Source organism: Flexivirga sp. YIM B11880, assembly GCF_058148645.1.
Map to the genome: position 1 here is coordinate 1 of NZ_JBMAMH010000017.1, position 57,135 is coordinate 57,135.

At 68.8% G+C, this 57,135-nt stretch carries 49 protein-coding genes and 1 pseudogene; 35 read left to right on the plus strand and 15 right to left on the minus strand.

Features of this window, described 5'->3' with window-relative positions; all coding sequences use genetic code 11:
* Positions 1-132 precede the first annotated feature (132 nt).
* Positions 133-2,046 carry an N-acetylmuramoyl-L-alanine amidase gene (locus ACN8HC_RS17530; protein WP_490076134.1) on the minus strand — a complete coding sequence of 638 codons (1,914 nt, stop codon included), beginning with the start codon at positions 2,044-2,046 and terminating at the stop codon, positions 133-135.
* A 96-nt stretch (positions 2,047-2,142) separates the two neighbouring features.
* Complete coding sequence (locus ACN8HC_RS17535) at positions 2,143-3,018, minus strand: LLM class flavin-dependent oxidoreductase (protein ID WP_490076135.1); 876 nt, start codon at positions 3,016-3,018, stop codon at positions 2,143-2,145.
* Positions 3,019-3,181: 163 nt separating this feature from the next.
* On the opposite strand from ACN8HC_RS17535, the gene rpmE reads away from it, so the two are divergent.
* The 3 genes from rpmE to prmC all read left to right on the plus strand — a co-directional run bounded on the left by rpmE (position 3,182) and on the right by prmC (position 5,442).
* Entirely contained in the window at positions 3,182-3,397 is a 216-nt protein-coding gene (gene rpmE / locus ACN8HC_RS17540) for a 50S ribosomal protein L31 (protein WP_490076136.1), read from the plus strand.
* A gap of 90 nt (positions 3,398-3,487) precedes the next feature.
* A complete protein-coding gene (prfA, locus tag ACN8HC_RS17545; RefSeq protein ID WP_490076137.1) occupies positions 3,488-4,585 on the plus strand; it encodes a peptide chain release factor 1 in 1,098 nt (365 codons plus the stop codon).
* Complete coding sequence (gene prmC, locus ACN8HC_RS17550) at positions 4,582-5,442, plus strand: peptide chain release factor N(5)-glutamine methyltransferase (protein ID WP_490076138.1); 861 nt, start codon at positions 4,582-4,584, stop codon at positions 5,440-5,442. The genes prfA and prmC overlap by 4 nt, the downstream gene beginning before the upstream one ends.
* Positions 5,443-5,512: 70 nt before the next feature.
* Here the strand turns inward: prmC and ACN8HC_RS17555 are convergent, their stop codons facing one another.
* Complete coding sequence (locus tag ACN8HC_RS17555) at positions 5,513-6,073, minus strand: pentapeptide repeat-containing protein (protein WP_490076139.1); 561 nt, start codon at positions 6,071-6,073, stop codon at positions 5,513-5,515.
* A gap of 69 nt (positions 6,074-6,142) precedes the next feature.
* Between ACN8HC_RS17555 and ACN8HC_RS17560 the strand changes: the two genes are divergently transcribed.
* From ACN8HC_RS17560 to ACN8HC_RS17625, 14 genes are all read left to right on the plus strand, one after another.
* Positions 6,143-6,505, plus strand: a complete 363-nt coding sequence (locus ACN8HC_RS17560; protein WP_490076140.1) for a VOC family protein — start codon at positions 6,143-6,145, stop codon at positions 6,503-6,505.
* An 81-nt stretch (positions 6,506-6,586) separates the two neighbouring features.
* Positions 6,587-7,372 carry an L-threonylcarbamoyladenylate synthase gene (locus tag ACN8HC_RS17565; protein WP_490076141.1) on the plus strand — a complete coding sequence of 262 codons (786 nt, stop codon included), beginning with the start codon at positions 6,587-6,589 and terminating at the stop codon, positions 7,370-7,372.
* A 10-nt stretch (positions 7,373-7,382) separates the two neighbouring features.
* Positions 7,383-8,660 carry a serine hydroxymethyltransferase gene (glyA, locus tag ACN8HC_RS17570; protein WP_490076142.1) on the plus strand — a complete coding sequence of 426 codons (1,278 nt, stop codon included), beginning with the start codon at positions 7,383-7,385 and terminating at the stop codon, positions 8,658-8,660.
* Between the two features lie 129 nt (positions 8,661-8,789).
* A complete protein-coding gene (locus tag ACN8HC_RS17575) occupies positions 8,790-9,875 on the plus strand; it encodes an MraY family glycosyltransferase (protein ID WP_490076143.1) in 1,086 nt (361 codons plus the stop codon).
* 151 nt (positions 9,876-10,026) lie between these two features.
* A complete protein-coding gene (locus ACN8HC_RS17580) occupies positions 10,027-10,485 on the plus strand; it encodes a hypothetical protein (protein WP_490076144.1) in 459 nt (152 codons plus the stop codon).
* Positions 10,482-10,784, plus strand: coding sequence for a hypothetical protein (locus ACN8HC_RS17585; RefSeq protein WP_490076145.1), 303 nt, complete (start codon positions 10,482-10,484; stop codon positions 10,782-10,784). The genes ACN8HC_RS17580 and ACN8HC_RS17585 overlap by 4 nt, the downstream gene beginning before the upstream one ends.
* A gap of 113 nt (positions 10,785-10,897) precedes the next feature.
* Positions 10,898-11,692 (plus strand): F0F1 ATP synthase subunit A, encoded by a 795-nt coding sequence (gene atpB, locus ACN8HC_RS17590; RefSeq protein ID WP_490076146.1) that lies wholly within the window; start codon positions 10,898-10,900, stop codon positions 11,690-11,692.
* A 117-nt stretch (positions 11,693-11,809) separates the two neighbouring features.
* Positions 11,810-12,019 (plus strand): ATP synthase F0 subunit C, encoded by a 210-nt coding sequence (gene atpE, locus ACN8HC_RS17595; protein ID WP_440282678.1) that lies wholly within the window; start codon positions 11,810-11,812, stop codon positions 12,017-12,019.
* A 49-nt stretch (positions 12,020-12,068) separates the two neighbouring features.
* The gene (locus ACN8HC_RS17600) at positions 12,069-12,665 is read left to right on the plus strand and encodes a F0F1 ATP synthase subunit B (RefSeq protein ID WP_490076147.1); all 597 of its coding nucleotides are present in this window, start codon (positions 12,069-12,071) and stop codon (positions 12,663-12,665) included.
* Entirely contained in the window at positions 12,665-13,477 is an 813-nt protein-coding gene (locus tag ACN8HC_RS17605; protein ID WP_490076148.1) for a F0F1 ATP synthase subunit delta, read from the plus strand. Before ACN8HC_RS17600 ends, ACN8HC_RS17605 begins: the two co-directional genes overlap by 1 nt.
* Positions 13,478-13,561: 84 nt before the next feature.
* Entirely contained in the window at positions 13,562-15,199 is a 1,638-nt protein-coding gene (atpA, locus tag ACN8HC_RS17610; RefSeq protein ID WP_490076149.1) for a F0F1 ATP synthase subunit alpha, read from the plus strand.
* A 101-nt stretch (positions 15,200-15,300) separates the two neighbouring features.
* Positions 15,301-16,215, plus strand: a complete 915-nt coding sequence (locus ACN8HC_RS17615) for a F0F1 ATP synthase subunit gamma (RefSeq protein ID WP_490076150.1) — start codon at positions 15,301-15,303, stop codon at positions 16,213-16,215.
* 25 nt (positions 16,216-16,240) lie between these two features.
* Positions 16,241-17,722, plus strand: coding sequence for a F0F1 ATP synthase subunit beta (atpD, locus tag ACN8HC_RS17620; RefSeq protein ID WP_490076151.1), 1,482 nt, complete (start codon positions 16,241-16,243; stop codon positions 17,720-17,722).
* 209 nt (positions 17,723-17,931) lie between these two features.
* Complete coding sequence (locus ACN8HC_RS17625; RefSeq protein WP_490076152.1) at positions 17,932-18,603, plus strand: YdeI/OmpD-associated family protein; 672 nt, start codon at positions 17,932-17,934, stop codon at positions 18,601-18,603.
* A gap of 3 nt (positions 18,604-18,606) precedes the next feature.
* Here ACN8HC_RS17625 and ACN8HC_RS17630 read toward each other — a convergent pair whose 3' ends face one another.
* The gene (locus ACN8HC_RS17630; RefSeq protein WP_490076153.1) at positions 18,607-19,428 is read right to left on the minus strand and encodes a DMT family transporter; all 822 of its coding nucleotides are present in this window, start codon (positions 19,426-19,428) and stop codon (positions 18,607-18,609) included.
* Positions 19,429-19,512: 84 nt separating this feature from the next.
* Here ACN8HC_RS17630 and poxB point away from each other — a divergent pair, with 84 nt between their 5' ends.
* The 4 genes from poxB (at position 19,513) to ACN8HC_RS17650 (ending at position 24,757) form a co-directional block, all read left to right on the plus strand.
* The gene (poxB, locus tag ACN8HC_RS17635) at positions 19,513-21,237 is read left to right on the plus strand and encodes a ubiquinone-dependent pyruvate dehydrogenase (protein ID WP_490076154.1); all 1,725 of its coding nucleotides are present in this window, start codon (positions 19,513-19,515) and stop codon (positions 21,235-21,237) included.
* Between the two features lie 53 nt (positions 21,238-21,290).
* On the plus strand, positions 21,291-23,936 hold the full coding sequence (gene asnB / locus ACN8HC_RS17640) for an asparagine synthase (glutamine-hydrolyzing) (RefSeq protein ID WP_490076155.1): 2,646 nt from the start codon (positions 21,291-21,293) through the stop codon (positions 23,934-23,936).
* 111 nt (positions 23,937-24,047) lie between these two features.
* On the plus strand, positions 24,048-24,317 hold the full coding sequence (locus ACN8HC_RS17645) for a F0F1 ATP synthase subunit epsilon (protein ID WP_490076156.1): 270 nt from the start codon (positions 24,048-24,050) through the stop codon (positions 24,315-24,317).
* Positions 24,318-24,328: 11 nt separating this feature from the next.
* Positions 24,329-24,757: a DUF2550 family protein gene (locus ACN8HC_RS17650; protein WP_490076157.1), complete on the plus strand. Its 429-nt coding sequence runs from the start codon at positions 24,329-24,331 to the stop codon at positions 24,755-24,757.
* 37 nt (positions 24,758-24,794) lie between these two features.
* On the opposite strand, the gene ACN8HC_RS17655 is transcribed toward ACN8HC_RS17650, so the two are convergent.
* Complete coding sequence (locus ACN8HC_RS17655; protein WP_490076158.1) at positions 24,795-25,868, minus strand: hypothetical protein; 1,074 nt, start codon at positions 25,866-25,868, stop codon at positions 24,795-24,797.
* Between the two features lie 250 nt (positions 25,869-26,118).
* On the minus strand, positions 26,119-26,748 hold the full coding sequence (locus tag ACN8HC_RS17660) for a cob(I)yrinic acid a,c-diamide adenosyltransferase (RefSeq protein ID WP_490076159.1): 630 nt from the start codon (positions 26,746-26,748) through the stop codon (positions 26,119-26,121).
* 181 nt (positions 26,749-26,929) lie between these two features.
* On the opposite strand from ACN8HC_RS17660, the gene ACN8HC_RS17665 reads away from it, so the two are divergent.
* Positions 26,930-27,289, plus strand: coding sequence for an STAS domain-containing protein (locus ACN8HC_RS17665; protein ID WP_490076160.1), 360 nt, complete (start codon positions 26,930-26,932; stop codon positions 27,287-27,289).
* Between the two features lie 9 nt (positions 27,290-27,298).
* Here ACN8HC_RS17665 and ACN8HC_RS17670 read toward each other — a convergent pair whose 3' ends face one another.
* Complete coding sequence (locus ACN8HC_RS17670) at positions 27,299-28,840, minus strand: gamma-glutamyltransferase (protein ID WP_490076161.1); 1,542 nt, start codon at positions 28,838-28,840, stop codon at positions 27,299-27,301.
* A 13-nt stretch (positions 28,841-28,853) separates the two neighbouring features.
* Complete coding sequence (nucS, locus tag ACN8HC_RS17675) at positions 28,854-29,549, minus strand: endonuclease NucS (protein ID WP_490076162.1); 696 nt, start codon at positions 29,547-29,549, stop codon at positions 28,854-28,856.
* A gap of 125 nt (positions 29,550-29,674) precedes the next feature.
* On the opposite strand from nucS, the gene ACN8HC_RS17680 reads away from it, so the two are divergent.
* The 7 genes from ACN8HC_RS17680 to ACN8HC_RS17710 all read left to right on the plus strand — a co-directional run bounded on the left by ACN8HC_RS17680 (position 29,675) and on the right by ACN8HC_RS17710 (position 36,438).
* Positions 29,675-31,348 carry a 3-hydroxybutyryl-CoA dehydrogenase gene (locus ACN8HC_RS17680; protein ID WP_490076163.1) on the plus strand — a complete coding sequence of 558 codons (1,674 nt, stop codon included), beginning with the start codon at positions 29,675-29,677 and terminating at the stop codon, positions 31,346-31,348.
* 73 nt (positions 31,349-31,421) lie between these two features.
* Positions 31,422-31,667 (plus strand): Rv1322 family protein, encoded by a 246-nt coding sequence (locus ACN8HC_RS17685; protein WP_490076164.1) that lies wholly within the window; start codon positions 31,422-31,424, stop codon positions 31,665-31,667.
* Positions 31,668-31,785: 118 nt separating this feature from the next.
* Entirely contained in the window at positions 31,786-33,015 is a 1,230-nt protein-coding gene (locus ACN8HC_RS17690) for an acetyl-CoA C-acetyltransferase (RefSeq protein ID WP_490076165.1), read from the plus strand.
* Positions 33,016-33,151: 136 nt separating this feature from the next.
* The gene (locus ACN8HC_RS17695) at positions 33,152-34,858 is read left to right on the plus strand and encodes an NAD(P)/FAD-dependent oxidoreductase (RefSeq protein ID WP_490076166.1); all 1,707 of its coding nucleotides are present in this window, start codon (positions 33,152-33,154) and stop codon (positions 34,856-34,858) included.
* Positions 34,859-34,881: 23 nt separating this feature from the next.
* On the plus strand, positions 34,882-35,190 hold the full coding sequence (locus tag ACN8HC_RS17700; protein WP_490076167.1) for an MTH1187 family thiamine-binding protein: 309 nt from the start codon (positions 34,882-34,884) through the stop codon (positions 35,188-35,190).
* Entirely contained in the window at positions 35,187-35,495 is a 309-nt protein-coding gene (locus ACN8HC_RS17705) for a GNAT family N-acetyltransferase (protein ID WP_490076168.1), read from the plus strand. Before ACN8HC_RS17700 ends, ACN8HC_RS17705 begins: the two co-directional genes overlap by 4 nt.
* Positions 35,496-35,505: 10 nt before the next feature.
* The gene (locus tag ACN8HC_RS17710; RefSeq protein ID WP_490076169.1) at positions 35,506-36,438 is read left to right on the plus strand and encodes a co-chaperone YbbN; all 933 of its coding nucleotides are present in this window, start codon (positions 35,506-35,508) and stop codon (positions 36,436-36,438) included.
* Between the two features lie 138 nt (positions 36,439-36,576).
* Here the strand turns inward: ACN8HC_RS17710 and ACN8HC_RS17715 are convergent, their stop codons facing one another.
* Together ACN8HC_RS17715 and ACN8HC_RS17720 are read right to left on the minus strand one after the other, a co-directional pair.
* Positions 36,577-37,518 (minus strand): aldo/keto reductase, encoded by a 942-nt coding sequence (locus ACN8HC_RS17715; protein WP_490076188.1) that lies wholly within the window; start codon positions 37,516-37,518, stop codon positions 36,577-36,579.
* 55 nt (positions 37,519-37,573) lie between these two features.
* Entirely contained in the window at positions 37,574-39,205 is a 1,632-nt protein-coding gene (locus tag ACN8HC_RS17720; protein WP_490076170.1) for a RecQ family ATP-dependent DNA helicase, read from the minus strand.
* 146 nt (positions 39,206-39,351) lie between these two features.
* Here ACN8HC_RS17720 and ACN8HC_RS17725 point away from each other — a divergent pair, with 146 nt between their 5' ends.
* Together ACN8HC_RS17725 and ACN8HC_RS17730 are read left to right on the plus strand one after the other, a co-directional pair.
* Positions 39,352-40,095 (plus strand): esterase family protein, encoded by a 744-nt coding sequence (locus tag ACN8HC_RS17725; protein WP_490076171.1) that lies wholly within the window; start codon positions 39,352-39,354, stop codon positions 40,093-40,095.
* 37 nt (positions 40,096-40,132) lie between these two features.
* Entirely contained in the window at positions 40,133-41,371 is a 1,239-nt protein-coding gene (locus tag ACN8HC_RS17730) for an ATP-grasp domain-containing protein (protein ID WP_490076172.1), read from the plus strand.
* Positions 41,372-41,558: 187 nt separating this feature from the next.
* Here the strand turns inward: ACN8HC_RS17730 and pgm are convergent, their stop codons facing one another.
* Genes pgm through ACN8HC_RS17750 form a run of 4 tightly spaced genes read right to left on the minus strand, consistent with a single transcriptional unit; the run spans position 41,559 to position 50,843 of the window.
* The gene (pgm, locus tag ACN8HC_RS17735; protein ID WP_490076173.1) at positions 41,559-43,199 is read right to left on the minus strand and encodes a phosphoglucomutase (alpha-D-glucose-1,6-bisphosphate-dependent); all 1,641 of its coding nucleotides are present in this window, start codon (positions 43,197-43,199) and stop codon (positions 41,559-41,561) included.
* A gap of 54 nt (positions 43,200-43,253) precedes the next feature.
* Positions 43,254-46,985 carry a 1,4-alpha-glucan branching protein GlgB gene (gene glgB, locus ACN8HC_RS17740; protein WP_490076174.1) on the minus strand — a complete coding sequence of 1,244 codons (3,732 nt, stop codon included), beginning with the start codon at positions 46,983-46,985 and terminating at the stop codon, positions 43,254-43,256.
* Positions 46,986-46,988: 3 nt separating this feature from the next.
* Positions 46,989-48,710 (minus strand): maltose alpha-D-glucosyltransferase, encoded by a 1,722-nt coding sequence (gene treS, locus ACN8HC_RS17745; protein ID WP_490076175.1) that lies wholly within the window; start codon positions 48,708-48,710, stop codon positions 46,989-46,991.
* Positions 48,711-48,716: 6 nt separating this feature from the next.
* Complete coding sequence (locus tag ACN8HC_RS17750) at positions 48,717-50,843, minus strand: alpha-1,4-glucan--maltose-1-phosphate maltosyltransferase (protein ID WP_490076176.1); 2,127 nt, start codon at positions 50,841-50,843, stop codon at positions 48,717-48,719.
* A 50-nt stretch (positions 50,844-50,893) separates the two neighbouring features.
* Here ACN8HC_RS17750 and glgP point away from each other — a divergent pair, with 50 nt between their 5' ends.
* Positions 50,894-53,488: an alpha-glucan family phosphorylase gene (gene glgP / locus ACN8HC_RS17755; RefSeq protein WP_490076177.1), complete on the plus strand. Its 2,595-nt coding sequence runs from the start codon at positions 50,894-50,896 to the stop codon at positions 53,486-53,488.
* A gap of 45 nt (positions 53,489-53,533) precedes the next feature.
* On the opposite strand, the pseudogene ACN8HC_RS17760 reads toward glgP, so the two are convergent.
* Positions 53,534-55,086 (minus strand): annotated as a pseudogene (locus ACN8HC_RS17760) (FMN-binding glutamate synthase family protein).
* A 93-nt stretch (positions 55,087-55,179) separates the two neighbouring features.
* On the opposite strand from ACN8HC_RS17760, the gene ACN8HC_RS17765 reads away from it, so the two are divergent.
* The 3 genes from ACN8HC_RS17765 to ACN8HC_RS17775 are packed head-to-tail and all read left to right on the plus strand — an operon-like array spanning position 55,180 to position 57,055.
* The gene (locus ACN8HC_RS17765) at positions 55,180-55,542 is read left to right on the plus strand and encodes a hypothetical protein (protein WP_490076178.1); all 363 of its coding nucleotides are present in this window, start codon (positions 55,180-55,182) and stop codon (positions 55,540-55,542) included.
* 53 nt (positions 55,543-55,595) lie between these two features.
* Positions 55,596-56,003, plus strand: coding sequence for a hypothetical protein (locus tag ACN8HC_RS17770; RefSeq protein ID WP_490076179.1), 408 nt, complete (start codon positions 55,596-55,598; stop codon positions 56,001-56,003).
* Between the two features lie 35 nt (positions 56,004-56,038).
* Positions 56,039-57,055 (plus strand): LacI family DNA-binding transcriptional regulator, encoded by a 1,017-nt coding sequence (locus ACN8HC_RS17775; RefSeq protein WP_490076180.1) that lies wholly within the window; start codon positions 56,039-56,041, stop codon positions 57,053-57,055.
* Positions 57,056-57,135 lie beyond the last annotated feature (80 nt).

The window sequence follows — 57,135 nt, forward strand, 5'->3', positions numbered from 1 at the left end:
GAACGCGTTCCAGACGCCGCGTTCGGCATACCCGGGAGCGCGCATGCCGACCTTGGGCACCGAGTGACGCGCGAAACGGCGGCTGACGTCCCAGCAGAGACGTCAGCCGCCGTTTCGGCCGTCAACCGTTGATCAGCTCAGCGTCACGTCGTCCGCCATGACATACATGACCCGGTGGCCGAAGTAGACCAGGTAGTACTTCGTCTTGCCGACGATGTCGATGTGATCGTTCGGCGTGTTGATGTCGTAGTACCAAGCCTTGTAGTAGTCGGTCGGGACGTCGGTGTCCGCGATGACGTACTCCTGGCCGGCGCTCCAGACATAGCTGAACGGCGAAATGGCCTGCACGAACGACGGGTCGGGGTAGGCCGAGGCCTCCGGGTAGGCGCGGCCGTAGACCTGGATGTCGGTGCTCGCGGTCGCCTTGACGCCGTGTTTCAGCAGCCGCGCGGTGGGCGACGTGCGCGGGTTGTGGAACCACGCCTTCTGGCCGAGATACCAGATCGCCGTCCAGTCGCCGTCGACGTCCGCGACGACGTAATCCTCACCGGCGGCCGCCCGCGCACCGACGTCGGCCGGGCCGGTGCCGGACGGCGCGCCATTCGGGTGCAGCCCGATGTCCTTGACCAGCGGAGCACCTTCGTCCGGCTGCTGGTGCAGGGTGACGAAGTTGGTCGCCGGCTGCGGGCCGTCGACCACGCAGATCGGCGGGTTGTTGCTGTCGCAGCCGGTGACGACCTGCTCGTTGCCCTCGAAGCCCGGCAGGATGCGGATCATGTCGCCCGCGGAGAACCGGCTGACTCCGCGGGTGCCGCGGTGCAGCGGCGCGCCGAGCAGCTCGAAGTAGTGCTCCCAGTCCCAGAAGGGACCCGGGTCCCAGTGCATCGACGGGATGCCACCGGTCGTGGTGGCCGGCACCTGGTCGTGCCCGATGATGTGTGCGCGGTCGAGCGGGATCTTGTACTCCTTGGCCAGATAGGAGATCAACCGCGCCGACTTGCGGTACATCGCCTCCGTGAACCAGGTCGGCCCGGCGGTCGCGTAGCCCTCGTGCTCGACACCGATCGAGTGACTGTTGACGTACCAGTTGCCGGCGTGCCAGCCGACGTCCTTGGCCTCCAGGTGCTGCGCGATCAGGCCGTCGCTGGAGCGCACCGTGTAGTTCCAGGCCAGATAGGTCGGGTCCTGCACCAGCTTGAGCGCCTCGTCGTAGGAGCACTCGGTGTCGTGGATGACGATCGTGTTGAGCGCGTGGGAGGCGGGCCGGTTGGCGAGGTCGTGGTTGCCGTAGTCACCCGGGTCGGGACCGGTCTGCTCGTACGGCGCCGGCACCCAGTCGACCGCCAGGCCCTTCGGCGCGTCGATCGGGTATGGCGCAGGCTTCGCGTCCTTGGCCGCTGTCTCGGCCCGCCGCGTGAGCACCGCACGCTGGGCGGTGACACTGCCCACCTTGGTGGCCGTGAGATTGAGCCGGACCCCCGACGCCGTGCGGCTGACGCCCGAGCGGAGGTCGCTCATCACGTCGTCGGCGAAGCCGCGCTGGGCTGCGGCCGCCGTGAACCCGCTGGTCGACGCGACGGCGACATACCAGGTCGCGGGGTCGGTGTGCGCGCCGACCGCGTGCCCGGCTGCCCGCTGTGCGGCGGCCAGCACGGCCGCGGCGCCCATGATGTTGGCCGCAGTGTCCGTGCGCAGCCGATCCTTGGACAGGCCGGTGAGCTCGGCCGCCCGGCCGAGCGTGTCCACGACGTGCGGCGCCTTGCCGCCGTACGCCGCATCGCGTTGCGCCTGCGCGGCCGCACCGTCGACCAGGTGCATCGGGCCGTAGCCGAGGCTGGTGCTGGGCCGGCCGTCGTGGTCTTCCCACCGGGTCTGTCCGTAGGACACGGCGGCCAGGACCGATGCAGGCACGCCGTATTTGGTCGATGCCGCCGTGAACTGGTCGTGATCCTCCACGGCCAACGCCGGGGCAGCGGTGGCAGCGGCCGCTACGGGCACTGCGAGTGCCGCAACCAGGAAGTTGCGGCGGGAGAGCGATTGAGTCATTGAGTACTCCGTGACTTCCGGGGGCGATCGGCCCAGAGGAGAGCTGACTCTTTCACCTTGCCACTCTCGGCTATGTAAATGGTTTCCGGAGAAGAGCTAATTTCGGGGTGGTCCGGCCGCGATGCGCCGGCGCAACTCGTCGACCGTTGCCGCGGTCTCCGGGAGGTCCCACCACGACTCGATCCACCAGGTCGCGCCGGCCGCCGCCCAGTCGGCCGGACTGCCCTCGATCTCGACGAATCCGTGGTAGGAATCGCCCTCCACGACGAAGTCGAACGGCTCGCCGCCGAGCTCGCTCGCCGCGCGGAAGTCACTGATCCGCCGGACGATGTCCCGGAACGCCTCGAGCGTGATCCCGGACTGGCCTTCGGCGGCGCGGGCGACGGCCGGAAAGATCCCGTCATACCGCGCGGCACGCGCCAGCGAGGGCTGACGCTCCTGTCCACGGACCAGCGCCCCGACCAGCCAGATCGGTGGATGCGGCCGCTGCACCGGCGGGGGCGGCGTCAGCTCGGGGGCCGGCCGGGCGCTGAAATGCCTGCCGGCATAGGAGAACGGTTGCCCGGCCAGCAGTCCGGTCAGTATGTCGAGCCCCTCGTCCAGCTTCTGCGCGCGGACCTTGCGGCCCTCGTCCGGCTCGAACGCCAGCCAGTTGTCATTGGGTGCGCCGAGGCCGGCGCCGAGGATGAGGCGTCCACCGGAGAGCCGGTCGACGCTGCCGACCCGCGCCGCGAGATCCCACGGCCGGTAGCGCGGCACCGGGGTGATCAGCGTCCCGAGCCGGATGCGCTGGGTCGACACGGCGGCCGCAGCCAGCGTCGCCCACGCGTCGTGCCGGAAGACCGCCTCCCAGGTGAAGACGGCATCCCAGCCGTGCTCCTCCCCGAGCCGGGCGAGCTCGACGAACTCCGGCTCGGTCGTGAAGGGAACGACATACGCGAACTTCATCTCCGGCACGCTAACGGCGCCCACCGACACCGCCTTGATCGAGCTTGCGGACTCCGGAATAACGCGAGAACGGTTCTCGTTTGGACGTATGGTCTGCCAGCTGGCAGAATCTTCGGTTGGTCCACCGGTTCACGTTGCGCATGAGGGCGCCAGCGACCCGGCGGGCGTGAGATCGCTAGGAGAATCCATGAAGAAGGACATTCACCCGTCCTACGGTGAGACCGTCGTCACCTGCACCTGCGGCGCGACCTTCACCACCCGCAGCACCGCCCCGTCCGGTTCCATCACCGCCGACGTGTGCTCGCAGTGCCACCCCTTCTACACCGGCAAGCAGAAGATTCTGGACACCGGTGGTCGTGTCGCTCGCTTCCAGGAGCGCTACGGCAAGAAGGCGGCCAAGTAGCTTCCTCGCACCGCCGGTCCCATCCTCGTCACGAGGCTTGGGGCCGGCGTTTGCTTTGCCCTCACCTCCGCACTCCCGGAAGAAGTCCCGATGATCGAGTCCGCAGCAGCCGTCGCCGACGAATACGCCGAGCTGGAAAGGCAACTGGCCGATCCAGCCGTGCACGGTGACCCCAAGACGTTGCGCCGGCTCAACAAGAGGTATGCCGCCCTCGCGCCGACGGTCGCGGCATACCGCGCCTGGACCGCCGCCCGCGACGACCTCGCCGCGGCCCGCGAACTTGCCGGCGAGGACGCCTCGTTCGCCGAGGAGATCCCCGCGCTCGAGGCGGCCGTCGAGGAGACCGAGAGCAAGCTGCGCGCGCTGCTGCTGCCGCGCGACGAGGACGACGACCGGGACGTCATTCTCGAGGTCAAGGCGGGTGCTGGCGGCGCCGAATCGGCTTTGTTCGCAGCAGATATGGTGCGCATGTATCTCCGGTATGCCGAGCAGTCCGGCTGGCGCGCCGAGATCACCGACGGCACCGAGTCCGACCTGGGCGGCTACACCGACGTACGGCTCGCAATCCGGGCAAAGGGTCAACCGGAGCCAGGCACGGCACCGTGGGCGAAGCTGAAGTACGAGGGTGGCGTGCACCGGGTGCAGCGCGTCCCGGTCACCGAGAGCCAGGGCCGCATCCACACCTCCGCCGTCGGTGTGCTCGTCATGCCCGACCTCGACGAGGGTGACGACGAGGAGATCGAGTTCGGGCCGGGCGACCTGAAGATCGACGTCTACCGCTCGTCCGGCCCGGGCGGCCAGTCGGTCAACACCACCGACTCCGCGGTCCGGATCACCCACCTGCCGTCGGGACTGGTCGTCTCGTGCCAGAACGAGAAGTCGCAGCTGCAGAACAAGGAGGCGGCGTTGCGGGTGCTCAAGGCTCGCCTGCGGCAGCTGGCGCAGGAGGAGCGGGACGCCGAGGCGTCCGCCGCGCGCCGCTCGCAGGTGCGCACGGTCGACCGCAGTGAGCGGATCCGCACCTACAACTTCCCGGAGAACCGGATCGCCGACCACCGCACCGGCTACAAGGCCTACAACCTCGACGCCGTGCTGGACGGTGACCTCGAGGCCGTCGTGCAGTCGGCCATCGCCACCGATGAGGCAGCGAAAATGGCTGCGCTGGCTGACAGTTCGACCAACGCATGACAGCTGTCCGCGCGCTGCTCGCCGCGGCGACCGAACGGCTGACGGCAGTGGGTGTGCCGAGCGCGGCGTCCGATGCACGGCTGTTGCTGGCCCATGCGTGGGACGAGTCGGTGGGGGAGGTGCAGCGCCGGCAGGTGCTGCGCGAGGAGCCACCGGCCACCGTCGAGAAGCGCTTCGCGGAGCTCGTCGAGCAGCGCGCCACCCGGGTGCCGCTCCAGCACCTCACCGGAACGGCGCCCTTCCGCGGCCTCGAACTTCATGTCGGCCCAGGTGTTTTCGTGCCGCGTCCGGAAACCGAACTGCTCGTCGAGCTGGTGCTGGCCGAGCTCGCCGGGCGCGACGAGGCGTCGATCGTCGACCTCTGCGCCGGCTCCGGCGCGATCGCCCTGGCCATCAAGCACGAGGCGCCCTTCGCGTCCGTCGCGGCGGTCGAACTCGACCCCATGGCGCACGCCTGGGCGACCCGCAACGCCCAGCTGATCGGCCTGGACGTCGAGGTCGAGCTGGCCGCGGCGCAGGATGCGCTGCCCGGGCGGGAGGCCTCGCTGGACGTCGTCGTGAGCAACCCGCCGTACATCCCGGTCGGCATGGTGCCGGTCGACCCCGAGGTGCGTGACCACGACCCTGAGATCGCGCTGTACGGCGGCAGCGACGACGGCCTTCGCATCCCGCTCGAGGTGGCGGCGCGCGCCATACAACTGCTCCGCCCGGGTGGTCTGCTCGTGATGGAACACGCTGACAGTCAAGGCGATTCGCTCCCGGCAGCACTGGCGCGGCAGGGCTGGCTCGACGTGGCCGATCACCGGGATCTCGCCGACCGGCCGCGCGCCGTGACTGCTCGCAAACCCCACGACTGAGCCGCTCGCACGGCGACTCCACCGAACGGACTCGTCGGGTCGCGGGAGTGCGGGGCCACCACTGAGGCACTCACTCCATGACGATCACGCCGGCCAGCTCGACGACGATCTGTCGGGCCTGCTGTCCCGTGATGATCGCGCCTTTCATCGCGCGCAGGCGGTCCAGGTCGCACGGCCCGAGCGCCGCGCCGCGCAGATCGGCCCCGTCCAGCTGGGCGCCGGTGAGGTCGGTGTTGATCAGCTCGCACCTGTCGAGCACCGACGAGCGGAGGTCGGCGCTGCGCAGGACGGCTTCGCTGAAGCGGCACCCGGTGAGGTCGGTGTGCGAGAGCACCGCTCCGATCAGGTTGGCGGCGAAGAGGTTGCAGCGCTGCAGGACGAAGCCGAAGCCGCGGGTCCGGGGCATCGACGCACCCATCAGCCGGCAGCCGGTGAAGGTGGCGCCGCCCAGCGAGGCACCGTCGAGCCGGATCTCGTCGAGCAGGCAGTCGGTGAACGTCACCTCGGTCAGGTCGGCATCCCGCAGATCCGCGGCGCGCAGGTCGCACCGGACGAGGGTCAACGGCTCCTCTGCCGACGCCAGCACCGCACGGAACGACGGCCCGTCATACTCCTCGTCGATCAGTTCCATGGGTGCCGAGTCTGGCAGCCGCCACGTCACCGGAGAGGTATGTCGGTGCGCGTGGGTAGCGTCACGTCCATGGCTATCGCACGCACTCCCACCCTGGTGATCGACTGTCCCGACCCGGCGCAGCTGGCCAGGTTCTACGGCACGCTGCTCGGCTTCGAGATCAAGGTCGACGACGACGGCGACTGGGCCGAGATCCACACCGAGTCCTGGCCGCCGATCGGCTTCCAGCGGGTCGCCGACTACCGGGCACCACAGTGGCCCGGTCAGGAGCACCCACAACAGATGCACCTCGACGTCGTCGTCGACGACATCGACGCGGCCGAGGGGCCGACGATCGAGCTCGGCGCGACGAAGTGTGCGGAGCAGCCGGGCACGTCGTTCCGCGTCTTCCTCGACCCGGCCGGGCACCCGTTCTGTCTCTGCAAGAGCTGAGCGCCGCTGGTCGCGGGCCCCGACACCGGCCACGCGGACGGCGCGCGATCGGCACAGCGGCCGTCTGACAGACTTGGCGGCGTGAGTCCAGTCTTCGATTGCAATCTCCCGCAGTCACGCGACGAAGGCATCAATACGGCAGCCGAGGCGATCTTCCGCGGCGAATGCGTCGTCATGCCGACCGACACGGTCTACGGCATCGCGGCCGACGCGTTCAACCCGACGGCGGTCGCGCAGTTGCTCGAGGCCAAGGGCCGCGGACGCGACATGCCCCCGCCGGTGCTCATTCCTGCCCGGCAGACGGTCGACGGCCTGGCGATGTCCGTCCCGTCATACGCCGGCCGGCTGATGGATGCCTTCTGGCCCGGTGGGCTGACCCTCGTCTTCCGGGCACAGCAGTCGCTGGCCTGGGACCTGGGCGACACCAACGGCACCGTCGGCCTGCGGATGCCGGACGACGAGATCGCGCTCGCCCTCCTCGAACGCACGGGCCCGCTCGCGGTCAGCTCGGCCAACCGCACCGGCAAGCCGTCCGCGACCACGGTCACCGAGGCGGGCTTCATGCTCGGGCACTTCGTGGAGGTCTACCTGGACGGCGGCGAGCGGGGCGCCGACACCTCCTCGACGATCCTGGACTGCACCAAGGCCGACCCGGTCGTGCTGCGTGAAGGCACGATCGACAACGAGGCGTTGCAGAAGGTGCTCGGCGATGTCGAGCTGATCACCGGACGGGCGATCAACTCCGCCGTCGACGACGAGCCGGTCGACCCGATCGACCCGATCGATCCGGTCGACCCGATCGACCTCACCAAGCCCACCGACGAGGCGTCCGCGACTGCCACCGACCACCACCCCGACGACGAATAAGGTGACCGCCATGACCACTCCCTTCTATGGCCCGGACTTCGACGCGCTGCAGCAGTTCGACCCGGACATCGCGGGTGTCCTGCTCTCCGAGCTCGACCGCATCCGCCGCGGCCTGCAGCTCATCGCCAGCGAGAACATGTCGAGCCCGCAGGTGATCACCGCCCTCGGCTCGACGCTCACCAACAAATACGCCGAGGGTTACCCGGGGCGCCGCTACTACGGCGGGTGCGCCGAGGTGGACAAGGCGGAGAACCTCGCGATCGAGCGGTGCAAGGCCCTGTTCGGTGCCGACCACGCCAACGTCCAGCCGCACTCCGGTGCCAGCGCCAACCAGGCGGTCTACGGCGCCTTCGCCCAGCCCGGCGACACCATCCTGGCGATGGCGCTGCCGATGGGCGGCCACCTCACGCACGGCGCCAAGGTCAGCTTCTCCGGCAAGTGGTTCAACGCCGTTCACTACGGCGTCGACAAGGAGACCGAGGACATCGATTACGCCGAGGTCGAGCGCCTCGCGAAGGAACACAAGCCGAAGATCATCGTGGCCGGCGGCTCGGCGATCCCGCGGTTGATCGACTTCGAGTTCTTCCGCCGGGTCGCCGACGAGGTCGGCGCGATCTTCTGGGTGGACGCCGCACACTTCATCGGCCTGGTCGCCGGCAAGGCCATCCCCAGCCCGGTGCCGTATGCCGACGTCGTCTCGTTCACCACGCACAAGGTGCTGCGCGGCCCGCGCGCGGGCGCCATCGTGTGCAAGGAAGAGCACGCCAAGGCGATCGACAAGGCGGTCTTCCCGATGATGCAGGGCGGTCCGCAGATGCACTCGATCGCCGCCAAGGCGGTCAACTTCAAGGAGTGCGCGACGCCGGAGTATGCCGACTACGCCAAGCAGGTCATCGCCAACGCGCAACAGCTGGCCACCTCGCTCGGTGAGCACGGCATCCGGCCGACGACCGGCGGCACCGACACCCACCTGTCGCTGCACGACCTGCAGGGCATCGGCGTCACCGGTGCCGACGCGGAGAAGCGCGCCGACGCCGCCGGCATCGTGCTCAACAAGAACGCCATCCCGTTCGACCCGGCCAAGCCGAACATCGCCTCCGGCATTCGCGTCGGTTCGCCGTGCGTCACCACCCAAGGCATGGGCATCGAGGAGATGAAGCTGATCGCCGACCTGATCAACACCGCGATCACCAAGGGGGACGGCGATCCGGAGCACGCCGTCGCCAAGGACGTGCGCGCCCAGGTTTCCGAGCTGGTCGAGCGCTTCCCGGCGTACCCTCGGCCGTAGCCCGGCCGGCTGGATCTCGATACGCGCTCGCCCAGCGACGCGCGCTACTCGACCAGCCAGTTCGGGCCCGGATACGCGCGGCTCGCGCTACTCGACCAGCCAGTTTCGACTGAAGGACCTCGCCGCACCGTGCGTGAATATGTGCTCATCGCGATCGTCGCGGCGGCGATCACCTTCATCACCACACCCGCGATCCGCTGGGCGGCGGTGCGCTGGAACGCCGTGACCCCGGTGCGTGGCCGCGATGTGCATACCGTGCCGATCCCGCGGCTCGGCGGTGTCGCGCTGCTCGTGGGGTTCGCCGCCGCCATACTCGTCGCTCGCCAGTTGCCCTATCTGGGCAGCAGGATCGACTACGCCAGCCTGCTGTGGGTGCTGGCGGCGGCGGCGATCGTGACGGCACTCGGCGCGATCGACGACCTGCGGGAGCTGGATCCGCTGACCAAGGTCGCCGGGACGATCATCGCCGCGCTGGTCATGTCGGTGCTCGGGGGAGTGCAGTTGCTGTTCCTGCCGATCCTCGGCACTCAGACGATCCTGCCGCAGCAGGTGCTCTTCGCGCTGACCGTTCTGGTCGTCATCGCCACCACCCAGGCGGTGAACTTCGCCGACGGTCTGGACGGCCTGGCGGCGGGCACGACCGCGATCGCCGCCCTGGCGTTCTTCATCTGGAGCTACTCGACCCGGCAGGACTTCGGCAACGACGTCTTCACGCTCGCCACGTTCATCTCGGCGGCGATCGTCGGGTGCTGTGTGGGGTTCCTGCCGCACAACTTCCACCCGGCGAAGCTCTTCATGGGCGACGCCGGATCGTTGCTACTCGGACTCCTGCTGTCGGCCGCGCTGATCAGCTTCACCGGCAACTTCGACCCGTCCGCAGCCCAGGGCCGGACCTCGACGGTCGCCATCCTGCTGCCGATCGCCCTGCCGGTGCTGGTGCTGGCGCTGCCGGTGCTCGACATCGTCCTGGCGTTCGTGCGGCGCGGCGGGAAGTTCTGGCATCCCGACAAGAAGCACCTGCACCACCGGCTGATGCGGATGGGGCACCCGCACCGGCGCGCGGTGCTGTTGCTCTATCTCTGGTCGGCCTCGGTGTCCGGGGGAGTGCTGTTGTTCAATTTCCTCAGCACCCAGCTGGCCAGCATCCTGCTGGTCGTCGGGATCGTGGTGTGTCTGCTGCTCACGCTCGGGCTGCCCCGCTTGGGACGGCGCTGACGTCGAACCGTCGCGAGCTCGCCGATTTCCCTCTCCCAGGAGCTTGTGATAACTTTCACAAGCAGGACAGGAGGGACGCAGAGCCCTCGAATGCCAACGGTGAACCGCCTTCGGCGGCTCCCTCGAACCAGGCGGATTGGCAGTGAGCCCAATGACGGACTCCCGACCGGAAGTGGCCCCGGACCCCCCGGCCGTTCCGTTCGCGACGATGCTGCGAGCCGGCATCGTGGTCAACGCTATTTGTCTGCCCGTGCTGGCGATCGTCTTCTGGTTCGCGAACGGTCCGGCGGCCGGCGGCAGCGCCGTCATCGGCGTCCTCGTCGCCTTGATCTTCTTCGCCGGCGGCCTCGGCATCCTGCAGCGCGTCCCGAACGACAACACCATGTTGCTGTTGGTGAGCGCACTGGCGGTCTACCTTGGACAGGTCATCTTCCTCGGCATCATCATCCTGGCTCTCTCCGAGCAGGACTGGATCGATGGCTGGGCGTTCGGGCTCTCCGTCCTCGTGACGGCACTCGCCTGGCAAGTGGCTCAGGTCACGGCCTACGTGCGTGCGCCGAAGGCGGTCTACTCGGAGCTGTCCGGCGCGCCCGAGGGGAGTGCCCGATGAGTGGAGGTCGTATGGCGCCGCAGCACGGCACCCCTGAGGAGCCCCGGCAGCCCAAGCGCGACGGGCTCGTCGCCAACTTCCTGGCCAGCTCGTCGGACTGGAAGACCGAGCGTCCCGGCATGACCGAGTCCGTCGGGGTGAGTGCCCTGAGTTACCTGCTCAGCGGACCGGTACTATTTGCCCTGATCGGCTACGGATTGGACCGCTTGCTGCACGTCGGCTTCCTGGTCCCGGTCGGCCTCCTCGCGGGGATGGCCTTGTCGATCTACCTGATCTGGTTTCGGTACGGTGCGCAGTGACAGCCCGGTTTCAGCTGTCGCCGTGCACCGGCGCTGAGCGACATACCTCGCCCAGGAAACACAGCATCAGACCAGAGTTCCCGACCAACCTGAAAGAAGACTGAGGAGCGCCTGTGAGCTTCAGCCCACTTGCTGCGGTGAAGACGGACACGTTCGAGCCGCCGAACCCGCAGGAGTTCTACCAGCGGTTCTTCGGCCACGGTGACTGGTCGTTCACCCGCCCGATGGTGCTCTTCCTCATCGTCGGCGTCGTCGTGTGCGGCTACCTGGTGATGACCACCCGCAAGGCGGCCATCGTGCCGAGCAAGGGTCAGTGGATCACCGAGCAGATCTACGCGCCGATCCGTAACGGCATCGCCCAGGACATCATCGGGACCAAGGAATTCCTCAAGTACGTGCCGTTGCTCTTCGCGGTGTTCTGCACCCTGCTGCTGAGCAACCTGATGAGCGTCATCCCCTTCTTTCAGTTCCCCCCGACCGGCCGGGTCGCCTTCCCGATCGCGCTGACGCTCTTCGTCTACGTGATCTATCAGGCGATCGCGTTCAAGCGGAAGGGTGTCGTCGGCTACCTCAAGAGCTTGATCCCGCCCGGCTTGCCGCTGTGGATCCGCCCGATGATCCTGGTGCTGGAGATCATCACCTACTTCGTCACCCGCCCCGTCACGCTCGCCCTGCGACTCTTCGGCAACATGTTCGCCGGCCACATGCTGCTGCTGCTGTTCATCACCGGCGGTGAGTTCATGCTGCTGCACCAGAACGGCTTCCAGTACAAGATCTTCGGCATCGGGTCGTTCCTGATGGCGGTGCTGATGACCTTGTTCGAGATCCTGATCGAGTTCCTGCAGGCCTACATCTTCACTCTGCTGGCGGCGACCTACATCGCCGACTCGATCGCCACGGAGCACTGAGCGCCACCGGCGCAGGTGATCCGGTACGGACCTACAACCGAATACGCACGACCACACACTTCTGGCCGGTCCCACCGGCCGGAGCAATGAAAGACAAACTCAGAAAGAGAGACCATCGTGTCAGGCAACATTGCGATTCTCGGCTACGGCCTCTCCGCCATCGGCCCCGGTGTCGGTATCGGTCTGATCTTCGCCGCCTACATCAACGGCGTTGCTCGCCAGCCCGAGGCCCGCGGCATGCTGCAGTCGATCGCCATCCTCGGCTTCGCCCTCGCTGAGGCGCTCGCCATCTTCGGTCTGGTCCTCGCGTTCGTCTTCAAGTCCTGACGCGACGCTACACCGCAAGCCCATCAGCCCAGTCTCGTAGGAGAGAGTCATGCACAGTGTCGCCCTAGCGGCGCTCGCCGCCTCCAGCGACAACTCCGTCGCCGAGAGGGCGCCGATCCTGCCGCAGTGGTCGGAGTTGATCTTCGGCCTCGTCGTGTTCGCGGGGATTCTGTTCGTCATCTGGAAGAAGGTCGTTCCCAACCTGGAGAAGGCCTACCAGGAGCGGACAGCCGCCATCGAGGGCGGCATGGAGCAGGCCGCGGAGGTCCAGAAGCAGGCGGAGGAGGCCAAGTCGCAGTACGAAGCGCAGCTCGCCCACGCTCGCGCCGAAGCCGCCCGGATCCGCGAGGACGCGCGTGCCCAGGGGGCGCAGATCATCGCCGAGATGCGGGAGCAGGCGGGTGCCGAGTCCCAGCGGATCATCGAGAGCGCGCACAAGCAGACCGAGGCCGAGCGCCAGCAGGCCCAGGTCGAGCTGCGCAGCCACGTCGGCCGGCTGTCGACCGACCTGGCCAGCAAGATCGTCGGTGAGTCGCTGGAGGACGAGGCTCGCCAGCGCGGCATCGTCGAGCGCTTCCTCGCCGACCTCGAGTCCGGTGAGGTCAAGCCGGAGAAGGTCGGCACGGCTGCGAACGAGGGCGTCTGATGCAGGGTGCATCGCGCGGTTCGCTGCTGACGACGCGGCAGGAGATGAGCAGCCTGCTCGGCTCCGGCGCGGGCGCCGCCGCACTCGGTGACGAACTCTTCGCTGTTTCGGGGGTGCTCGGCTCGAGCGCATCGCTCCGGCGGGCGCTGACCGACCCGACGGGTGAGCAGACGGCCAAGGCGTCCTTGGTCGACCGGCTCTTCGGCGGCAAGGTCAGCGACGCAGTGCAGCAACTGCTGCGCAGCGCCGTCGGCCAGCGCTGGACCGACGAGCGCGACCTGGGTGACGCCCTGGAGCAACTCGGGGTGGAGGCGACCCTGACCGCGGCCGAGCAGCAGGGGCGGCTCGACGACGTCGAGGACCAGCTCTTCCGCTTCGAGCGCACGGTCACCGGCGACGCAGCCCTGCGCGATGCGCTGGGCGACCGGCGCCGGTCCGGTCACGACAAGGCGCAGCTGGTCGGCACGCTGCTCAGCGGCAAGGCGGCACCGGAGACGGTGCGCCTGGCGCAGCAGGCCGCGGCCAACCCGGCCGGTCGCCGGGTGGAGCGGGTGCTCGAGTCGTATGTCGCCGTCGCCGCGCGGCTGCGTGACCGATTGGCCGCGACGGTGACGTCGGCAGTGGAGCTCGGCGACGCCGACCGGTCCCGGCTGGGACACGCGCTGTCGCGGGTCTACGGCCGTCCGGTGCAGCTGAACGTCATCGTCGACCCGAGCATCGTCGGCGGCCTGCGGGTGCAGGTCGGTGACGAGGTCATCGACGGCACCATCGCAACCCGACTGGAGGACGCTCGCCGCATCATGGCGGGCTGACACTCACGAGAGACCTTCCGGCATACCGACGCTGGAGCAAGACCTAACGGGCCACGGTGGTCCGCCCATACAAGGAGAAACAACATGACGGAGCTTTCGATCCGTCCGGACGAGATCCGGGAAGCACTGGACGGCTACGTCCGGTCGTACGAGCCGGGTGCCGCCAGCCGTGAGGAAGTCGGCACCGTGGTGGATGCCGCCGACGGCATCGCGCACGTCGAGGGCCTGCCCTCGGCCATGACCAACGAGCTGCTGGAGTTCGAGGACGGCACGCTCGGCATCGCGCTCAACCTGGACGTGCACGACATCGGTGTCGTCGTGCTGGGTGAGTTCGGCGGCATCGAAGAGGGCCAGCCGGTCAAGCGGACCGGCGAGGTGCTCTCCGTCCCCGTCGGTGACGCCTTCCTCGGTCGCGTGGTCGACCCGCTGGGTCACCCGGTCGACGGGCTGGGCGACATCAACGCCGAGACCCGCCGTGAGCTGGAGCTGCAGGCGCCCAACGTCGTCTCCCGCAAGTCGGTGCACGAGCCGCTGATGACCGGCATCAAGGCCATCGACGCGATGACCCCGATCGGCCGTGGCCAGCGTCAGCTGATCATCGGCGACCGCAAGACCGGCAAGACGACGATCGCGACCGACACGATCATCAACCAGAAGGCCAACTGGGAGTCGGGCGACCCGAAGAAGCAGGTGCGCTGCATCTACGTCTCGATCGGCCAGAAGAACTCCACCGTCGCCGAGGTGCGCCGCACCCTCGAAGAGGCGGGCGCGATGGAATACACCACCATCGTCAACGCCGCCGCAGGTGAGGCCGCCGGGTTCAAGTACCTCGCACCGTTCACCGGCTCGGCCATCGGCCAGCACTGGATGTATGACGGCAAGCACGTCCTCATCGTTTTCGACGACCTGACCAAGCAGGCCGAGGCCTACCGCGCGATGTCGCTGCTGCTGCGTCGTCCGCCGGGTCGCGAGGCCTACCCGGGCGACGTGTTCTACCTGCACAGCCGCCTGCTGGAGCGCTGCGCGAAGCTGTCGGACGAGCTGGGCGCCGGCTCGATGACCGGTCTGCCGATCATCGAGACCAAGGCGGGCGACGTCTCGGCATACATCCCGACCAACGTCATCTCGATCACCGACGGTCAGATCTACCTGCAGGCCGACCTGTTCAACGCCAACCAGCGCCCGGCGGTCGACGTCGGTGTGTCGGTGTCGCGTGTCGGTGGCGCCGCCATGACCAAGGCGATGAAGGCCGTCACCGGTTCGATCAAGGTCGACCTGGCCCAGTACCGCGAGATGCAGGCGTTCGCGATGTTCGCCTCCGACCTGGACGCCGCGTCCCGTCACCAGCTGGCACGTGGTGACCGGCTGATGGCGCTGTTCAAGCAGCCCCAGAACGACCCCTACTCGCTGTCCTCGCAGGTCGCGGCGATCTGGGCCGGCACGACGGGGCAGCTGGACGACGTGGCGGTGGCCGACGTGCCGCGCTTCGAGCGGGAGTTCCTCGACCTGCTGCGCCGCGAGCACAAGGGCACCCTCGACGCGATCGAGGAGACCACCAAGCTGGACGACGACGCCAAGGCCGTCTTCGAGGAGGCCGTGGCCAAGCTGAAGTCGGAGTTCGAGAGCGGTCCGCAGCACGGTGGCGAAGGCGCCGAGTCCCATGACGAGATCGCCCAGGACCAGATCGACCAGGCGAAGATCGTCAAGGCCAAGCAGGGCTGAATCCCGAAGGCCGAGGCGGGGAGCCGCTGTGGATCCTCACCTCGGCCACCGGGTCCGGCAGCCGGGCCCGCAGCACAGTTTTCGACTAGGAAGGGGACACCATGGGCGCGCAGATGCGGATCTACCGCCAGCGCATCCGGTCTGTCCAGGCCACCAAGAAGATCACGCGCGCGATGGAGCTCATCGCTGCGTCGCGTGTGGTCAAGGCGCGCCGGCGGGTCGAGCAGTCGACGCCATACGCGCTCGCGCTGACCCGTGCGTGCTCCGCCGTCGCAACGCACAGCAACACCGACCACGCCCTGACCACCGAGCGGGAGCAGCCCAAGCGCGCGGCGGTGCTCATCTGCACCAGTGACCGCGGCCTGGCCGGCGCCTACTCGGTCAACGCCATCAAGAAGTCCGCCGAGCTGATCGAGCGGCTGCGTGGCGAGGGCAAGGAGGTCGTCCCCTTCCTGATCGGCCGGAAGGCGGTCGGCTACTACAAGTTCCGCCGTCGCGACTACGAGCAGGAGTGGACCGGCTTCACCGACAGCCCGGAGTTCGACGTCGCCAAGGAGATCGGTGACGTCCTCACCGAGCAGTTCATCGACGGCAGCGCCGAGGGCGGCGTGGACGAGGTCCACATCGTCTACACCCGCTTCGTCAGCATGGTCGCCCAGGAGCCACAGGTCGTGCGCCTGCTGCCGCTCGAGGTCGTCGAGGGCGAGATCGACTCCGACGGCGACGGCGCAGCCGACGGTGGGCCGCTGCCGCTCTACGAGTTCGAGCCGAGTGCCGACGAGGTGCTGGACGCGCTGCTGCCGAAGTACGTCAACGCTCGCATCTACAACGCGCTGCTGCAGTCGGCCGCGTCGGAGCTCGCCGCCCGTCAGCGCGCCATGAAGTCGGCGACGGACAATGCCGAGGAACTCATCAAGACCTATACCCGCCTCGCCAACCAGGCGCGGCAGGCCGAGATCACCCAAGAGATCAGCGAGATCGTTGGTGGCGCCAGCGCTCTTGCGGACGCCTCCTGAAACGCCACGGAGAAAGAGATAGCCAATGAGTGAGACCAACGTTCTCGACACGAAGGCGGAGGAGACCGCGCCGGGCGCCGTGGGGCGTGTCGCGCGGGTCATCGGTCCGGTCATCGACGTCGAGTTCCCGACCGACGGCATGCCGGAGATCTACAACCTGCTGACTCTCGAGGTCGACCTGTCCGCCGAGGGCGAGGAGACCGAGGGCAAGAAGCAGATCAACCTCGAGGTCGAGCAGCACATCGGCGACAACATGGTGCGCGCGATCTCGCTGCAGCCGACCGACGGCGTCGTGCGCGGGCAGGCCGTGCAGGACACCGGCGGCCCGATCATGGTGCCGGTCGGCGAGTCGACCCTCGGCAAGGTCTTCAACGCGACCGGCGAGTGCCTCAACCTCGAAGAGGGCGAGCAACTCGAGGTCAACGAGCGGTGGGGCATCCACCGCCGGCCGCCGGCCTTCGATCAGCTGGAGTCCAAGACCCAGATGTTCGAGACCGGCATCAAGGTCATCGACCTGCTGACCCCCTACGTGCAGGGTGGCAAGATCGGCCTGTTCGGCGGTGCCGGTGTCGGCAAGACCGTCCTCATCCAGGAAATGATCGCCCGTGTGGCCCGCGACCACGGTGGTGTGTCGGTGTTCGCCGGTGTCGGTGAGCGCACCCGTGAGGGCAACGACCTGATGGTCGAGATGGAGGAGGCCGGCGTGCTCGGCCAGACCGCCCTCGTCTTCGGTCAGATGGACGAGCCGCCGGGCACGCGTCTGCGCGTCGCCCTGTCGGCACTGACCATGGCGGAGTACTTCCGCGACGTCCAGAACCAGGACGTGCTGCTGTTCATCGACAACATCTTCCGGTTCACCCAGGCCGGTTCGGAGGTCTCCACGCTGCTCGGTCGTATGCCGAGCGCCGTGGGTTACCAGCCGACGCTGGCCGACGAGATGGGCGAACTGCAGGAGCGGATCACCTCGACGCGCGGTCACTCGATCACCTCGATGCAGGCGATCTACGTGCCCGCCGACGACTACACCGACCCGGCTCCGGCGACGACGTTCGCGCACCTGGACGCTACGACCGAACTCTCGCGTGACATCGCCTCCATGGGTATCTACCCGGCGGTGGACCCGCTCACCTCGACCTCGCGCATCCTGGACCCGCGCTACATCTCGCAGGAGCACTACGACACCGCGGTGCGCGTGAAGCAGATCCTGCAGCGCAACAAGGAGCTGCAGGACATCATCGCGATCCTCGGCATCGACGAGCTCTCCGAAGAGGACAAGATCCTCGTCAACCGCGCTCGCCGCATCCAGCGCTTCCTGTCGCAGAACACCTACGTCGCCAAGCAGTTCACCGGCATCGAGGGTTCGACCGTCCCGCTCTCGGAGACGATCGAGGCCTTCAACAAGATCGCCGACGGTGATTACGACTCCACCCCGGAGCAGGCCTTCTTCATGTGCGGTGGTCTCGAGGATGTCGAGAAGCGTGCCGCCGAGCTGGCCAAGGAAGACTGAGCAACACTTTCGCGCTTCGCGTCGGGAAGGTCCCGGATCAGCAACCGCTGGTCCGGGACCTTTCCCCTTTGGCCGACAGGCCAACGCCCTACCGATCGGCGGGGCCCTCGCCGAGGCGTTCGGCGGCAGCGTCGGCGCTCTCGGCTGAGACCGGCCTCCTTACCGCAATGAGGAGCTGGGTGTCGGCGGGGCGTGCCAGGGTGGGCCCTATGGCGAAAGACCCCACGCCCGGCCGGATGGGCGGCACCGCGGAGCGACCGGCACGCTTCTTCGCCGACGCGGCGGAGTTCGGCGCCTGGCTGGCCGCTCACCACGACACGGAGACCGAGTTGTGGATGGGGATTGCCAAGAAGCACGTCGCCGACCGCGGGCTGACCTGGGCGGAGGCAGTGCCGGAGGCGCTGTGCTGGGGCTGGATCGACTCGGTCGCGCAGCGCATCGACGACGACTACGTCCGTCAGCGATGGACACCGCGCAAGCGCACGAGTCACTGGAGCAAGGTCAACCTCGACCTGGTCGAGCGACTGCGGGCAGAGGGCCGCATGCAGCCGGCCGGTCTGGCGATCTGGGAGGCACGGCGGCGGGAGGCCGCGCCATACACGCACGAGCAGACCGGCCCGCTCGAGCTGCCGCCGACGTATGCCGAGCGACTCGCCGATTCACCTGCCGCCACGGCGTTCCTGGACGCCGCAACCGCTACTTACCGGCGCCAGTGCATCAACTGGGTGCTGACCGCCAAGCAGGAGGCGACCCGCGACCGACGGATGACGCAGCTGGTCGAGTGCAGCGCTGCGGGACAGGTGGTGCCTTTCCAGCGCTACGGCGAGCTGCCGAAGTGGGTCCAGCGTGCCGCCGCGGCAGCCGCCGCGGCGCGCTCCTGAGCCTCACTCGATTTCGGCCCGCCCGGCGAGCGCGAGGCAGCCGCCGAGCGTGACGACGAAGCCGAAGGGCGCGACCGCAGCGAACCCGGCGCGGATGTGATCGCCCAGGAACGCCAACCCGATGGCAGCCGGTACGACGGTCTCCATCGCAAACGTGACCGCCGCGACGCTCGTGGTGCGACCTCGATCGAGGGCGAAACCGTAGGCGACGATCGCGATCGCCCCCGCGATGATCAGCGCCCACAGCTCCGGCCGGCCGAGCGTGTGCCACAACGGATTCGCGGCCTGCAGCACCCGGGCGACGATGCCGGTGAGCCCGAAACCGAGCCCGCTGGCCACCGCGAGCACGACGGACGACCGCGAAGCCTGACGGTCGGCGAGCCCCGCGGCGAAGACGAGCGCGACCAGCGCCGCACCGGCCAGCAACAGCCACCCACCCCGCGCATCGAGCGGCTGCCCGGCACCTTCCTGGGCGCTGATCGCCAGCAGCACCAAGCCGATTCCGGTGCCGACCAGGGCGGTGACCTCGCGGCCGGAGAGCCGCACGTGGAGGACCAGCACCGCGAGCACGGCCGTGACACCGACCGAGGACGCGAGCATCGACTCCACCAGGAAGAGCGGCAGCGACCGCAGTGCCGCGAAGCTGAGCACGAATCCCGCGCCGTCGAGCACGAGGCCCACGCCATACAGCCAGCCGGCCCGGCGCCGACCCCACAGCGACGTCCCGCGCGGCGCATCGGCCAGCCGGCGCACCCCGATCGCCTGCAGGATCGTCGCCGCGCCATACGCGATGGCCGCGAGGACGGCTCCTGCGATCGCCAGCATGGGCTGATCGTGTCACGGCGCCGGCGGGTGGATCTTCCGGGTCCTGCCGGCCCGGGCCGCGCGCTCCGCGGCCACAATGGGCGCATGGCGACGATTGCGGACTCGATCATTCGGACCCTCAAGGCGAGCGGCGTCCGGCGGCTGTATGGCGTGCCCGGCGACTCGCTCAACGGCCTCACCGATGCGCTCCGGCGCGACGGCGACCTGCAGTGGGCGCACGTGCGCAACGAGGAGGTCGGTGCCTTCGCGGCCGGCGCGGAAGCGCAGCTGACCGGTGAGCTGGCGGTCTGCGTCGGCAGCTGCGGCCCGGGCAATGTGCACCTCATCAACGGCCTCTACGACGCCGGCCGCAGTCACGCGCCGGTGCTCGCGATCGCCGCGCAGATCCCGCGCGAGGAGATCGGCAGCGGCTACTTCCAGGAGACGCACCCGACGCACATCTTCAACGAGTGCAGCGTCTATGCCGAGCTGGTGTCGTGCGCGGAGCAGTTCCCGGTGGTCTTCCAGCAAGCGCTGCAGGCGGCGATCACCCGCCGCGGCGTCGCGGTGATGGTGGTGCCGGGGGAGATCTTCATGGCGGAGTGGTCGGGCAAGGACGTGCTGCCGGTGCACACCACCCGCTCGGCCGTCGTGCCGGACGGCGCGGAGCTTTCCGCAGCCGCCGAGGTGATCAGCAGGGCGAAGCGGCCCGCCATACTCGCCGGTGCCGGGTGTGCCGGCGCCCACGACGAGCTGGTGGAGTTCGCGCAGGCCATCAAGGCGCCGGTGGTGCACTCGTTGCGCGGCAAGGAGTGGCTGGAGTGGGACAACCCGCTCAACGTCGGGCTGACCGGGCTGATCGGCTACGACTCCGGCTACCGCGCGATGGAGCACTGCGACGTGCTGATCATGGCGGGGACCGACTTCCCCTACCGGCCGTTCCTGCCCGACGGTGTGCCGGTCGTGCAGCTCGACGTTCGTGGCGAGCGGATCGGCCGGCGCGTGCAGGTCTCGCATCCGCTGGTCGGCACCGTGCGTGACACGTTGCCGTTACTGCAAGCTCGCATCACACCGCACAGCGACGGCAGTTTCGCCGACACCATCGTGCGGCACCACCGCAGACGCCGCGCCAAGCTCGACGAACTGGCTCAATCGGGTCGGCCGAACGAAACGCCGCTGCACCCGCAGTTCGTCACCGCGACGATCGACGACCTGGCGACCGACGACGCGGTCTTCACCTGTGACGTCGGCACGCCGACCGTGTGGGCGGCCCGCTACCTGCGGATGAACGGCAAACGCCGGCTGCTCGGGTCGTTCAACCACGGCTCGATGGCCAACGCCCTGGCGCAGGCGATCGGCGCAGCCGCGGCATACCCGAAACGGCAGGTGGTCGCGCTCGCCGGCGACGGTGGTCTCGCGATGCTGCTCGGCGACCTGCTCACCCTGGAGCAACTCCGGCTGCCGGTGAAGGTGATGGTCTACAACAACAGTGCGCTCAGCTTCGTGGAGCTGGAGATGAAGCAGGCCGGACTGGTCAACTTCGGCACCGGACTCGACAACCCGGACTTCGCCGGCATCGCGGAGGCCATCGGGATGCGCGGGCTGCGGGCGGAGCGGACCGGTGACGTTGTCGACACCGTGCGGGAGGCGTTCGAGTATGACGGCCCCGCTCTCGTCGATCTCCGCGTCGCCCGGCAGGAGCTGTCCCTGCCGCCGAAGATCACCCTGTCGCAGGTGAAGGGTTTCACGCTCTACGCCACCCGCACAGTGCTGTCCGGCCGCGGCAGCGAGATCGTCGAGCTGGCGCGCACCAACCTGCAGCAGCTGTAGGCGGAGCCGGTCCGTTTCGCGCGGCGGCGGGCGCGCCAAATAAGCTGGCCCGCATGTGTGGAATCGTCGGGTACCTCGGGCCCAGTGGCAACGCAGCGATGCTGCGGCGGATGAACGACTGCCAGGCGCACCGCGGCCCCGACGGCCACGGCACCTTCGCCGACGGCGAGGTCGGCCTCGGCCACCGCCGGTTGTCGATCATCGACGTCGCGCACGGCCAGCAGCCGATGACGACACCGGACGGCCGCTACACCATCGTCTACAACGGCGAGGTCTACAACTATCTGCCGCTGCGCGACGAGCTGAAACAGCTCGGCCACGAGTTCAGCACCGACTCCGACACGGAAGTCGTGCTCGCGGCGTTCGCGCAGTGGGGCAACGATGCGTTCGACCGGTTCAACGGCATGTGGGGCCTGGCGATCTGGGACGCGCAGGACAAGCGACTCACGCTGAGCCGCGATCACTTCGGCATCAAGCCGGTCTATGTCGCGCAGGTCGGCGACACGTTCCTGTTCGCCTCGGAGATCAAGGGCATCCTCGCCTCCGGTCTCTACGACCGCAAACCCAACGACCGCACCGTCTACCGCTACCTGCGCTTCCGCATCCACGAGGACGGCCGGGAGACCTTCTTCGACGGCATCGAGCGGCTCGAGCCCGGCGAGGCGCTCAGCATCGACGCGAGCGGGACCACGCGGGCGCCATACACGAGGTTGCGGGAGGAGCTTGCCGAGCTCGCCCAGGAACAGCGCCCGTATGACGAGGCGGCTGCCGCCGACTACAAGGCCCGGCTGATCGAGGCCGTCCGGCTCCGGCTGCAGTCCGAGGTGCCGGTCGGCACGTCGCTGTCCGGTGGTCTGGACTCCAGCGCGGTCGCGGTCATCATCAATCAGCTGCTCAATGCCGGCGACCGGACGACCGCCGAATCCGTCGGCACCGAACAAAACACGTTCTCCGCCGTCTTCCCCGGGTCGCTCAACGACGAGGAGAAGTATGTCGACGCCGTGCTCGACATCTGCCGCGGGCACGTGGCCGCGCACAAGATCAAGCCGACGGCCGACGAGTTCAAGGCCGACCTGCGCGACTTCGTGCGCGCGCAGGAGGAGCCGCTGATCTCCTCGGGTCCCTACGCGCAGTACCAGGTGATGCGAGAGGCGACCGAGCACGTCACCGTGCTGCTCGACGGGCAGGGCGCTGACGAGATGATGGCCGGTTACATTCCCTACTACTTCGTCTACCTGCGCCAGCTGAAGTCCCAGGGAACCAAGGACGCGCTGGCTGAGCTGTCCAAGAGCCTCGACGTCATCTACCGGCTCGGCCGCTTCAAACTGCAGGCAAAACTCAAGGGCCGCAAGGGAATCCCGATGACCCAGCTGCTCGCGGACGACTTCGTCGCGGCGCACCGGGGGCAGAGCTACACGGTCGAGGGGACGAACCTCAAGAAGCGGCTCATCGAGGACCTCTTCGTCGGTTCGCTGCCGTCGCTGCTGCGCTACGAGGACAAGAACACCATGCGGTTCTCCCTCGAGGGACGCGTTCCGTTCCTGGACAAGGAGGTCGTGAAGTTCATCTTCAGCCTGTCCGACGAGGCAATCATCAAGGGCGGCTGGAACAAGCGCATCCTGCGGGACGCAACCCGTGGGCTGCTGCCGGAGTCGATCAACCGGCGCCGCAACAAGATCGGTTTCACCACCCCGCAGGGCGAGTGGTTCATGCGGCTGAAGAATTACTTCTACAACATCTTCCTGTCCGAATCTTTCGCCAGCAGGCCGTATTTCGACCAGTCCGAGGTGTTGCACGCGTTCGAGGGCTGGATCAAGGGCACCAACGACGTCGACTCGATGGTCTTCTGGCGGATGCTCAACGTCGAACTGTGGTTGCAGGAGTTCTTCGACGAGAAGCGGCCCGAGGACGACCGGCCCGCGCGCATCAAGACCGACCTCGAAGCCAACGAGGGCAAGCAGCTCGATCTGGTGACCGCGTCCGGCACCACCGTGCGCCGCTACCCGCTGCGCACCGAACTGTTCAGCCGCGACGACGACCTGGACAAGCGTGTGCTCGAGCAGGTCGATCGCTTCTTCGAGACGCTCGAGAGCGACCCGGAGCATGCTGCAGCGTTGGCCGGAAAGCGTTGGTACTACTTCATTTCGGAGAAGATCGTCGCGATCACGCAGGGGCGGTCCTATTTCATCTGGGACATCAACGTGGGCCGCCCGGCGCGGGTGCTGTCCAAGTACGTCACCCGCACACCGGCCGGCATCGGGCTCGGCTCACCGTTCACCATGCAGCTGGCGATCCAGGAGGCCGGCCTGCCCCGGGTGCTCTACGCCAGCGCCGGGGGAGCGGTCGGCAAGCTGATCGGCAAGCGTGGCCTGTTCTACGAGCTGGTCGGCGGGGACATCCGGGCGATCGACGGTCCGACGGAATACTCGGCATACCCCTCGAACGTCTCGGCCAAGCTCGCGCCGAAGGACCCCGACGACGTGGCCGCCCGGCTCTCCGCCGCGATCCGCGAGCGCGTGCCGGCGGCATACAAGGACACCTTCGGCGGCACCATCGTCATGGACGCCAACGACATCGGCCGCAACGTGCTCGGCACCGACGTGCCGGGGGACAAGAGCCGGTTCGAGGAGATGTTCGCCGACAACCCGCTCGGTCAGGGCGGTGAGCAGACCCCGATGGCGATCGTCGTCGAGGTCTGACCCCTGGGATCGCGCGCCGGGCATCCCCGCGCGCCCGCTAAGCTGGTTGCACAGTCCACTTGTCCCGCCCGAGTGGAGTGATCCGCCGTACTTCCAAGGAGCTGACTCCCCGTGAGCCTGCAGGTCGAAATCGTCGCCCCGGACCGCATCGTCTGGTCCGGTGAGGCGCGCCAGCTGTCCGCACGCACCGTCGAGGGTGAGATCGGCATCCTGCCGCAGCACGAGCCGATGCTGGCCGTCCTGGGCGACGGCGACGTCCACGTCGACCCGGTCGACGGGCAACGCGAGACGATCACCATCAGCGGGGGGTTCATCTCGGTGGACAACGACAAGGTCACGCTCGTCGCCGAGCGCGTCGACGCGGCGAACCTCGGCGTCTGAGAGGTCCTGGCGTGCTCGCGACGATCGACTGGTTGGCGGTCGTTGTCGCGTGCATCGTGCTCCTGATCGTCCTGGGTCTCGTCGCCATGGTGGTCCGCCGCCGGCTGATCGCCCGCGGCGAACCACTCGCGATGGTCGCCCTGCAGCGCGGCGACGGCTGGCGGCTCGGTATGACGCGCTTCTCGACCGACAGCGTCCAGTGGTTCGCGGTGATCGGCGTCGGCCTCCGGCCACGGTGCGTATGGCGTCGCGGCGAGCTCGACCTCGGCGCGCCCATCCCGGTCACCCGCGCGAAACCCGTTGCGATGGTCGACCCGGTCCAGGTGGAGTGCACGATCGGCGAAGAGCGCTTCCTCATCGCCGTCGCCCCGGGCGACTACACCGCGCTGCGCTCGTGGTCCGAGTCGGCGCCGCCGGGGCTCAACGCCAACGTGGCCTGAGTCCCCGGCGCTTCGGCCTCCCCGCCGACTGGCACACCTAACTCCGAGTGGCACACCTGGAGCTGTGCCACTCGCCGGTACGTGTGCCGCTCGGCGTCATGTGCGCCATCCGGGAAGGAACGCGCGTATGGCGCCTACGCGGGCTGCCACTTGGCAGATGGCCGCCGCGGTGGCTGCAGCTCCGGATCCCACCGGCGCCATGCGAGACCTTGCGCCGGGCGCAGGCCCGCGGCATACAGGATCTGACGAAGCGGCTCGCCCTGCCAGGCTCGCGCCATACCCAGCGCTCGACCCGGGGACCGCCGCGACGGATCCGATCCTCCCGACGCTTCTCCTCCCAGAGCACGTCGGGTGAGATGTACTTGACCTTGCCATCGAACTCGCCGACCAGCCCCGGCCAGCCGAAGTCCCCGTAGCCGAACACCGTCTCCCCGTCGGCAAGTTCCACCTGCAGATCTGGTTGCGGCAGACCGAACTGATAGATCCGCGCACGACTCAGCGACTCACCCGGCGACTCCGATCGCCCGTCGGCGAGATGTATGGCGAGCGCCGCCCGCCGCCTGCCACGGGCACCCGGCGGAAGCTGCGCAATCTGTTCGTCCAATTCGGCCTGCGTGCACTTCCCCAGGTGCAGCGCTGCATCAGCGACGACCAGCCCCTGAGCGAGCGTCCCGATCCGTGCGAGATCCACCACCGTGCGCGGCACCGGGGTGACCGGAATGCCATGGCATTCTGTCGGCTCCGGGAGGTCGGCGACTCGATGCCGCCGGATCAGTCCGGTGTTGCCGCTGCCCGTCGGCACGAGCACATCGACGCGTGTCGGCCACCCACCCAGCACTGGCAACTCCTGCAGGACGGCCGCCGAGTGGCGGCAGGCCGTCGGGGGAGGGTCGCTGAGCACAAAGCGGAAGGTGCTGAGCACGAGGCCCCGGAAGCGGTTCTCGTCGTCCAGCTCGGACCATCGCTCGGCCGCGAGATAACCGCCGCGGCGCACGCGGGCGAGGCGGGAGTCAGCACGGCGCGCTTCCTCCCACGGAAGCACGCCACGTCGCACCAACTCCGTGCAGCTGAGGATCTCTCCCGGTGCTAAGCGCTCGACGTCATCTCGCATGCGTCGATCGTGGCGGATGGTCGGCCCTCGCGGACGTTGTCCACAAGTCCTCCTCCGACTGGCACAGGTAACGCCGAGTGGCACACCTGCAGGGTTGCCACTCGGCGACAGCTGTGCCACTCGGTGGCAGGTGTGCCACTCGGCGACAGCTGTGCCACTCGGTGGCAGGTGTGCCACTCGGCGACAGCTGTGCCACTCGGCGGCAGGTGTGCCACTCGGCGGCCGTCGGTCCGGTATGCCGACCCGACGGCTACTTCCCTTGCCGTTCCTCCCGGCCGCCGCCTGGCTGCCACAGCACGTCCCCGCCGGCCGGCAGATTCGCGACCCGGGCGGCGAGGAAGAGCAGGTCGGACAGCCGGTTCAGGTATTGCGCGGTGAGCGGGTTGACGCCACCGGTGCCCTTCTCACTGCCGGCGGCGGCGGGCTGGTCGCCATACGTCTCCAGCGCGAGCCAGGCCGCGCGCTCGGCACGGCGGGCGACGGTGCGCGCGACGTGCAGGTGGGCAGCTCCGACGGTGCCGCCGGGCAGGATGAAGGAGCGCAGCGTCTCGACCTGCTCGCCGAGGCGGTCGCAATCGGCCTCCAGATCGTCGATCCACGGCTGCTTCACGCGCAGCGGCGGGTATGCCGGATCCTCGACCAGCGGGTTGCACAGGTCGGCACCGACGTCGAAGAGCTCGTTCTGCACGCGGTGCAGCACGGCGACCAGATCATCGCTCAGCCCGCCGGCGGCGACGGCGACCCCGATGACGCTGTTGGTCTCGTCGGTGTCGGCATACGCGATCAGGCGCGGGTCGTTCTTGCGGGTGCGGCTGAAGTCGCCGAGCGCGGTCGTGCCCGAGTCGCCGGTGCGGGTGTAGATGCGGCTGAGGATGACCATGCGCTCATCGTCGCAGACCCAGGACCCGGCCGAACCGCCGAGATCCCGACCACGATTTACCGAAACGTGACCCCCGCCTGACCAACGAAGGGACCGGCTCGTGCGTCAATGGCATCGGAAGGCGCAACTGCGGGTGCCTTCCGGCACGTTCAGACACCCGGCCGGGGAAGGTGGCGGAACGATGACACGACTCGAGGACCACGACGTGGTCATGATCGAGGTGGTGCGCTGCGGAGCGGAGCTGGCGGTCAGGGGAGAGCTCAACGTTCACACGGTGGCCGACGTGCGCGCTGCGCTCAGCAGAGCGATCGACGACGGCGTGGGTGACCTGGTGGTGCACCTCGGCGAGGCCGAGATCGGCGACGCCACCGGGCTGGGTGTCATCGTCGGTGCACACCACCGGGCGCTGCGCGCCGGCCGCCGGCTGGTGCTGGCCGACGCGTCGCTGCGTCTCGAACGCCTGATGCGCGCGACCGGGCTGCACCGTGTCATCCCGCTGTCGCGCCAGCTGATCCCGCCGCCGGCGATCCTGCCCGCCTGAGCGGTCCGCTCAGCTCACCGCCGTCGCGGCCGCCCGCCGCGGGTCTGCCGCCGCCCCGAGTTCCCCTGCGCCGATGCCGTATGCCGCGCCGACGCCGCCGAAGTACATGTCGAGCGCCGGATGCGGCACGTCCGTGGCGCCGAGCTGCTCGATCGCCCGGGCGACCGGTGCGTCCGGCTCGTGGTGCACCCGGACGCCTTCCGGGGCCAGCTCCACATGCAGCCGCGCCGCGTCGATCCCCGCCTGCAGGTCCTCGCCGCGCAGGCAGTGCCGGCCGATGACCTGCGCGAGCGCGGTGGTGATCCGATCCGCGCCCGGACTGCCGATCGCGAGCGTGACGCCGTCGGCGCTGCGGGCGGTCGTGGGGGACATGTTGGAGGCGAGCCGGGTGCCCGGCCGCAGGGCGTGCAGGCCGAGCCGGTTGAGCTCCGGCTCGCCGAGGCAGTTGTTGAGCACCAGCCCGGTGCCGGGGACGGTGACGCCGGAGGAGTATCCGGCCGACGTCGTGATCGCGCAGGCGTTGCCGTCGCTGTCGACGACGGACACGTGCGCGGTGTCCTGGCTGGTCGGCAGCGACGCCAGGCCGGTGGTCTCCAGGGCGTGTAACAACTCGGCACCCGCGGCGCGCAGGTCGGCCGCCCGGTCCAGGTGCTCCGCCCGGTAGCCGAGCACCGCCGCCTGGATCTCGATGAGCGTGGCCGGGTCCATACCGCGGTCGGCGATCAGCCGCAGCATGGTGGTGAGCACCGGGCCGCCGATGGACGGCGGTGGGTTGAGCGCGACGTCCCAGGAGCCGACCGTCGCCCGGGAGGCCGGCCGGCAGACGGGCCGGTATGCCGCGAGGTCCGCGCGCCCGAGCAGGCCGCCCGTCGCCGTGACGTGGTCGGCGATCGCATGCCCGATGTCGCCGGTATAGAGCTCCGAGATGCCATGCGCGACAACGGTTTCCAAGGCATGCGCCAGGTCGTGGTTCACCATCCGGGTGCCCGGGCCGGCCGGTCGGTCTCCGTGGAAGTGTTGCGCACGGGTCTGCTCGTCGAAGGACCACAGCTGGTGACCGGTCAGCTGCAGATAGCTTCCCGCGGCCTGGCCGAGCACGAATCCGTCCCGGGCGGCGGCGATGGCCGGCGCGAGGATGTCGCTCCACGGGGCCCGGCCGAACATCTCGTGCGCCAGGTCGTATGCCGCGAACGAGCCCGGCGTGGCAGCGGATCCGGGTCCGGCATTGATCGTGATGCCACCCCCGTAGTCGAGGTGTATGGCGCGCAGCCCGCCCCCGAACCGCTCGCGTGGCGCCCCGCGGCCCGGCATCTCGCTGTTGCCGTCGATGACTTGCGGGTCTCCCGCGGCGGGCCAGACGTTGACGAAGGCACCGCTGAGCGCGCTGACGATGCCCGGCTCGCTCACATAGGTCACGGCGATCGCGGCGATGGCCGCGTCGACGGCGGTGCCGCCGAGTGCCACGACGTCCATCCCCGCCTGCGCGGCGAGCGCGTTGGGCGCGGCGATGGCGGCGTGCGTCATACCCGATGAAGAGCTCAGTTCAGTCATGCGGCCGCCTTCATCAGAAAAGTCGTGCTTCGGTGTCGTCCATGCCCTTCAGTGCCTCGTAATCCAAGGTGACACAGCGGATTCCACGGTCCTCGGCGAGCACACGCGCCTGCGGCTTGATCAGTTGTGCGGCAAAGACTCCGCTGACCGGGGCCAGGTGCGGGTCGCGGTTGAGCAGCTCGAGATAGCGGGTCAACTGCTCCACGCCGTCGATGTCACCGCGGCGCTTCAACTCGACGGCGACCGTCGCCCCGTCGGCGTCCCGGCAGATGATGTCGACCGGTCCGATGGCGGTCATGTACTCGCGACGGATGAGGGTGTAGCCGTCGCCGAGCGTCGTGATGTGCTCGGCCAGCAGCGCCTGCAGCTGCGCCTCGACACCGTCCTTGACCAGGCCGGGGTCGATGCCGAGCTCGTGGCTGGAGTCGTGCAGGACCTCGTGGATGCGCACGTGCAGCCGGTCCTCGGACTTGGCGTGCTGCACGGACCAGACCGCCAGGACTCCCTCGTCCGCCTCGTCGGCGGTGGGTTCGAGCTGCGCCATCGAGCACGGCGGCGACATCCAGTTCAGCGGCTTGTAGGACCCGCCGTCGCTGTGGACGAGCACCGAGCCGTCGGCCTTGACCATCAGCAGCCGGGTGGCGAGGGGCAGGTGAGCGGTCAGCCGGCCGACATAGTCGACACTGCACCGGGCAATCACAACGCGCACGACGCCCGACTCTATAACGATCGCGCCGTGAACATCGGCAGTCTTTGCCGCGCCACGAATCGCGCGGGTCCTTCCCGGTGGGGATGCCGGGCGGTGGACGGGCTGCCCCTGAGAGACTGAGCCTCATGGCTCCCCATATCAACAAAGTTGCGGTGATCGGGCTCGGCACGATGGGTGCCGGCATCGTGGAAGTCTTCGCCAAGGCCGGGCACGAGGTGTATGCCGTGGACGGCACCACCGAACTCGCCGAGCGCGGAAAGGCTTTCGTGACCAAGTCGCTCGACCGCGCCGTCAGCAAGGGCAAGCTGGCCGAGGCGGATCGCGACGCGACGCTGGACCGCATCACGTTCACCGCGGAGCTGGCCGACCTGGCCGACGCCGACCTCGTCGTCGAGGCCGTGCCCGAACGCATGGAGATCAAGCACTCGATCTTCACCACGCTGGACGACATCGTGCGCCCGGACGCGGTCCTTGCGTCCAACACCTCCAGTCTGTCGCTCACCGAGATCGCTGCAGGCACAGCGCATCCCGAGCGCGTCGTCGGCATGCACTTCTTCAACCCGGCGCCGGTGCTGGCGCTGGTCGAGGTCATCACGACGGTGCTCGTCGACGCCGAGGTGGTCGACGCCGTCCGCGACCTCGCCCTGAACCTCGGCAAGAAGCCGGTGGTCGTGGGGGACCGCGCGGGCTTCGTCGCCAACGCGCTGCTGATCCCCTACCTGGCCCGCGCGATCGCCCTCTACGAGACCGGCAAGGTCAGCCGGGTCGACCTGGACAACGCGGGACGGGTCGGCGTCGGCCTGCCGATGGGACCGCTGACTCTTTGCGATCTCGTCGGTCTCGACGTCGTCAAGGAGGTCTGCGCGGTCATGTATGACGCCACGAAGCGCCCCTCGGACGCGGCGCCGTCCCTGCTGAAGCAGTTGGTCCTCGCCGGGCGGCTGGGCCGCAAGACCGGGCAAGGCTTCTACGACTACACGGCCGACGCAGGCACCGACGGTGCCGACAGCACGGGACAGATGACGACGACCGCCGCCGTCGTGGGTCAGGGCGAGCTGGCGCAGCTGCTGGCGGATTCCCTCGCCAAGGGCGGCGTGACGGTCACCGCTGTCGACGACCCGAAGGCCGACGTCGCGGCGCTGGCCGGCACTCCGCTGGTGGTCCTGGTCGGCGGCCCCGAGGCCGACTGCACCGCCTGCAACGCCGGCGAGTGCCTCGTCGAGGAGGACGGCGACGTGACGGACTGCGCCTGCTGCGGCGGTGCCGCACCGGGCACCTGGTTCGCCGAGGTCGCGGAGGTGCTCGACAAGCGCTCGGTGGTGCTGACCGCCGACGACGCGAGCGAGTTCGCGCTGACCGGCGTCCTCGGTGCCGACGTGACGGTGCTCCCGTTGCGGGTGCACCGCCCGACGAAGGGCGGCCAGGTGGCCGAGTTCGGCATACCGCTGGACGCGACCGAGGACGAGACCGCCATGGTGCGGGCCACCCTCGAGGCGGCCGGTTTCGTTCCGGTCGCCGGCCCCGCACGGCCGGGCGTGGTCGTCGACGCGCTGCTCTTCCAGCACCTGAACGACGCGGTCGCGATGGTCGACGCCGGCTATGCGACGCCGCAGGACGTGGACACCGCGATGACCGCGGGCTGCGGCTATCCGGTCGGACTGTTCGCCATACTCGACGAACTCGGTGCGGACACCGTCGCCGAGGGCCTGGTCGAGCAGGCATCGCTCGACCCCTCGATCGTGCCGAGCCCGCTGCTGCTGGAGCACGCGGCGGCGGGCACGCCCTTCCTGGCCGGCTGATCGGGTGGTGCGTCGAGGCCGACGGCAGAGCCGCCGCCCGGGAAGTCCCGGGCGGGGGCCGGACATCTCGCGCGTGCTCGAGACCGGCATCCAGCGGCAGGAGTATGCCGGGCGCACCTACGTCGTGCGCGCCGTCCGCGGCAACAGCGCGGGCCGCGACTACGTGTGTCCGGGTTGCCAGCAGACGCTGTCCTCGGCCGTCGCGCACGTCGTGGTCTGGCCGGACGACGGCCTCGGCGACGTGTCCGACCGGCGGCACTGGCACACGGCCTGCTGGAGCGCCCGTAACCGGCGACCGCCGCGCGGGTCCTGGCACTGACGGCCGCTCCGGCTGCCCCAGCCGGACGAGCTGCCGGCGGGAGCGGACGTCACGACCGATGGTCGTAAGGTGAGATGCACACTGCGGAGCCATAGATCGAGATTTGGGGTTCTACGCCATGTCCACCACTGCAAACACCGCTGTCATCGTCGCCGGCGCACGGACCCCGATGGGTCGCCTGCAAGGCTCGCTGGCCGGCTTCTCCGGCACCGACCTCGGTGGCTTCGCCATCAAGGGTGCCCTGGAGAAGGCCGGCGTCTCCGGCGACCAGGTCGACTACGTGATCATGGGCCAGGTCCTGACGGCCGGGGCCGGCCAGATGCCCGCCCGCCAGGCCGCCGTCAAGGCCGGCATCCCGATGAACGTGCCCTCGCTCACCATCAACAAGGTCTGCCTCTCCGGGCTGGACGCGATCGCGTTGGCAGCACAGCTGATTCGGGCCGGCGAGTTCGAGATCGTGGTCGCGGGCGGTCAGGAGTCGATGAGCCAGGCGCCGCACCTGCTCAAGGGCAGCCGTGCCGGGTTCAAGTACGGCGACGTGACGATGCAGGACCACATGGCGTTCGACGGCCTCTGGGACGCGTTCACCGACCAGGCGATGGGTCTGCTCACCGAGCAGCAGAACACCGGCGACCAGGCGGTCAGCCGTGAGGAGCAGGACGCCTTCGGCGCGCGCAGCCACCAGCTCGCGGCGCGTGCCTGGAAGGACGGCATCTTCGACGACGAGGTCGTCAGTGTCGAGATCCCGCAGCGCAAGGGCGACCCCATCGAGTTCAAGAACGACGAGGGCGTGCGCTCCGACACCACGGCGGAGAGCCTCGCGCGGCTGCGGCCGGCGTTCGCCGAGGACGGCACCATCACCGCCGGCTCGAGCTCGCCGATCTCCGACGGCGCCTGTGCGGTCGTCGTGATGAGCAAAGCGAAGGCCGACGAACTCGGCCTGCAGTGGCTCGCCGAGGTCGGTGCGCACGGGGTGGTCGCCGGGCCGGACTCCTCGCTGCAGTCCCAGCCGGCCAATGCGATCAACGTGGCCTGTGAGAAGGACGGCATCAAGCCCACCGACCTCAACCTGGTCGAGATCAACGAGGCGTTCGCCGCCGTCGGCATCGTGTCGACCCGTGAGCTGGGGGTCGACCCGGACATCGTCAACGTCAATGGCGGCGCCATCGCGATGGGCCATCCGATCGGTATGTCGGGCGCGCGTCTCGTGCTGCACCTCGCGCTGGAGCTGCAGCGTCGCGGCGGTGGCATCGGCGCAGCCGGTCTGTGCGGAGGCGGCGGCCAGGGCGACGCCCTCATCGTCCGCGTCCCGCAGCGCGTGGAGCTCGACTCACAAGCACAGAACTGAACCGAACCCCGTTTCGTCGAGAGGCTCACCAAGCATCGAGAGGCTCAGATCCAGGGCGCCGAAGCGCCCCTGGATCTGAGCCTCTCGGCACTTTAATGAGCCTCTCGGCGAGCAGGGCCCGGCATACACTCACCGGGTGAAGCCTCTTCAGCCTGCCATCGTCCTGGTCGGTGACGAGCACGCCGAGCAGTTGCAGCGCGAGTTCACCCGTTACGCGAGCGACTACCGCGTGGAGTTGGCCCGCGGACTCGGTCCGGCGATGTCGCTCGTCCAGTCGCTCATCGCCCAGCACGTCGAAATCGCTTTGTTCGTCGTCGAATTCACCCAGCCCGATGCCCCCGGTCTGGTGACCATGGACTGCCTGCACGCCGTGAGTGCGGTCACCAAGCGCGCCCTGGTCTACGGGTCGCGGGAGTTCCGCGTCCACCGCGAGACGCTGCGCGAGGCGCAGGTCGACGGCCGGATCGAGGCGGGGCTCGCCATACCTCGCGGTGAGCGGGACGAGGAGTTCCACACCGCGATCACCGAGCTGTTGTCGGACTGGGGCTGGAGCGCCAGCAAGCCGGTCTTCGAGGCGGTGCAGCTGATCGCACCGCCGGGCAACCCGGAGGCCGGGCGGCTGCGGGACTTCCTGGACCGGCTCGGCGTGCCGACGCGCGCCTACGCGCCGGAGTCCGCGGTGGCCCAGAGCATCCTCGAGGAGATCGAGTGGCCGGACGGCGCTCCGGCATACCCGGTGCTCGCATCGCCGCTGACCGAGACGCTGGTGCAACCCACCATCGCCGAGATCGGCCGCCGTTTCTACGCGTTCGACGACTTCGAGGAGGACGAGGTCTTCGACCTGGCGATCATCGGCGCCGGGCCGGCCGGCCTCGCGGCCGCGGTCTACGGCGCGTCCGAGGGCCTCTCCACGATCGTGTTCGACTCGGAGGCGATCGGCGGTCAGGCGGGCACGAGTTCGATGATCCGCAATTACCTGGGCTTCCCGCGTGGGATCTCCGGCATGCGGCTGGCGCAGCGAGCGCGCGCTCAGGCGGCCCGGTTCGGCGCCAAGCTCTACTCGGCGCGACCGGTCGTCGGCATGGACCTGGCGACCGAGCCCGGCGGCACGCACACGTTGCGGCTGGAGGACCGGCTCGTCCACGCGCGGACGGTCATCGTCGCGGCCGGCGTCGCCTACCGGCGCATCGGTGTCGAGCAGATCGAGAGGTATGTCGGGCTGGGCGTGCACTACGGCGCCGCGACCAGCTCGGCCCGCGAGTGCGTCGGCAAGGACGTCGTGGTCGTCGGCGGTGGCAACTCGGCCGGGCAGGCCGCGGTCCACCTGTCCCGCTTCGCGCGGTCGGTCAAGATCGTGATCCGCCGACCGGACCTCTCCGAGACGATGTCGGACTACCTCATCCGGGAGATCGAGATCAATCCGCGCATCGGCGTCAAGCCCTGCTGCGAGGTCGTCGACGCCGGGGGTGCGACCCGACTGGAGTGGGTCACGCTGCGCGACAACCGCACCGGCGCCGAGCTGCAGAAGCCGTGCGGTGGTCTCTTCCTGCTGCTGGGCGCCGACCCCTGTTGCACCTGGCTGCCGCGCGAGATCGCACAGGACACAAAGGGATTCGTGCTGACGGGTCGTGACGTCCCGAAGTCGGCCTGGGTCGACGACTGTCCTCCCGAGCCGCTCGAGACCACCGTCCCCGGCGTCTTCGCGGCGGGTGACATCCGGGCCGGTTCGATGAAGCGCGTCGCGTCGGCAAGTGGTGAGGGCGCAGCCGCCATACCGTCCGTGCACGGCTACCTCGCGTCGCTCGCCCCACGGGTCGAGCCGGTGGACGTCGCACCCGCCTGACGCCGGTGCCCTAACCTGGCGTCATGCTCTTCGCCTTCTCCATCGCTCCCGGCACCACCGACGACCCCGACGGCTCGGTCAGCGCGGCCGTCGCCGAGGCGGTCCGCGTCGTCCGCGACTCCGGCCTGCCCAACGAGACCACCTCGATGTTCACGACCATCGAGGGCGAGTGGGACGAGTGCATGGCGGTCGTGAAGGCCGCGTGCGAGGCGGTCGCCGCGAAGAGTCCGCGGGTCAGCCTGGTGCTGAAGGCGGACATGCGCGCCGGCTTCACCGGACAGCTCACCGAGAAGGTGCAGCGCGTCGAGGAGCGCCTCAAAACGCAGCAGTGACAAGCGACTTCCGTGTCGAGCCCGCGCGTGACGACGATGCGCCGTCGGGGCAGGAGCTGACGTCGCTCAACGTCCTCGCCGAGTTCCACGGCAGCGGTGTGGGCCGGCAGCTCGTCGAGACGACGCTGGGGGAGCGGGCGGCATACCTCTGGGTGGTGCGGCAGAACGCCCGGGCGATCGCGTTCTACCGCAAGCTCGGCTTCGCGCCGGACGGCGGCACGAAGCACGACGCCGACCTGGACTGCGACGAGATCCGGATGGTGCGGACGACCCCGCTACCTGACGCATGTTTCGCCGACCGGTAAGAATGGGCACATGACTGACCAGCCCCTGACTCCGGCCGCGCTGCGCGGCGCCGTCGATCTGTCCGCGCTCGCGCGGCCGGCCGCCCCGAGTGCGACCGCGTCGGGCACCGGTGCGGCGGGCGCCGACAACCTCGTGATCGCCGTGGACGATGCCACCTTCGCCGACGCCATGCAGACCTCGGCGCGCGTCCCGGTGATCGTCGCGCTCTGGTCGGCCAGCCGCCCGGCGAGCAAGGACCACATCGACACACTGGCCCAGGTGGTGCGTTCGTATGACGGGCGCCTGCAGCTGGCCACCGTCGACATCGACCGCGCGTTGCAGATCCGCCAGGCGCTGCAGGTGCAGCAGGTGCCGATGGTGCTGGCGATCCTGGCCGGCCAGCCGGCACCGCTGTATGTCGGGGACCAACCCGCCGACGCGATCCGGCAGGTGCTGGACAAGGTGCTCGAGGCGGCGACGGCCAACGGTGTGACCGGCCGGCTGGAGGGCTCGGGTGCAGACGCTGCCGAGTCGGACGAGCAGCCGGAGTTGCCCGAGACCCACCAGCGCGCGTTCGACGCCATCGAGCGCGGTGACTACGCCGCGGCCACCGCGGCATACGAGCAGGCGCTCGCCGACAACCCGGCCGACGACGAGGCGCGGCTGGGCCTCGGCCAGGTCCGCCTGCTGCAGCGGACGGCGGGCATCGACCTCGCCACCGCCCGGGAGGAGGCGGCCGCGGCTCCGACCGACGTCGAGAAGCAGACACTGGTCGCCGACCTCGACGTGCTCGGCGGGCACATCGAGGACGCGTTCGCCCGGCTCATCGACCTGGTCAAGGCGACCAGCGGCGACGAGCGCAACGCCGCCCGCGAACACCTCGTGCAGCTCTTCGACGTCGTCGGCCCGACCGACGAGCGCGTCAAGAAGGCCCGCACCGCCCTGATGTCCGCTCTCTACTGAGCTTTCTGGCGCCCCTGTCCTCGGAGCACCCTGACGGTCCGATTCACGGCTGACGGTCGAATTGCGCCGTCATTCGCACATCGGACCGTCAGACTCCGCGCGACGGCGCAATCTCGCCGTCGCGCGACGCAGCGACGGTCACTCGGTGTCGGTGATCCGGTTCAGCTCGACCAGGTCGTTCGGCGTTGGGTCCCAGCGCAGCGCGGCGGCGTTCGCGCGGATCTGCTCCGCCGATGTCGCGCCCGAGATGACCGAGGTGACGGTCGGCTGTGCGGCGAGGCCGGCGATCGCGACATCGAGCACGGTGACGCCGCGGTCGGCGGCATACGCCTCGAGCGCCTCGATGCGATCCCAGTCGGCGGTCTCCAGCCACGGGGCGGGCGCCGCCGTGGCCCGGGAGCCGGCCGGCGGCCGCTGTCCCCGCTGGTATTTGCCGGTCAGTAGCCCGTATTCGAGCGGGAAGAACGGCAGCACGCCGAGCCCGAACGCCTCCGCGGCCGGCACGACCTCGTCCTCGATCGAGCGGTCCAGCAGCGAATAGCGGTTCTGCACCGAGGCGAAACGCTCCAGCCCGGCGGTGCGTGCCGTCCAGTCGGCGTTGGCGATCTGCCAGCCGGCGAAGTTGGAGCAACCCAGGTAGCCGACCTTCCCCTCGCGCACCAGATCGGTCAACGCCGAGAGGGTCTCCTCGATCGGCGTGACCGGATCGGGCCGATGGAACTGGTAGAGGTCGATGTGATCGGTCCGCAACCGGCGCAGCGATGCCTCGACCGCGCGTCGCACATAACGCCGCGAACCGCGCACGTCGTGGTCGGCGCCGTTCAGCCCGCCCATGTCCATGCCGAACTTCGTCGCGAGCACGAACTCGTCCCGCCGGCCCTGGAGCGCGGCGCCGAGCAACTCCTCGCTGGCGCCGCGACCGTAGATGTCGGCGGTGTCCAGCAGGGTCACTCCGACGTCCTGCGCTGCGTCGAGTATGGCGCTCACGCCGGCCCCGTCGACCCGCGTGCCGAACGCGTTGCAGCCGATCCCGACCACGCTCACCATCAGTCCCGAGTCGCCCAATGGGCGGTAGGTCATCGTCACGCACCCGACGATACGGCGTCCGCCAGCGGCGCGTGGCGTCGACGCCGTCCTACTCCTCCGGTGTCAGCGGACCGCCCTCGTCGATCGCCGCACGGGCCAGCGTCTTGTACCCGACCTGCTCGAAAAGGACTGTAATGCGGTCAGATTCGCTCCACATGACCACGCCGCGACCCCACTCGCGGTGCTGCACGACGCTGTTACGCGGGAACTGCTCGTCCTCCACCGACTCGGTCGCCGAGCCGGCCGCGCAGGTGTCGCAGTTGCCGCACGGCTGGTCGAGCTGTTCGCCGAAGTAGCCGAGCAGGAACTGCCGGCGACAGCCGGTCGTCTCGGCATAGCCGCGCATCATCTCGATGCGCGAGCGAATCAGTTGCTGATGCTCCTCGCTGACCGTGCTCGCGCGTTCGACCGCCGCATCGGGCGACATCCCGCGGTCCAACGTTTCGAGCCGGCCGTCGTCGGTGGTGCCGACGACCCCCGCTTGCTCGAGCAGGTTCACCGCCCGGGTGCGCTGACCGGAGGGGGCGTCGATGTCCTTGATCCGCAGTGGAGCGTCGCTGTCGTCGATGGCCCGCGAGACCTGCTCCAGTGCCTCCTCGGGTGCCCGGCTCGAGGTGAGAAAGCGTTGCAGGTGCAGGTCTTCCGGCCGGTAGAAGAGGGTGATGTCCGCCGGTTCGCCGTCGCGTCCGGCACGGCCGATCTGCTGGTAGTACGCATCGAGCGATTCCGGCGCCGAGGCGTGCACGACGAAGCGGACGTCGGGCTTGTCGATGCCCATGCCGAACGCCGACGTCGCGACCACCACGTCGGTCCGGCCGTCGAGAAACCGTTCGTGCACCTCGTTGCGCTCGTCGCGCTTCATGCCTGCGTGGTATCGCGACACCCGAACGCCGACCGCGCTGAGTTCCTCGGCGTAGCGCTCCGCGTCCTTGCGGGTCGCGACATAGACCAGGCCGCACCGGGTCTGCGGATCCGCGGTCAGCGCGCGCACGTGCGCGACGACCGCGCCCCGCTTGCGCTCGTCGTCGTCTTGCCGGTCCACGGCCAGCCGCAGGTTGGGCCGGTCGAAGCTCGCAATGATCTCGCGCGCGTTCCGCAGACCCAGTCGCTCCGCGATGTCCCGCCGCACCGGTTCGGCTGCGGTCGCGGTCAGCGCGATCACCGGCGGGTGCCCGAGTCGCTCGATCACCGCACCGAGCCGCAAGTACTCCGGCCGGAAGTCGTGGCCCCACGCCGACACGCAGTGCGCTTCGTCCACCACGAACAGCCCGATCTCGAGGTCTCGCAACCGGTCGACGACGTCGTCCTTCGCCAACTGCTCCGGCGAGAGGAAGAGGTACTCCGCCTCGTCCTCCTGCACCGCCTCCCACGCCTCCCGGCGCTCCCTGGTGCGTTCCGCAGAGTTCACCGCCACCGCTGCCGGTGCACCGGCGTCCTCCAGTCCCTCGATCTGGTCGCGCTGCAGCGCGAGTAGCGGCGAGACGACGACCGTCGTGCCCTCGGTCAGCACCGCAGGCACCTGATAGATCGCCGACTTGCCGGCGCCGGTCGGCAGTACGACGAGCACGTCGTGACCCGTCAGCGTTTCGTTCATCGCCTCGAGTTGCTCGGGGTGCAGCTCCGACCACCCGAAGGTCGTTCGGGCAACACGGCGTAGGTCCTCGGTGTGGTCGGACTTCATCGGTATGGCGGTCTCCTTCTCCCGGAGCGACCCGGGGCGGTCTCGCCATACCCCTGGCCGGCCGTTTCACACCGTGTCGACCGGGGCCGTGAAGTCGATACCGCGAATCCTGTCGAACATCGCCCCGGGTGCGACAGGATGTGCAGATGGGTGAACGTGTCGAGTTGCAGGTGCCCGGGACCGACGTGTCGCTGGGCGTCATCCGGCACGGGCATTGGGGACGGCCCGTGCTCGTCTTCCCCAGCGAGGCCGGCCGCGCGGAGGACTTCGCCAACAACGGCATGGTGGAGGCCGTGCAGAGTCTTGTCGACGAGGGCCGGGTCTCGTTCTTCTGCGTGGATGCCGCGGACCGGTGGACCTGGTCGGACAACGCCGCCCCGACCGAGGAGCGGGCCACCCGGCATCAGGCCTACACCCGCTGGCTCGAGCGGGCGGTGCTGCCGTGGATCGCCGAGCAGCTGGGTGGCGATCGTCCGCTGGTCACGCTCGGCGTGTCGATGGGGGCCTACCACGCCGTGCACTTCACGCTCACCCATGGGCATCAGGCGCCGCTGGCGATCGGTATGTCGGGCAGCTATGACGTCACCTCGTGGCACGGCCACGGTGACCAGGGTGACGCGACCTACTTCGCCAATCCGATGAGCTACGTCGCCGGCATGCACGGCGACCACCTGGACTGGCTACGGCACACGGCCAGCGTGTTGCTGATCGTCGGCGAAGGGCCTTTCGAGGTGCAGCCCACCCGGGCGCTGCCGTCCACCATCGCTTTCGCGGAATTGTTGTCCGAGAAGGGAATTCCCCACGAGCTGGATGTGTGGGGCCACGACAGTGCACACGACTGGCCGTGGTGGCGGAAGCAATTGGCACACCATCTGCCGCGGTTCTGCTGATGAGCAGGCGAGCCGGGGCACACGAAGGGAGCGCACAGTGACGGAACATCTGATCGGGCTGCTGCTGGGAGCCGAGGAGGACTGGCCGCGTGCTTTCGAGGAGCTGATCCGCCGGGTGGGGCCGGTCACGGCGCCGGACGGCTCGACCCATGACATACGCAGCGAGCGGCTGACGATCGAGCCGTTCAACCTGCGCGACCGGCCGCGCACCGAACTGGTCATCGACCGGCTCGCCCACTGGTACTACCACCCCCGGGAGTGGTTGAAGAAGGTCGCCCTGATGGACGACGTCTATCTGCTCAACTCGCCCTTCAGCTTCCAGTCGATGGAGAAGCACTCGGCATACTGCGCGCTCATGCGGCTCGGGATGAACGTCCCCGAGACGGTGCTCGTGCCCTACAAGAACCCCGTCGACAACGTGCGGTGGGCCTACACCTCGTCGAAGTACAACCGGTCCTTCGATCTGCCGTCGGTCGCGGCGGAGCTGGGCTATCCGATGTTCATGAAGCCCTTCGACGGCGGCGCCTGGCGCGGGGTGTCGATGATCCGGAACGAGACCGACCTGCTGCGCAGCTACGACGAGTCCGGCGAGATGCTGATGCACCTGCAGCGCGCCGTCGACGGCTACGAAGTCTTTGCCCGGGCGCTCACCATCGGGCCGGAGACCATGGTGATGAAGTTCCGGCCCGACGAGCCGATGCACGACCGCTACGAGGTCGCCTACGACTTCCTGACGCCCGACATCGGCGCCGAGACGCGGACCATCGCGCAAACGGTGAACGCGTTCTTCCGCTGGGAGTTCAACAGCTGCGAGATGCTCGTCAAGGACGGCGTCGTCTATCCGATCGACTACGCCAACGCCTGCCCGGACGTGGCCATCACGTCGCTGCACTACTACTTCCCGTGGGCGATCAAGTCACTGCTGAAGTGGTCGATCTTCTGCGTGGTCACCGAGCGTGAGTGTCACACGCAGGTCGACACCGGTCCCTGGTTCGACATCGCCGACCGGGACGAGGACTACCAGGCGAAACTCGATGGCTACCAGCGTCTTTCAGACAAATACTTCGAGGTCGAGCGCTATCGGGAGTTCGTCGAGAAGTCGCTCCCGGACGTCGATGAGATGGTGCTCGACTGGGTGCTGTCCGACGACTTCGACCGGCTGCTCGTCGAGACCGTGCAGTCCACCTACCCGCGGCACGAGCAGGAGCGTTTCCTCGGTCACTTCCGCGGCCTGACCGGCCTGTGGGCCAAGGACGAGGAGAAGGTCCTCGGCTGACGCCCGCCGGTCGAGTAGCGCGTGGAGGAGCGAAGCGGGGGAACACGCGTATCGGGACCCGCTGACGGCCGAACCCGCCGCTGACGCTGCCGACCGGCTCGCGACTGGCACACTCACCGCCGAGTGGCACACCTGTAACTGTGCCGTTCGGCGGTAGGTGTGCAGGTCAGTGAAGCGCGGCCACGCGTCAGCTGCCGAGTGCCGCGCCGACGATCTCCTTCGCCTCCGCCTGGACCTGCGCGAGATGCTCTGCGCCCTGGAACGATTCGGCGTAGATCTTGTAGACGTCCTCGGTGCCGGACGGGCGGGCGGCAAACCAGGCGTCCTGTGTCACGACCTTGAGGCCACCGATCGGTGCGTCGTTGCCGGGTGCACGAGTGAGCTTGGCGGTGATCTCCTGACCGGCCAGCGTGGTCGACGCGACGTCGTCGGGGGAGAGGGCGGCGAGCTTCGCCTTCTGCGCCCGGTCGGCCGGCGCATCGATCCGCGCGTATGCCGGGTCGCCGTGCTCGGCAACGAGCTTCGCGTAGTGCTGGCTCGGCGTCTCACCCGTGCGAGCGAGGACCTCCGAAGCGAGCAGGGCGAGGGCGATGCCGTCCTTGTCGGTGGTCCAGACGGTGCCGTCCTTGCGCAGGAACGATGCGCCTGCGGACTCCTCACCGCCGAATCCGACACTGCCGTCGAGGAGTCCGGGCACGAACCATTTGAAGCCGACCGGCACCTCCCAGAGTTCGGCGCCGAGCGACGCCGCGACGCGGTCGATCATCGACGACGACACGAGCGTCTTGCCGACGCGGCTGGACCGCCAGCCGGGGCGGGCTCCGCCATACAGGTACTGGATGGCGACCGACAGATAGTGATTGGGGTTCATCAGGCCCGCGTCCGGCGTGACGATGCCGTGCCGGTCGGAGTCGGCGTCGTTGCCGGTGGCCAGGTCGTAGGAGTCGCGCTTGTCGATCAGCGAGGCCATCGCGTAGGGCGACGAGCAATCCATCCGGATCTTCTCGTCCCAGTCCAGTGTCATGAAGCGCCAGGTGGGATCGACCAGTGGGTTGACCACGGTGAGATCGATGCCGTAACGCTCGGCAATGGCGCCCCAGTAGGCGACCGAAGCCCCACCGAGCGGGTCGGCGCCGATGTGGATGCCGGCGGACCGGATCGCGTCGATGTCCAGGAGATTGACCAGGTCGCCGACGTAGGCGTCCTGGAAGTCGTAAGCCCCGGCGGACGCGCGGGCGCGCGCGAACGGCACGCGCTGCACGCCGGTGAGACCGTCCCGCAGGTAGTCGTTCGCGGTCTGCGCGATGACCTTGGTCGCGTCGCTGTCGGCCGGCCCGCCGTGCGGCGGGTTGTACTTGAACCCGCCGTCGGCCGGCGGATTGTGCGACGGGGTGACCACGATGCCGTCCGCGAGGCCGGGGCCGGTCGTGCGGCCGCCGTTGGCGCGCAGGATCGCGTGCGACACCGCAGGCGTCGGCGTGTAGCCGTCGGCGCTGTCGACCAGGACCTGGACGTCGTTCGCGACCAGCACTTCCAGCGCGGACGCCCAGGCCGGCTCCGACAGGGCATGCGTGTCGCGGCCGACGAAGAGCGGCCCGTCATACCCCTGCGACCTGCGGTAGTCGACGATCGCCTGCGTCGTCGCGAGGATGTGCGCCTGGTTGAAGGCGCCCTTCAGCGATGACCCACGGTGCCCTGAGGTGCCGAAAACGACCTGCTGATCGAGGTTTTCCGGATCGGGCTCGACCTCGTAGTAGCTCGCGACGAGGTGTGGCACATCGACCAGGTCGCTGGCGGCAGCAGGTTGTCCGGCTCGGTTCTCGCTCATGCCGATCAGATTGCCACGCAACGGCTCATCGTGGGAGCGCGGCGCTGGGTTGTCTCAGGAATCAGCTCGCTTCGTGGGCGGCGCGGTCCGCCCGGAAGTCGTGTCGGTCCGAGCAGCAGCGCCGGCGTCGGCGGTGTCGTCCGGCGTGAACCAGATCGCCGACAGCGGCGGAACCGTCATCACCGCGGAGAACTCCTGCCCGTGGGCCGGTATGGCGTCCGCGTCGACACCACCGAGGTTGCCGCGGTTGGCGCCGCCATACCGCTCCGCATCGGTGTTGAGCGTCTCGGTCCAGCGCCCGGGGCGCGGCAGGCCGATGCGCACGTCGCGCGCCTCGGCACCGCTGAAGTTGACGACCGCGGCCACGACGTCACCGTGTCGTTCGGGATCTTCGAACCGCAGGTAGGAGAAGAGGTTTGCGTCGCGGTTGTTGGCGTCGATCCACTCGAAGCCGCTCGGGTCGTGGTCATGCTTCCACAGCGCCGGGTGCTCCTTGTAGACCCGGTTGAGGTCGACGACGAGCTCGGCGACGCCCCGGTGGGCGGGCTGGTCCAGCAGCCACCAGTCGAGGCTGCGCCCGTCGGCCCACTCCGACTCCTGGGCGAACTCGCAGCCCATGAAGAGCAGTTGCTTGCCCGGGTGCGCCCACATGTTCGCGAGGAACGCGCGGACGCCGGCGAGTTGCTCCCACCGGTTGCCGGGCATCTTGCGCAGCAGCGAGCCCTTGCCGTGCACGACCTCGTCGTGACTGACCGGCAGCACGAACTGCTCGCTCCAGGCGTAGACGAGCGAGAAGGTCAGCTTGTCGTGGTGGAACCGGCGGTAAATGGGTTCCTTCGCAACGTAATCGAGCGTGTCGTGCATCCAGCCCATGTTCCACTTGAAGCCGAAGCCGAGCCCGTCCGCGCTGGTCGGCTTGGTGACGCCGGGCCAGGACGTGGACTCCTCGGCGACCATGAACGTGCCCGGCAGCCGGCGGTATGCCGTGGCGTTCGTCTCCTGCAGGAGCTGCACCGCCTCCAGGTTCTCCCGGCCGCCGTGCTTGTTCGGCACCCATTGGCCCTCGGCGCGCGAGTAGTCCAGGTAGAGCATCGACGCCACGCCGTCGACCCGCAAGCCGTCGACGTGGAACTCCTGCATCCAGTAGATGGCGTTGGCCACCAAGAAGTTGCGGACCTGCGGACGGCCGAAATTGAAGATGTAGGAACCCCATTCGGGATGCCATCCGCGCCGCGGGTCAGGGTGCTCGTAGAGCGCGGTCCCGTCGAACCGGGCCAGTGCCCACTCGTCGGTGGCGAAGTGCCCCGGCACCCAGTCCAGGATCACCCCGATGCCGGCCTGGTGCAGCGAGTCCACCAGGAACCGGAAGTCGTCCGGGTCGCCGAGCCGTGAGTTGGGTGCGTAGTAGCCGGTCACATGGTAGCCCCAGGACGGCGGGTAGGGGTGCTCCATGACGGGCATGAACTCGACATGACTGAAGCCGAGTTCCTTGACGTAGGAAACGAGTTCGGACGCGAGATCGCGCCACGACCTGCCCTGCCGCCAGGACATCGGATGCACCTCGTAGATGCTCATCGGGCGCTGGTGCGCTTGGGTGCTGGCGCGCTGCTCCAGCCACTTGCCGTCGCTCCACGTGTAGTCCGACGAGGTCACGACCGACGCGGTGGCCGGTGCCACCTCGGCCTTTCCGGCCATCGGGTCGGCCTTCTCGCGCCAGACGCCGTCCGGGCCCAGGATGTCGAACTTGTAGCGGGCGCCGACGCCGACGCCCGGCACGAAGAGTTCCCAGACGCCACCGCTGAGCCGCCGCATCGGATGTGCCTGTGCGTTCCAGGTGTTGAAGTCCCCGACCAGGCGGACCCCGCGGGCGTTCGGCGCCCACACCGCGAAGGACGTGCCGTTCACGACGCCCTGCGGGCTGTCGTATCGCCGGACGTGCGCGCCGAGCACGGTCCACAGCTGCTCGTGCCGCCCCTCGGCGATCAGATGCAGATCGATCTCGCCGAGCGTGGGCAGGAAACGGTAGGGGTCGTCGGTGACGTGCTCGACACCGTCGTCATACGTCGTCACGACGCGGTAGTCCGGCACCTCCGCCGTGGGCAGGCTGCCGCTCCAGAGGCCTTCGTAGTCGTGGTGCAGGTCCGTGCGCGTGCCGTCCGGCAGCTGGATCTGAACGGTCCGGGCGAGAGGCCGGAAAACGCGCACCAACGCAGACGATTCCCCGACGTGCGGGCCGAGCAGCCGGTGGGGGTCGCCATACCTTCCGGCCAGCAGTTCGTCCGCCGTCTCCCGCCGTATCGCCGTGGACTCGTTCGTCACCTTGATCTGCTCGTCCCTCATGCTCTCGCTCCTCGTCGCCGGTAGCAGCCTGCGGATCGCGCTGCGGGGGATGTCCAGCCAGTCGGGCCGGTTGCGTGCCTCGTAGACGACCTCGTAGGCCGCCTTGTCGATCTCGAAGAGCCCGATCAAGGTCCGGTATGCCGAGAGATCGATGCCGCTCTGTGCGCTGTACCCGGCGAGGAACGCGTCACGCGCCTGCGCCGCCCACTCGCGCCGCGACACCGATGTGTCGCGGTGCTCCACCGAGCCGGCTGCGTAGTCGAAGGAACGCAGCATCCCGGCGATGTCCCGCAACGGCACGTCCAGCTGGTTGCGCTCGGCCAGGGGCCGCAACGGCTCGCCCTCGAAGTCGAGCAGCACCCAGCCGCGACCGGGCACGTCCAGCACCTGGCCGAGATGGTAATCGCCGTGGATCCGTTGCAGGGCCGGCCATTGCGTGCCGCGGGCTTCGGCCAGCAGCGCCTCGAACGCGGTTGCGCTGTCCTGCAGCTCAGGCACCGCCTGCGTCGCCGCCGCGAAGCGCCGCCGCATCACCTCGAGTTGCGTCGCCACCGAGGCGTCGGTGCTCGCGGTCGAGGGCAGCGTGTCCGCCAACTGGGCGTGCACCTCGGCCGTCGCCGCACCGAGTGCGTGGGCCGGTGTCGCGAAGGACCGTTCCTCGGTCGCCGCCTCGAGCGCTTCACGCCACGCATCGCGCACGCCGGGGAAGAACTCCTGCGCGAAGGCCAGGTCACCGCTCGCCCGCGAACCGTCACCGGCCGGCGACGGCCAGTCACCGCGCAGCGAGGCGACCATCCGCGGGACTCGCTCGCTGCGCACGTCCGTGAGCGCCGTCTGCAGCGTGACGTCGGGATTGTCCCCGGCGTGCACCACACGAAACACCTTGAGGATCAACGGGTCGTCGTCCTCGAGGTCGATGATGATGGAGGTGTTCGACTGCTCGCCGGACAGGACGCGGCTGGCGCTCATCGCCGGCACCGCCGCGTGCCGGTAGCCGCTGCCGCGCACGGTGACGGTCGGGTCCCGGTGTCCGACGCGACCGGTATCGACGTCGTGGGTCTCCAGCTCGGCCTGCCGCCCGCCGGTGACCATGGCGCGCAACAGCGCCTGGACGAACGCCGGGTCATGGCAACCGTCATAGACATAGCGGCGCCCGAGCGCCGAGTGCTCCAGCTCGCCGATGAGCGCGTCGTCGGAGCCGGGCAGCGGCGCGTCCCGGTAGGTGGTGGGCACCTGGTAGACGACCGGTGCTGCACCGGAGGAGTCGACGACGAGGTGCACCTCGATGCCGACCGCACCGTCGGGATCGTCGAAGCGGTAGGCGCCCAGCGAGCTGAGGACCGGCTCGGTGCCCTTGCCGGCATACCAGCGCCGATCGCCGATCCAGCCCTGTAGCAGTTCGAGCTTGCTCGGGGTCAGCGTCGCCCCCGCGTGGAGAACAGCCATCGTTCAGTCCCCCGTCCCGGCCTGCACCGACAGCCAGAAGAAGTCACGGGATCCGAGGGTGAAGGTGGCGGTGCCGTCCGCGCCGACCGGCGGAAAGTGCCCGCCGCCGAACAGGTCTCGCAATTTCGCGCCGGCCATGCGCTCCGGCAGGGACACCGTGACCGACTGCGGCCGGCTCGACACGTTGTTGAGGCACAGCACCGTGCGGACCTCGATCTCGTCGTCCGGGTCGTCCTCCGGGCGGATCGTGCGGGTGAAGGCCAGGATGGCGTCGTTGTCGGCGGTCACCGCCTGGTAGTCGCCCAGCCCGAAAACGGGGTACTGCTTGCGGATCGCGAGCATCTCTCGCAGCCAGTGCAGCAGCGAGGCGCTGGACTCCATCTGCGCCTCGACGTTCACATTGTTGAAGTGATAGACGAGGCTGGAAATGATCGGCAGATAAAGCTTTCCAGGGTCAGAGGTCGAGAATCCGGCATTGCGGTCCGGCGTCCATTGCATCGGCGTGCGCACCGCGTCGCGGTCGGCCAGCCAGATGTTGTCGCCCATGCCGATCTCGTCGCCGTAGTAGAGACACGGCGACCCCGGCAACGAGAGCAGCAGCGCATGGATGAGCTCGGTCTCGGCGCGCGAGTTGTCCAGCAGCGTCGCGAGACGCCGCCGGATGCCGACGTTTGCGCGCATCCTCGGGTCCGGCGCATACCAGCCGTACATCGCGGCCCGCTCCTCCGGCGTGACCATCTCGAGCGTCAGCTCGTCGTGGTTGCGCAGGAAGGTGCCCCACTGCGCGCCCGCCGGGATCGGCGGCGTCTCGGCCATCACCTCCCGGATCCGGGTGGCCTTCTCGTCGCGCAAGGCGTAATAGAGGCGCGGCATGATCGGGAAGTGGAAGCACATGTGGCACTCGGGCGCCTCCGGCGTGCCGAAGTAGTCGACCACCTCGTCGGGCATCTGGTTAGCCTCCGCCAACAGGACCCGCCCGGGGTATTCCTCGTCGACCATCGCCCTCAGTTTGGCGATGAATTCATGTGTCCTCGGGTGATTTTCGCCGTTGTGCCCCTCTTCGATGTAGAGGTAGGGGATGGCGTCCAGCCGGAAACCGTCGATGCCCAGGTCCATCCAGAACCGGACGATGTCGAAGATCTCCTCGTGCACCTTCTCGTTCTCGAAATTGAGATCGGGCTGGTGGGAGAAGAACCGGTGCCAGAAGAACTGCCGGCGTACGGGGTCGAAGGTCCAGTTGGAGACCTCGGTGTCGACGAAGATGATGCGGGCGTCGGCATACAGTTCGTCGGTGTCGGACCACATGTAGTAGTCGCCGTAGGGTCCCTCCGGGTCGGAGCGCGATGCCTGGAACCACGGGTGCTGGTCGCTGGTGTGGTTGATCACCAGGTCGGTGACGATGCGTATGCCGCGGGCGTGCGCCTGGGAGACCAGCTCGGTGAACTCCGGCAGGGTGCCGAACTCCGGCAGCACCGCCTTGTAGTCGGCGATGTCGTAGCCACCGTCGCGCAGCGGTGAGGCGTAGAACGGGGGGATCCAGAGCGCGTCGACGCCCAGCCACTGGAGGTAGTCCAGCCTGTTGATCAGCCCGGTGAAGTCACCCGAGCCGTTGCCGGTCGAGTCACCGAAGGCGCGCACCAGGACTTCGTAGAACACCGCCTTGCGGAACCACTGCGGGTCGTGGCGCAGACCGGGCTGCGGAAGGTTGAAACCTACTGTCGTCACGGTGATTCAGAACCTCCGGAGATGGACGATGTGCAGTGGTTCGGTGTCCGGGCCGAGCCGGACGTAGTTGTCGGCGCCCCAGTGCCAGCTGGCGTCGCTCAGCAGCTCGTGCGCCACGAACATGTCACCGGGTGCCAGCCCGAGTGCGCCCAGATCGAGCCGCACCGTGGACTCCCGCGTGGAGTGCGGGTCGGTGTTGGCCACCACGATGATCACGTCGTCGCCGAAGCGCTTGGAGAACGCGAGCATCTGCTGGTCGTCGACGTGGTGGAAGGTGATGTTGCGCAGCCAGTGCAACGCCGGGTGCTGCCGGCGAATCTCGTTCAGTCGTCTGAGGAACGGCGCGAGGGACTGCCCGGCCCGGTCGCCGCCCGGCTCGTAGCGCGCCCACTGGCGGTCCTTGTATTCGTACTTCTCGTTGTCGATCTGCTCCTCGGCACCGGGCCGGGCGACGTGCTCGATCAGCTCGTAGCCGGCGTAGATGCCGTAGGTGGGGGACAGCGTCGCCGCGAGCGCAGCGCGGAGTTTCCAGGCGGTCGGTCCGCCATACTGCATGTATGGCGTGAGGATGTCGTGCGTCGTCGGCCAGAAACTGGGCCGCATGTACGGCGCGGAGTCGTGCGCGAGTTCTTCGACATACTCCCGAAGTTCGTGTGCCTCGTTGCGCCACGCGTAGTAGGTGTAGCTCTGCTGGAAACCGACCTTCGCCAGTGTGGCCATCATCGCCGGACGCGTGAACGCCTCCGCCAGCCAGATGACATTCGGCGCGACAGCAGCTACGTCACTGATCAGCCACTGCCAGAACTCGACCGGCTTGGTGTGCGGGTTGTCGACGCGGAAGATCGTGATGCCGTGGTCGATCCACACCTGCACCACTCGCCGGACCTCGGCGTAGATGCCCTGGGGGTCGTTGTCGAAGTTGAGCGGATAGATGTCCTGGTATTTCTTCGGCGGGTTCTCGGCATACGCGATCGAGCCGTCGGCGCGGGTGGTGAACCACTCGGGGTGTGCGGCCACCCACGGATGGTCGGGAGAGCACTGCAGGGCCAGATCCAGTGCCACCTCCAGCCCCTGCTTGCGGGCCTCGGCGACGAACGCGTCGAAGTCGTCGAACGTGCCGAGGTCGGGATGGATCGCGTCGTGCCCGCCCTCGGCGCTGCCGATGGCGTAGGGGGACCCGGGGTCGTCCGGGCCGGCGGTCAGCGTGTTGTTCGGACCCTTGCGGTTGGTCTCGCCGATCGGGTGGACCGGTGTGAGATAGACGACGTCGAAACCCATGCCGGCGATCGCCGGCAGCCGCCGCGCCGCGGTGCGCAGCGTCCCGGAGACCCACTTGCCGGTTTTCTCGTCGTGATGCGCGCCCTCGCTGCGGGGGAAGATCTCGTACCACGCGCCGTAGAGGGCGCGCTCGCGCTCCACCCACCAGTCGTATGACCTGCCCGCCGACACGTAGTCGCGCAGCGGCGTCGCGGTCATGATGTGGCGGATGCCGGCGCTCGTCCCGGCGGAGATCCGGGCGCCGGGCTCCTCGTCGGTGTTCCGCAGGCCGGTGACCGCCGCCTGCAACGCCGCCTCGTCGGCAGCGGTGTGCTTCACCTCACGCAGCGCGCGCTCGAGCAGCAGCGCGCCCTCCTCCAGCATCAGCTCGGTGTCCACGTCGGCTGCGATCTTGATCACGGCGTCGTGGGCCCACGTCGCGTAGGGATCCGACCAGCCTTCGACACAGTAGGACCACATACCGGGACGGTCCGCGGAGATCTCGCAGGCCCAGCCGTCCAGTCCGGGATTGGTGCAGGTCATCGGCACGTGCCGGACGACGCCATCGGGGTCGGTGATCGCGACCGACGCATTGACGGCGTCGTGTCCTTCCCGGAACACCGTTGCGGTGACGGTAAACGACTCTCCGACAACAGATTTGGTCGGGAAGTCACCGTCGCCGACGGTCGGGCGGACGTTGAGAGCGGGGATCCGTCCGACCGGACGCGACGGCACGGACGTCGACGTGGCGGCGGCAGGGGTGGTCGGCAGCTTCGCGGCAACCGGCTGCTTTTCAATCACCTGGGCGACGCTACAAGATCCCGGGCCGTGAGTGACACCTGTCGCCCATGGCGCGCGGGAGAGCGACGCCGCCATGGCGCAGAAAGAATTCGCATGTGGCGGATCCGGCCCTACGATCTCCTCACGTGAGAGCTATTCGTCGTTTCAATGTGCGGACCGCGTTGCCGGAGCAGCTGGCGCCGTTGTCGGACCTCGCGACCAACCTGCGTTGGTCGTGGCACCAGCGCACCCGTGACCTCTTCCGGGAGATGGATCCGTCGGTGTGGGAGGCCGTGCACGGTGACCCGGTGGCGCTGCTCGCCGGCCTCTCGCCGCAGCGACTCGCGGCGCTCGCCGCGGACGAGGAGTTCGTCGGACGGGTGCGCGCCGCGGCGGACGGCCTGGCGACATACCTCACCGCGCCGGCGTGGTACGACCAGTTCTCCGACGAGCAGCCGGCCCCGGCGTCGATCGCCTACTTCAGTGCCGAGTTCGGCATCACCCACGTGCTGCCGCAGTACTCCGGCGGTCTCGGCATCCTCGCCGGTGACCACCTGAAGTCGGCCAGCGACCTGGGTGTCCCGATCGTCGGCGTCGGCCTCTTCTACAAGGAGGGCTACTTCAGCCAGGAGCTGTCGGCCGATGGCTGGCAGCTGGAGACCTACCCGCTGCTGGATCCCGACGGCCTGCCGCTGACGCTGCTGCGCGAAGCGGACGGCACTCCGGTCGACATCACGCTCGCCCTGCCCGAGGGTCGCACGCTGCACGCCCGCGTATGGCGCGCGCAGGTCGGCCGCGTTCCGCTGCTGCTGCTCGACTCCGACGTCGAGGCCAACGACGGCTCCGCCCGCGAGCTCACCGCCCGGTTGTACGGCGGCGGCGGCGACCAGCGACTGGAGCAGGAGATGCTGCTCGGCATCGGCGGCATCCGGGCCCTGCGCACCTGGAGCCGGCTGACCGGCGCGCCGGCGCCGGAGGTCTACCACTGCAACGAGGGGCACGCCGGCTTCCTGTCGCTGGAACGGATCAGCGAACTGGTCAAGGGGCAGGGCCTGGACTTCGAGCAGGCTCGCCAGGTCGTGCGCGCGAGCAACGTCTTCACGACGCACACCCCGGTCCCGGCCGGCATCGACCGCTTCGACGCCCAGCGGGTGCACGCGCACTTCAGCGGCACGGCCGAACTCCCCGGTGTGCCGGTCGACGCGATCCTGCCGATCGGCGCCGAGGACTACGAGGGCGGCCAGCACGGCATCTTCAACATGGCCGTCATGGGCCTGCGCATGGCCCAGCGCAGCAACGGCGTCTCGGAGCTGCACGGAGCGGTCAGCCGCTCGATGTTCGACGTCCTGTGGCCCGGGTTCGGCGCCGACGAAGTGCCGATCACCAGCATCACCAACGGAGTTCACGCTCCGACCTGGATGGATCCGCGGGTCATCGAGCTGGGCCGCAAGTACCTCGGGGAGACCGACGTCCGCGAGGCCATCGGCTGGGACCGGATCGGCCGGGTGCCCCGTGCGGAGATCTGGGCCGTGAAGCGCGAGCTGCGCGCGCAGCTGGTCCAGGACGTCCGGGCGCGGATGCGTGCCTCCGCACAGACCCGCGGCGCCAGCCACGCCGAACTCGGCTGGATCTCGGGTCTGCTCGACCCCGACGTGCTGACCATCGGGTTCGCGCGGCGTGTGCCGACATACAAGCGACTCACGCTGATGCTGCGCGATCCGGAGCGCCTCGCGAAGCTGTTGCTGGACCCCGAGCGCCCGGTGCAGCTGGTGATCGCCGGCAAGTCGCACCCGGCCGACGAGACCGGTAAGAAGCTGATCCAGGAGATGGTGCAGTTCACCGACGACCCGAAGCTACGGCACCGGATCGTCTTCCTGCCCGGCTACGACATGCAGATGGCGCAATTCCTGATGCCGGGTGTCGACGTGTGGCTGAACAACCCGCTGCGACCCTACGAGGCGTCGGGCACCTCCGGCATGAAGGCCGCGCTGAACGGCGGGCTCAACCTGTCGATCCTGGACGGCTGGTGGGACGAGTGGTTCGACGGCAGCAACGGCTGGGCGATCCCGTCCGCCGACCCGTCGCGCGACACCGAGTCCTCCACGATGGACCCGGACCGGCGCGACGACCTGGAAGCGGGCGCTCTCTACGACCTGATCGAGACCCAGGTCGCGGCCCGCTTCTACGACGTGGACGGCGAGGGCGTGCCGCAGCGCTGGCTGGAGATGGTGGAGCACACGCTCAGCGTGCTCGGCCCGAAGGTCCTCGCGACGCGGATGGTGGGCGACTACACGACCAAGCTCTACACGCCCGCGGCCGTGGCCGGCCGGGCCGCCGCGGACGAGGACTTCGCGCTGGCGAAGAGCCTCGCGGCATACGTCGGCGAAGCGCAGGACGCGTTCCCGCAGCTGCGGATCGAGCACGTCGAGGCCGACGGTGTGACCGATGCCCCGGTGATCGGCGACCGGCTGACCGTCCGGGCGTATGTCGCGCTCGCCGGCCTGCGCCCCGACCAGGTGCTGGTGCAGATCGTCCACGGCCGGGCGAGCGAGAGTGACGAGTTGCTCGATGCCGACACGACCGAGATCTACCCGGTCGAGGACCTGGGCGACGGGCGCGCGAAGTTCGAGGGCACGTTGAGCCTCGGCCGGTCCGGTGCCTTCGGGTACAGCGTGCGGGTGCTGCCACGGCACCCCGGGCTCGCCGGCCCGGCGGAGCTGGGACTCGTCGTCAACGCCTGACCTCCGCTGCCCCTCTTCGGGTGGGCAACGGCACCCGGGCCGCCGTCAGACGACGGCGGCCTGCGCCGCGCGGTAGCGCGAGATCTGCGGGGTGAAGGCGTCCGCGCTCGCAGCCTCCCAGTCCACCCGCCAGCTCTCCGGTGCGTCGTCGAGCAATTCGCCGGGTCGCAGCCAGGTGAACAGCTCCGCATAGCTGCGGCTCTCGTTGGGCGAGATGTTGTGCCGCAGCATGTGCGGGCTGAGTTCGTGCGGCTCGCGAACGCCGAGCGTCGCCATGATCTGGGCGGCCTGCTCGACGGTGGCCTTGTGGTAGCGGTAGACGCGCTCGCTCTTCTCGGGCACGTCGAGCGCGCGGGCCCGCCACTTGCTCTGGGTCGCCACGCCGACCGGGCACTTGCCGGTGTGGCATTCCTGTGCCTGGATGCAGCCGATCGCCATCATCATCGCGCGGGCGGCGTTGGTGTAGTCGGCTCCCTGGATCAGCCGTTTCACGAGATCGGCGCCGCCCGCGATCTTGCCGCTCGCGGCGAGCTTGATGTTGTCGCGCAGCCCGGTGCCGACCAGGGCGTTGTGTACGGTCATTAGGCCGTGGGTGAGCGGCATACCGACGTGGTCCTCGTACTCCAGGGGTGCAGCGCCGGTGCCTCCTTCGGAGCCGTCGACGATGATGAAGTCCGGTGCCGTGCCGACCTCCCGGATCGCCTTGCAGATCGCGAGGACGTCCTGGCGGGAGCCGACGCACAGCTTGAAGCCCGCGGGCTTGCCGCCGCTGAGTTCGCGCATCGTCGCGATGAACTCGATGAGTTCGACGGGCGTGGTGAAGACCTTGTGGCGTGCCGGACTGACGCATTTCTGTCCCTCGGGCACTCCGCGGAACTCGGCGATCTCGGCGGTGACCTTGGCCGCTGGTAGCACGCCGCCGATGCCGGGCTTCGCGCCCTGGCTCAGCTTGAGCGACACGCACTTCACCCGGTCGTCCGCCGCCTTGTCACGGAACTGGTCGGGGTCGAAGTCGCCGTCCTCGGTCCGCGCGCCGAAATAGCCCGAGCCGAGCTCCCAGACCAGGTCGCCGCCGTTCTCCAGGTGGTATGGCGTCAGGCCGCCCTCGCCGGTGTCGTGCGCGAACCCGCCGCGCTGCGCTCCCTTGTTGAGGGCGCGAATCGCATTGGCGGACAAGGCTCCGAAGCTCATGGCGGACACGTTGAGCAACGACATGTCGTAGGGCTGGGTGCAGTCCGGGCCACCGACGCGGACGCGTGGCGGACTATCCGGCCGCTCCAACGGCGCCGTCGAGTGCACCAGCGCCTCGTAGCCGGCGCTGTCGACGTCGCGCTCGGTGCCGAACGGCTGCTCGTTGAGGGTGCCCTTCGCCCGCTGGTAGACGATCGACCGGGTGTCCCGATCGAACGGCCGCCCGTCCAGTTGCGCTCGATGAAGTACTGCTGGATCTCCGGCCGGATGTCCTCGAGCAGATAGCGCAGATGGCCGACCACCGGGTAGTTGCGCAGCACCGAGTGCTGCCGCTGCACCAGGTCACGCGCCGCGAGTCCGATCAGGGACCCCGCCGCCAGGGCCGTTGCTTGCTGCCACCGCGCCATGTCATCTCCTTGCCGATTGCTACCGAGGTCTCGATCATGGTGGATGGTCGCGCTGCGTGATCGCTGGGCCGGTCGACTCCGTACGATGTGCGGGTGCTCCTGCCCCTGACGGTCCTGCTCGTCGCACTCCTCGCGGTCCTGGCCATCTACGCGGCATACCTGACGGCGCGCGGTCGGCCGGTCGACAACCCGATGTTCTACCTGGCCTGTGCCGCCGAGCTCGCGGTGGTCGCCCAACTCGTCGTCGGCGTCGTACGGATCGGCGACGCGAACGCGCACATGTCCAAGGGACTGTTCATCGCCTACCTGGCCGGTCTGGTGTGCGTGCTGCCGGTCGCCGGTTTCTGGGGCATCGCCGAGCGTGAATCCCGGTGGGGGACCGGCGTGTTGCTGGTCGCGACCCTGGGCCTCCTGGTGATGGTCGGGCGGCTCTTGCAACTCTGGAACGGAGCGTAGCCATCAGCACCCAACCCATACGCCCGGAGCGCGTCAACACCGGACCCGGCCGGATGCTGGTCGCCGTCTACGGGCTCTTCGCTCTCGCGGCGACGGGCCGCTCGATCATGCAGATCGCCCAGACCTGGCCCGACCAGCACCTGCCCTACTGGTTGTCCGCGGTGGCCGCGGTCGTCTATTGCGTCGCCACCGTTGCGCTTGCCCGTGGCAACCGGACCAGCGAGCGGATTGCTTTGGGAACGATAAGTTTCGAGCTCTTCGGTGTGCTCGCGGTCGGCATCTGGTCGTATGCCGACAAGGCGGCCTTCGTGGCAGCCGGCAGTGCCGGTGACACGACAGTGTGGTCGAAGTTCGGCCAGGGCTACGGCTACGTCCCGTTGGTGCTGCCCGTCCTCGGTCTGCTGTGGTTGCGGCACATTCGCCACACTCACGTCCTCGTCCCAGCTGACGGGAGTAAGTAAACTTCGCTCAATTCGGCGAGGACGAGGGAGTTTCGATGGCCGCCAAAGCCACCATGGCCGACATCGCTCGGCAGTTGGGCATCTCACGCGCGGCGGTCTCCTATGCGCTGAACGGGCAGCCGGGCGTCGCCGCGGACACCCGGGAACGGGTCCTGAAACTCGCGGTCGACCTCGGCTGGCACCCGAGCGCCAGCGCGCGGGCCCTGATGGGGTCGGACATCAAGGTGATCGGTCTGGCGTTGTCCCGGCCGACCGACACCTTCGCCGTCGACTCGTTCTTCTTCGAGTTCCTCGCAGGCGTGGAAAGCGTTCTGGCTCAGCGTGGTTGGAGTCTGTTGCTGCGCGTCATCGGCGATGTCCCGGAGCTGGAGATCGCAACCTACCGGCGTTGGTGGGGCGAGGGACGCATCGACGGTGTGGTCCTCGTCGACGAGCGCCACCATGACACGCGGCTGGCCGCCGTCGAGGAGATCGGACTGCCCGCGGTCCTCTGCGGCGGTCCTCGCAAGGGCATCTCGCTGCCGTGCATCTGGACCGACCAGGCCGGCGACGCAGCATTGATCGTCGACCATCTGGCCGCGCTGGGTCACCGGCGGATCGCCCACGTGAGCGGACCTCGGGAGTTCGTGCACGAGCGGGGACGGCAGCGCGGGGTGCGGCAGGCGGCAGCGCGGCACGGAATGTCCCTGATCACCGTGGAAGGCAGCTATGCGCCCGAGGATGCACGGGCTGCGGTGCAGCGGCTGCTCGAAGAGCCGGAGCAGCCGACCGCGCTCATCTTCGGCAACGATCACATGTCGGTGGCCGGCGTGAAGCTGCTGCGTGAACTGGGCCGGTCGGTCCCCGACGAATTTTCCGTTGTCAGCTGGGACGATTCGCCACTCACTCGGGCGGTCGACCCTGAGCTGACCGCGCTCTACCGGGACAACCAGGCCTACGGCCGGCAAGCGGCCGAGACCCTGCTGGAGCTGGTCGCCGGCCGGCAACCGGGACTGGTCGCCGTTCCGCGATCGCAGTTGCGCGAGCGGGCCAGCTCCGGTCCCGTGCGCTGACCGGCCCCTGTCGATTCCGAGGTAACGATTGAATAACGCATCTATCGCACTTACTCGCGTAAGTGGTGTGATGTGAGCCG

What these genes read in the sequence shown, in the direction of transcription:
- asnB (WP_490076155.1), top strand. Translation starts at nt 21,291, where the DNA reads ATGTGTGGAATCGTCGGGTACCTCGGGCCCAGTGGCAACGCAGCGATG.
- ACN8HC_RS17690 (WP_490076165.1), top strand. Translation starts at nt 31,786, where the DNA reads ATGTCCACCACTGCAAACACCGCTGTCATCGTCGCCGGCGCACGGACC.
- poxB (WP_490076154.1), top strand. Translation starts at nt 19,513, where the DNA reads ATGGCGACGATTGCGGACTCGATCATTCGGACCCTCAAGGCGAGCGGC.
- atpD (WP_490076151.1), top strand. Translation starts at nt 16,241, where the DNA reads ATGAGTGAGACCAACGTTCTCGACACGAAGGCGGAGGAGACCGCGCCG.
- ACN8HC_RS17605 (WP_490076148.1), top strand. Translation starts at nt 12,665, where the DNA reads ATGCAGGGTGCATCGCGCGGTTCGCTGCTGACGACGCGGCAGGAGATG.
- ACN8HC_RS17600 (WP_490076147.1), top strand. Translation starts at nt 12,069, where the DNA reads ATGCACAGTGTCGCCCTAGCGGCGCTCGCCGCCTCCAGCGACAACTCC.
- ACN8HC_RS17585 (WP_490076145.1), top strand. Translation starts at nt 10,482, where the DNA reads ATGAGTGGAGGTCGTATGGCGCCGCAGCACGGCACCCCTGAGGAGCCC.
- pgm (WP_490076173.1), bottom strand. Translation starts at nt 43,199, where the DNA reads ATGAGCGAGAACCGAGCCGGACAACCTGCTGCCGCCAGCGACCTGGTC.
- ACN8HC_RS17700 (WP_490076167.1), top strand. Translation starts at nt 34,882, where the DNA reads ATGCTCTTCGCCTTCTCCATCGCTCCCGGCACCACCGACGACCCCGAC.
- ACN8HC_RS17750 (WP_490076176.1), bottom strand. Translation starts at nt 50,843, where the DNA reads ATGGCGGCGTCGCTCTCCCGCGCGCCATGGGCGACAGGTGTCACTCAC.
- ACN8HC_RS17580 (WP_490076144.1), top strand. Translation starts at nt 10,027, where the DNA reads ATGACGGACTCCCGACCGGAAGTGGCCCCGGACCCCCCGGCCGTTCCG.
- rpmE (WP_490076136.1), top strand. Translation starts at nt 3,182, where the DNA reads ATGAAGAAGGACATTCACCCGTCCTACGGTGAGACCGTCGTCACCTGC.
- ACN8HC_RS17625 (WP_490076152.1), top strand. Translation starts at nt 17,932, where the DNA reads ATGGCGAAAGACCCCACGCCCGGCCGGATGGGCGGCACCGCGGAGCGA.
- ACN8HC_RS17680 (WP_490076163.1), top strand. Translation starts at nt 29,675, where the DNA reads ATGGCTCCCCATATCAACAAAGTTGCGGTGATCGGGCTCGGCACGATG.
- ACN8HC_RS17615 (WP_490076150.1), top strand. Translation starts at nt 15,301, where the DNA reads ATGGGCGCGCAGATGCGGATCTACCGCCAGCGCATCCGGTCTGTCCAG.
- glgB (WP_490076174.1), bottom strand. Translation starts at nt 46,985, where the DNA reads ATGGCTGTTCTCCACGCGGGGGCGACGCTGACCCCGAGCAAGCTCGAA.
- atpA (WP_490076149.1), top strand. Translation starts at nt 13,562, where the DNA reads ATGACGGAGCTTTCGATCCGTCCGGACGAGATCCGGGAAGCACTGGAC.
- prfA (WP_490076137.1), top strand. Translation starts at nt 3,488, where the DNA reads ATGATCGAGTCCGCAGCAGCCGTCGCCGACGAATACGCCGAGCTGGAA.
- ACN8HC_RS17555 (WP_490076139.1), bottom strand. Translation starts at nt 6,073, where the DNA reads ATGGAACTGATCGACGAGGAGTATGACGGGCCGTCGTTCCGTGCGGTG.
- ACN8HC_RS17670 (WP_490076161.1), bottom strand. Translation starts at nt 28,840, where the DNA reads ATGACTGAACTGAGCTCTTCATCGGGTATGACGCACGCCGCCATCGCC.
- ACN8HC_RS17630 (WP_490076153.1), bottom strand. Translation starts at nt 19,428, where the DNA reads ATGCTGGCGATCGCAGGAGCCGTCCTCGCGGCCATCGCGTATGGCGCG.
- ACN8HC_RS17710 (WP_490076169.1), top strand. Translation starts at nt 35,506, where the DNA reads ATGACTGACCAGCCCCTGACTCCGGCCGCGCTGCGCGGCGCCGTCGAT.
- glyA (WP_490076142.1), top strand. Translation starts at nt 7,383, where the DNA reads ATGACCACTCCCTTCTATGGCCCGGACTTCGACGCGCTGCAGCAGTTC.
- ACN8HC_RS17665 (WP_490076160.1), top strand. Translation starts at nt 26,930, where the DNA reads ATGACACGACTCGAGGACCACGACGTGGTCATGATCGAGGTGGTGCGC.
- ACN8HC_RS17530 (WP_490076134.1), bottom strand. Translation starts at nt 2,046, where the DNA reads ATGACTCAATCGCTCTCCCGCCGCAACTTCCTGGTTGCGGCACTCGCA.
- prmC (WP_490076138.1), top strand. Translation starts at nt 4,582, where the DNA reads ATGACAGCTGTCCGCGCGCTGCTCGCCGCGGCGACCGAACGGCTGACG.
- ACN8HC_RS17715 (WP_490076188.1), bottom strand. Translation starts at nt 37,518, where the DNA reads ATGACCTACCGCCCATTGGGCGACTCGGGACTGATGGTGAGCGTGGTC.
- ACN8HC_RS17655 (WP_490076158.1), bottom strand. Translation starts at nt 25,868, where the DNA reads ATGCGAGATGACGTCGAGCGCTTAGCACCGGGAGAGATCCTCAGCTGC.
- ACN8HC_RS17775 (WP_490076180.1), top strand. Translation starts at nt 56,039, where the DNA reads ATGGCCGCCAAAGCCACCATGGCCGACATCGCTCGGCAGTTGGGCATC.
- ACN8HC_RS17720 (WP_490076170.1), bottom strand. Translation starts at nt 39,205, where the DNA reads ATGAAGTCCGACCACACCGAGGACCTACGCCGTGTTGCCCGAACGACC.
- ACN8HC_RS17770 (WP_490076179.1), top strand. Translation starts at nt 55,596, where the DNA reads ATGCTGGTCGCCGTCTACGGGCTCTTCGCTCTCGCGGCGACGGGCCGC.
- ACN8HC_RS17725 (WP_490076171.1), top strand. Translation starts at nt 39,352, where the DNA reads ATGGGTGAACGTGTCGAGTTGCAGGTGCCCGGGACCGACGTGTCGCTG.
- ACN8HC_RS17660 (WP_490076159.1), bottom strand. Translation starts at nt 26,748, where the DNA reads ATGGTCATCCTCAGCCGCATCTACACCCGCACCGGCGACTCGGGCACG.
- ACN8HC_RS17560 (WP_490076140.1), top strand. Translation starts at nt 6,143, where the DNA reads ATGGCTATCGCACGCACTCCCACCCTGGTGATCGACTGTCCCGACCCG.